Raw genomic sequence first — 55,402 nt, forward strand, 5'->3', positions numbered from 1 at the left:
CCCCTTGAAAGCCGGGGCTGTGTCCCCATAATAGCGCCAACACAGGGTCTGCTGGCGCGTGTCGCTTGTCTGAACGCCAGCCACCCTCACACGCAACCCCTGAATATTGGAGATGTCATGAGCCACGAAGAACAAAAGGTTGAAGCGATGGAGCAAGTGGAAGCCCAGCCAGTCGAGCCGACCGATGTAGACAGTGAAGTGACAGCCGAGCAGGCCCGCATCGTCGAGCTGGAGGCCCAGCTGGAGGCGGCCCAGCAGGCTTCCCTGGAAGAGCGGGAGCGCGCCATTCGCGCCGTCGCCGAGATGGAGAACCTGCGTCGCCGTGCCGCTCAGGACGTGGAGAAAGCCCACAAGTTTGCACTGGAGAAGTTCGCCGCAGAGCTCTTGCCGGTGCTGGACAACCTGGAGCGCGCCATCGAGCTGGCGGACAAGGAGAACGACACCCTCAAGCCGATGATTGAAGGGGTCGAGCTGACCCTGAAATCCATGCAGAGCGGCGTGGCCAAGTTCGGCCTGGTGGCGCTGGACCCGACCAACCAGCCGTTCGACCCCAATGCCCACCAGGCCATGAGCATGGTGCCCAGTGCCGACGTGGCGCCGAACACCGTGATCGCCGTGATGCAGAAGGGCTACGAGCTCAACGGCCGCGTCATCCGCCCGGCCATGGTGATGGTCTCCAAGTCCGCTGACTGATCACGCTGTTCTCACCAAGCCCGCCGCTTGGCGGGCTTTTTGTTGGATGTGGCGCCAGAAAACGTGTCTGGCGTCATTTGGCTGTCAGGTGGCCTGTATGCAGGTTTTTTCAGGGCCGGACTTGAAGCGCCGACTTGAGACCCCATATAGGTTGCAAGGCCACGGCGGCACAAAAAATTTGATGCCGGGAGCTTGAAAGCCACAGTGGCAGGCCCCACCTAGCCGTTAACGTATCAAGGCGAGCCCCTCGCCAGTTTATTCAAAGTATTTGGAGATTCGTCAAATGGGTAAAATCATCGGTATTGACCTGGGTACTACCAACTCCTGCGTCGCTATTCTGGATGGCGACCATGCTCGCGTGATCGAGAACGCGGAAGGCGACCGTACTACTCCGTCCATCATTGCCTATGCCGATGACGGCGAAATCCTGGTTGGTCAGCCGGCCAAGCGTCAGGCCATCACCAACCCGAAGAACACGCTGTTCGCCATCAAGCGTCTGATCGGCCGTCGTTTCGAAGATGACGAAGTACAACGTGACCTGAAAATCATGCCGTACGCCATCGCCAAGGCCGACAACGGTGACGCCTGGGTCGAGGTGAAAGGCAAGAAAATGGCACCGCCGCAGATCTCTGCAGAAGTGCTGAAAAAGATGAAGAAGACCGCCGAGGACTACCTGGGCGAGCCGGTGACCGAAGCCGTCATCACCGTACCGGCCTACTTCAACGACGCCCAGCGTCAGGCCACCAAGGATGCCGGTCGCATCGCCGGTCTGGACGTCAAGCGCATCATCAACGAGCCGACTGCGGCTGCGTTTGCCTACGGCGTCAACAAGGTCAAGGGCGAGCGCAAGGTTGCCGTATATGACTTAGGGGGCGGTACCTTCGATATCTCCATCATCGAGATCGACGAAGTCGAAGGGGAAACCACCTTCGAAGTACTGGCGACCAACGGTAACACCCACCTGGGTGGTGAAGACTTCGACAACCGCGTCATCAACTACCTGGTTGACGAGTTCAAGCGCGAGCAGGGCATCGACCTGCGCAACGACCAGCTGGCTCTGCAGCGTCTGAAAGACGCCGCCGAAAAAGCCAAGATCGAGCTCTCTTCTGCCCAGCAGACCGACGTGAACCTGCCGTACATCACAGCAGATGCCACCGGTCCGAAGCACATGAATATCAAGGTGACCCGCGCCAAGCTGGAATCCCTGGTGGAAGACATGGTGAAAGACTCCCTGGAGCCGGTTCGTGTCGCCCTGAAAGACTCCGGTCTGGCGGTTGGCGAGATCGACGACGTCATCCTGGTGGGCGGTCAGACCCGTATGCCGCTGGTTCAGAAGACCGTGGCCGACTTCTTCGGTAAAGAGCCGCGCAAAGACGTCAACCCGGACGAAGCCGTGGCCATGGGTGCTGCCATCCAGGGTGCCGTACTGTCCGGTGACAAGACCGACGTACTGCTGCTGGACGTGACTCCGCTCTCCCTGGGGATCGAGACCATGGGCAGCGTGATGACCGCGCTCATCGAGAAGAACACCACCATTCCGACCAAGAAGTCCCAGGTGTTCTCCACCGCCGAAGACAACCAGTCTGCCGTGACCATTCACGTGCTGCAGGGTGAGCGCAAGCGCGCCAGCGACAACAAGTCCCTGGGCCAGTTCAACCTGGAAGGCATCCGCCCGGCACCGCGCGGTCTGCCGCAGATCGAAGTGACCTTCGACATCGATGCCAACGGCATCCTGCACGTCTCCGCGAAAGACAAGGAGACCAACAAGGAGCAGAAGATCACCATCCAGGCCTCTTCCGGTCTGTCTGATGACGAGATCGAACGCATGGTACGCGAAGCCGAAGCCAACGCGGCCGAGGACAAGAAGTTCGAAGAGCTGGTGCAGGCCCGCAACCAGGCTGACGGTCTGGTCCACTCCGTGCGCAAGCAGGTCACCGAAGCCGGTGAAGCCCTGCCTGCCGACGAGAAGACCAAGATTGAGACTGCCCTGAGCGAGCTGGAATCCGCCATCAAGGGTGACGACAAGGCTGCCATCGAAGCCAAACAGCAGGCTCTGCTGGAAGCGTCCCAGAAGCTGATGGAAATTGCCCAGCAGCAGGCTCAGGCGCAAGGCGCCGCCGGTGCTGACGCCGGTCAGTCCTCCTCTTCTGCCAAGGCTGACGACGACGTGGTCGACGCCGAGTTCGAAGAAGTGAAAGACGACAAGAAATAAGCCCGACCCGGATGGGCGAAGTCCGCTTCGCCCATCGGCTCAGAATCTGTTCACGGTCTGTCGCGAGAGGCCGTCAGCAAGGTAAAGAGCAGCGCAGGAACCGGAGCGTACAGATATACGTGAGGATTCCGAGCAGCACATGAGCCTTGATCACGGCTTCGTAGTAAGAGTGTGAGCAGATTCGTCAATGAATTTACGGGCGTTGGGTAACCAACGCCCGTCTGCGTAACTGCTGATATAGCAACAGGATGAGTATGTCGAAGCGCGATTTCTACGAAGTGCTCGGGGTGTCGAAAGGTGCCGACGAGCGCGAGATCAAGAAGGCGTACAAGCGTCTGGCCATGAAGTATCACCCGGATCGCAACCAGGGTGATGCCGGGGCTGAAGAGAAGTTCAAAGAGGTCAAGGAAGCCTACGAGGTCCTGACCGACGAGAACCTGCGTGCCCGTTATGACCAGTACGGTCATGCCGGGGTGGATCCGAGCCAGGGTGGCGGCCACGGCGGCTTTGGCGGTGGCGCCGATTTCGGCGACATCTTCGGCGACGTGTTTGGCGACATCTTCGGTGGTCGCGGGGGCGGTCGTCGCGGCCCGGCCCGTGGCTCCGACCTGCGCTACAACATGGAGCTGACGCTGGAAGAGGCGGTGCGCGGGGTCTCCAAGGAGATCAAGATCCCGACCCAGGTCCACTGCGAAGTGTGCAACGGCTCCGGTGCCCATACCGGCAGCCAGGCCCAGACCTGCCCCACCTGCCACGGCTCCGGCCAGGTGCAGATGCGCCAGGGCTTCTTCGCGGTGCAGCAGCCCTGCCCCCACTGTCACGGTCGCGGCAAGATCATCAAGGATCCGTGCCGCAAGTGCCATGGGGAAGGGCGCTATCAGAAAACCAAGACCCTGTCGGTCAAGATCCCGGCCGGGGTCGATACCGGGGATCGCATCCGTCTCTCCGGCGAAGGGGAAGCGGGGGAAACCGGCGCATCGGCGGGGGATCTGTACGTACAGGTTCACGTGCGCGAGCACGAGATCTTCGTCCGTGACGGCAACGACCTCTACTGCGAAGTGCCCATCAGCTTTACCACGGCGGCGCTCGGCGGCGAGATTGAAGTGCCGACCCTGGATGGCCGGGTCAAGCTCAAGGTGACCCCGGAGACCCAGACCGGCAAGCTGTTCCGCCTGCGGGGCAAGGGCGTCAAGTCCGTGCGCTCCGGCCAGGTGGGGGATCTGATGTGCAAGGTGGTGATCGAGACTCCGGTCAAGCTGACCGAGACCCAGAAAGATCTGCTGCGCCAGCTGGACGACTCCTTCAGCGGCGCCGCTGCCAAGACCCACAAGCCGAAATCTGAGGGCTTCTTCGAAGGGGTGAAACGCTTCTTCGACGACCTGACCAAATAAACGCGACCCGCGTTACCCAAGCCGGCACGGATGTGCCGGCTTTTTTTTGCCCGCCATCTGGCCTGGATCCCCCCTTATTGAGTGGATCCCGATGAGGGATCCTCCTCACAACTTCCGCCAATTCCCCCTGTACAAATGTTATCCCGCTCACACTCCTGCTGAAACGGTTTAGCTGGCATATTGAGTCAGCTAAAGCGGTTTAGCTATCCTCGGCTTGTCAACAACAACAGAGCCCGGACGGGCGACAGAAGACAGGTGAGGACGATGACGATGTTCAAGAGCAAGTTGGCGCTGGCCGTGGCGCTGGGATTGGGAATGAGCAGCCCGCTGTGGGCGGCGGATGGTGGTATCGAAGCCAGGCTGGCGGCGCTGGAGGCGCGGGTGCAGGCAGCCGAGGCGCGCGCCACCGCTGCCGAAGCGCGGGCCGATGAGGCCCAGAGCAAGGCGAGCGAAGCCCGCGAGACCGCCGCCGTGGCCAAGGCCCAGAGCGAGAAGGTGGACAAGCAGACTGCCGGTGCCCAGGGCTTCGAGTTCCACGGCTATGCCCGCTCGGGCCTGCTGGTGAACGGCAACGGCAACGGTGGCCGCGGCGGCCCCTACATCACCCCGGCCGGCTCGGTGGGCGGCGCCGTGGGTCGCCTTGGCAACGAGGATGACACCTACATGGAGGCCAACCTGCTGAAGACCCAGACCTTCGACGATGGCAGCTGGGCCCGCTACAAGCTGATGCTGGCGGACGGGGTGGAGACCAGCAACGACTGGACCGCCAGCGATTCCAGCCTCAACACCCGCCAGGTGTTTGCCGAAATCGGCGATCTGGCGAGCTTCAGCGGTCCTTTCCAGCACTCGGTGCTCTGGGCGGGCAAGCGCTTTGACCGGGACAACTTCGACATCCACTGGCTCGACTCGGACGTGGTCTTCCTGGCCGGCACCGGCGGCGGCGTCTACGACGTGCAGCTGGCCGACAGCTGGAAGGCAAACTTCTCCCTCTACGGGCGCGACTACGGCGACATCAGCGCGAGCGGTCTCTCCGACATCGAAAGCTACATCCTCACCATGAACAACCGCGTTGGCAACTGGCAGTGGATGCTCAACGGCCTCTCCGCCAAGGACAACGAGGCGCGCATCAACGACGGCGGCGCGGGCAGCGAAGCGGCGAACAAGGGGGCCCACACCCTGGTGGCCTACCACGCCGACAGCTTCTTTGGCATTAACCCCGGTTTCTCCAAGGCGGCGGTGCTGTATGGCCACGGTCTGGGTGCCGAGCTCAAGGGGCTGGGCTCCGACAGCGAGCTGCTGCCGGATGCCGATGCGGTGCGGGTCGCCGTGTTTGGTGCCACCGATCTTGCACCCCGCTGGCGTGTCGCCCCGGCCCTGCTGGCCGAGCACAGCCAGGATCGTTACGTGAAGGGGGACGAGTACCGCTGGGTGACCCTCAATGGCCGCCTGGCCCAGGTACTGAGCCAGAACGTCGAGCTGGTCTACGAGGCGACCTGGCAGTACATGGACCTCGATCCCAAGGGCTACAAGGGTCGTCAGGCGGTGAGCGGCGATTTCACCAAGCTCACCTTCGCGCCGACCTTCAAGGCGCAGACCGCCGGCTTCTTCGAGCGGCCCGAGCTTCGGGTGTTCGCCACCTGGATGGACTGGTCCTCCGAGCTCGACAACTACGCCAGCTCCGATGCCATGGGCCAGAGCAACTTCACCGCCGGGGGCGAGTGGAACTTCGGCGTGCAGATGGAAACCTGGTTCTAGTTCGTTATCCCGATCACAAAAATGGCAGGCGGCCCCGGGATCTGTTGGTTAGCTAAAACGGTTTAGCTGATAATACGGACCCAGAACCCGGGGCTGACCCCGGCAAATCCTGTGCAGCAGTGGAGTAGCAACAAGGTGACGAATCGTGTGTGGGTAATGGGGGATGCGGTAGTGGACTTGATCCCGGAAGGGGAGCAGTACTACCTCAAGTGTCCGGGTGGCGCACCGGCCAACGTGGCGGTGGGCGTTGCCCGGCTCGGCGGGGAGTCGGCCTTCATTGGCCGGGTCGGCGCGGATCCCTTCGGCCGCTTCATGGGGGAGACCCTGGCCAGGGAGGGGGTCGACATTCGCCACCTGATCCTGGATCCGGCCCATCGCACCAGCACGGTGCTGGTGGATCTCGATGAGGCGGGGGAGCGCAGTTTCACCTTCATGGTGCGCCCGAGCGCCGATCAGTTCCTGAGCCCCGCCGATCTGCCGGTCTTCCAGGCCGGGCAGTGGCTGCTGACCTGCTCCATTGCGCTCGCCAACGAGCCGGTGCGCAGCAGTTGCCTGCAAGCCATGGCGACCATCCGGGCCGTCGGGGGGCGGGTCTGCTTCGACCCCAACCTGAGGCCAGAGGTGTGGGGCAACCCTGCCGAGATGCTGCCCGTGGTGCGCGAGGCCATGGCCCTTGCAGACGTGGTCAAGCTCTCGGTGGAGGAGCTGCAACTGCTGAGCGGTCTGGACGATATGGCGGCGGGGCTTGCCACTCTTTCAGGCCCGGCACTGGTGCTGGTGACCCGGGGGGCGGGGGGCGTGGTGGCTCGTCTGGGTGGCGAGTTGCTGGAGTGGGTGGGGCCCAAAGTGACGCCACTCGATACCACGGGGGCGGGGGACGCCTTCGTCGCCGGACTGCTGGCGGCCTTGGCCGAACGGACCTCGCTGCCGACGCAGGCCGAGCTGCCCGCCATCCTGGCCCAGGCCCACGGCTGCGGGGCGCTCGCCACCACCGCCAAGGGGGCGATGACGGCACTGCCCACCCGCACCCGGCTGGATGAATTTTTGCGATCAGGCGCAGACGGCTGTTGATCTGCGGCTAGAAGCCCGGCTCGACAGCCCCTACTCTCATGTGACAAGGGCCCGCCAGCGTGGCGGGTCATAAGAGGAAGAATATGAATATCAGTGCGATAGCCCAGGATCTGGTGCCCCTGCTCGGGGGCAAGGAGAACATCGTCAGCGCCGCCCACTGCGCCACCCGGCTGCGGCTGGTGCTGGCGGACGACAGCAAGGTGAACAAGGCCGCCATTGACAAGCTGGAGGGGGTCAAGGGGTGCTTCAGCAACGCCGGCCAGATCCAGGTCATTTTCGGCACCGGCCTGGTCAACAAGGTCTATGCGGAGTTCGTCACCCTGACCGGGACCGGCACCGCCAGCAAGGCGGAGCTGACCGACATGGCGACGGCCAAGCTCAACGTGGCCCAGCGTCTGGCGCGGACCCTCTCCAACATCTTCGTGCCCATCATTCCGGCCATCGTCGCCTCTGGCCTGCTGATGGGGCTGCTCGGCATGGTGCGCACCTACGGCTGGGTCAACGCCGACAGCGCCCTGTTCGTCATGCTCGACATGTTCAGCTCGGCAGCCTTCATCATTTTGCCCATCCTGATCGGCTTTACGGCGGCGCGGGAGTTTGGCGGCAATCCGTACCTCGGGGCGACCCTCGGCGGCATTCTGACCCACCCGGCCCTGACCAACGCCTGGGGCGTGGCCGGGGGCTTCAAGACCATGGACTTCTTCGGGCTGGATGTGGCCATGATCGGCTATCAGGGCACCGTCTTCCCCGTGCTGCTGGCGGTCTGGTTCATGTCACATCTGGAGAAGCAGCTGCGCAAGCGCATCCCGGACGCCCTGGATCTGATCCTCACGCCGTTTCTCACCGTCATCATCACCGGCTTCGTGGCGCTGCTCTTCATCGGCCCCGCCGGGCGGGTGCTGGGGGATGGCATCTCGTTCGGTCTGAGCGCCCTCTATGAGCAGGCAGGCTGGCTGGCGGGGCTGGTGTTTGGCGGGACTTATTCGCTCATCGTCATCACCGGCATCCACCACAGCTTCCACGCCATCGAGGCGGGGCTGCTGGCCAACCCTGCCATCGGCGTCAACTTCCTGCTGCCCATCTGGGCCATGGCCAACGTGGCCCAGGGGGGGGCTTGCCTCGCGGTCTACTTCAAGACCCGGGACGTGAAGATCAAGGCCATCACGGTGCCGGCGGCCATGTCCTGCCTGCTCGGTATCACCGAGGCGGCGATCTTCGGGGTCAACCTGCGCTACATCAAGCCCTTCCTGGCCGGTCTGTTCGGCGGGGCCTGCGGCGGCGCCTACGTGGTGGCGGCCAAGGTCGGCATGACGGCGGTGGGCCTGACCGGCATCCCGGGCATGGCCATCGTCCAGCCCATGAGTCTCATCCACTACGTCATCGGCCTAGTGATCGCCTTTGGCGCCGCTTTCGCCGCCTCCTACCTGCTCAAGTACAAGGTGGAGTGATGAAGGAAAGCCATCTCCTGAACCAGGTTGTCCGGTCCCTGCTGGCCGGACAGCTCAAGGCGGCGGCCGATCCCCATCGGCCCCGCTGGCACCTGGCAGCCCCGGTGGGGCTGCTCAACGACCCCAACGGTTTCATCGAGCACGACGGGCGCTACCACCTCTTCTACCAGTGGAACCCGCTCGGTTGCGAGCACCGCAACAAGGGCTGGGGGCATGTCACCTCCACCGATCTGCTGCACTGGCAGCACGAGCCGGTGGCGCTGCTGCCCACCGAGGCCTATGAGAGCCACGGCTGCTATTCGGGCTCGGCGGTGAGCGATGAGCAGGGGCGTCTGACCCTTATCTACACCGGCAACGTCAAATACCCGGACGGCAGCCGCACCGCCTACCAGTGTCTGGCCCGCGTCGACGGTGAGGGGGGCTTTGCCAAGCTGGGACCCGTGCTGGACCTGCCCGCAGGCTACAGCGGCCATGTGCGCGACCCCAAGGTGTGGCACGACGGTCGGCAGTGGCTGATGGTGCTGGGGGCCCGCACCCTGGACGATCGGGGTGAGGTGCTGCTCTATCGCGGTGACACCCTGGATGCCTGGACGCTGGTGGGCCCCATCGCCGGCAGCGGGCGCGGCGGTCTCGGGGAGTTTGGCTACATGTGGGAGTGTCCGGATCTCTTCCCCCTGGGAGATCGCCATGTGCTGATCAGCTGCCCGCAGGGGATTGCCCCGCAGGGAGAGGATTATCGCAACCTCTACCAGTGCGGCTGGCTGGCGGGTGATTTCGACGGCGAGCATTTCGCCCACGGGGCTTTCCATGAACTGGACCGGGGCTTCGAGTTCTATGCCCCCCAGACCACTCAGGACAGCCAGGGGCGGCGCCTGCTGTTCGGCTGGCTGGGCTTGCCGGAGGAGAACGAGATGAGCCAGCCCACTCTCGAGCACGGCTGGATCCACCAGATGAGCTGCCCGCGGGAGCTGTTCTGGCAGGATGAGTGGCTCTGCCAGCGGCCGGTGGCAGAGCTGGGCGCCCTGAAAGGGGAGCAGACCCGCTTCGAGGGGGCACTGGACGAGCTGCCTGCCCTGGCCATCGACTCGGCCTGGCTCGATGTGGCGCTGTGCGGTGAAGGGCGCCTCGGGTTCGGGGCCGTGGTCGAGCTGGTGTGGCAGCCGGGGCGTCTTGTCCTGCGGCGCCAGAACTGGCAGAGCGGGGAGTGGGAGGAGCGAAGCGCCCCCTGGCTTGGGGGCAAGATCACCGTCTTGTGTGATCGCTCCAGCCTGGAGTGCTTCGTCGATGGCGGGCGCCAGAGCTTGTCGACCCGTTACTTCCCCGGCGAAAACCCAGTACTTTCCGCACGTTGTGGTGGTGATGGCAGCAAAATTTGCCTCGATCACTGGCCGCTGGCGACCTGCCTAGTACAATAGCCCGGTCTCAGTGTGCCGGGAGGTCAGGTGGAGAAGAAGAAACGGATCACGATTGCCCAGATAGCCACGCTTGCGGGGGTCTCCAAGGCCACCGCCAGCCTGGTGCTCAACGGCAAGAGTGCGGAATACCGCATCGCCGACGATACCCGCAAGCGGATCCAGGCGGTGGCGGACGAGTGCCACTATCAGCCGAGCATCCATGCCCGCTCCCTGCGGGAGGTGCGCAGCTACACCTGGGGGCTGGTGATCCCCGACCTCACCAACTTCGGCTTCGCCAGCATCGCCCGTGCCCTGGAGGCCCGCTGTCGGGAGGCGGGGATCCAGCTGCTCATCGCCTGCTCAGAGGATGACCCCACCCTGGAGCAGCGGGTGGTGGACAACCTCATCAGCCGTCAGGTGGATGGCCTCATCGTCGCCTCCAGCGGCCACAGTGACGACATCTATGCCCGCATCCACGACCGCTTGCCGGTGGTGCAGCTCGACCGCCACATCGGTGAGTCGCGCCTGCCCATGGTGATCTCGGACGCCTGCAAGGCTACCGCCGAGCTGGTGCAGGATATGGCCGAGGATTGCGGGGAGGAGATCTACTACTTCGGCGGTCTGCTGGATCTCTCCCCCAGCCGCCACCGGCTGGCGGGTTACGAGCTCGGGTTGCACCGGGCCGGGCTGGAGGCCACTTCAGACCGGGTCCGCCACCGTGACTACCAGCCGAGCTCGGGCTATCAGCTGATGTCTGAGCTGGTGGATGAACTCGGGGCGCCGCCGAGGGGGCTTTTTACCGCCTCTTTCACCCTGCTGGAGGGGGTGCTGCGCTATCTCAACGAGGCGGGCCTGATGGAGACCGGCATGCGCCTGTGTACGTTCGACGATCACGATCTGCTCGACTGCATCCCCATGCGCATCGATTCCGTGGCCCAGGATTGCCCGGCCCTGGCCCGGGCCGCCTTCGAGATGATGCAGCAACTCATCGCGGGCAATCCCCCAGCCCAGACCGCCCAAGTCATCAACCCCAGGGTGCGCTGGCGCAGCCGCCGTTAGGCACACGGCTTCCCTTTCCTGTGAAAAAACCCCGCCGGATCCGGCGGGGCTTTTTGTGCTGCGGCTGGTATGAGGGCGTCAATCGGTGATGCTGGCTCGCCAGAAGATCTGCTTGATGTGAGGGTGCTCCCCGAGCGTGTTCATCAGGGCATCGAGCCTGGTGCCATCGATGGCGGTGGCGAGCAGCGCCGCCGAGATCTCGAGATCCTGATCGCCGAAGGGGGTGATGTCGAGCTCGCTCAGGGGGTAGTGGGCCTGCTCCAGCATCTGCTCGAGCCAGGGCAGTACCTCCTTCTGGTGAGCGCGGCCGATGAGAGCGGTCACATGATAGGTCACTTCGGTGTCCATGTTGTCCACCGGGTCACGGTTTATCTGGTTGACCAAGGGGCGCAGCAGGGTGTTGGCGGCCAGCACGAAGAGGGCGCCGAGGATGGCCTCCAGGGCGAACCCGGCGCCGCAGGCGGCCCCGACAGCGGCCACGCCCCACAGGGTGGCCGCTGTGTTGATGCCCCGGATGTTGCCGGATTCCCGCATGATGACGCCAGCGCCGAGAAAACCGATGCCGGAGACGATGTAGGCCACCACGTGGACGACCCCGTAACTGCCGCCATGCAGGTCATAGATGCGCTGGGCCAGGTTGACGAACAGGGCCGCCCCCACGGCGACCAGCACGTTGGTGCGAAGGCCGGCGGTGCGCTGGCGGTACTGGCGCTCCAGGCCGACCAGGCTGCCCAGCACGAAGGCGAGCAGCAGGCTGGCCAGGGTGTCGAGCAGGGCGAGAAAATCGAGTTGTTGCCACATTCTCATTAAGGGTCTCCTTCTGGGGATGCCGACCAGCCTTCACCCCCGGGTTGCGTGAGAGACGGGGGGCAAGGTCGACATCGTGGTGAATGCAAGGGCGCGACCCGCCTCCTGACGGGGCGGGATGGCGCAGAACAGAGTACAGGCCCTTCACGGTTGCCCGGGAAGGGCCCCGCCTCGTCCGAGGGTCAATGGCTGGTGGTGGTGTCGTCCCCGGCGCGGGGGCGCAGTTCCCAGCGTACCGGGTGGACAGCCCCGACCTGGTGGATGAACTGCACCAGATAGCGGCGCTGAGGCGGCGTGCAGTAGAGGCTCAGCACCAGCACGCGGCCTTCACCGCGCCCGGGCTGCATGGACTGCAGGGGACTGAGTCCGGCCGGTTGCAGAGTGTGGCTCACCGCCGCCAGCACCTGCTCCATGTCGGCTCTGTCTTCGCAGCGGATGTGCAGCCGATAGAGGTGCTGACGCCGTCTGCCACGTTGCCAGAGTGGTCGCAGGCCCCGTCCCAGTCTGCTCAGCAGGGAAGGGGATTTGTCAGCGACAGGGTTGTTTGAAATCAAGCGCATAGCAGCCTCCTTTTGGGAAGCAGAAACTATGCAGGCAAGGTGTCGTGGGATGAGTCCGCGTCACCTGACGTCAAGTGTGAAAAGCGGGGAAAAGAGGGATCCACTTCTCGCAGGGTGGCGAGTCGCGGCAGAGAAAAACCTGCGGCTAGCTCGCGACCAGGGGGCCGACGACGAGGGTCGGCGTGCGTCTGTCACTTGATGAGTTGCCCACCGATGGTCTCCGCTAGTGATAAAGAGGCGACATGGTAGCCGATACGGCGGCCTGGGTAAACCCCGAGCCCTTGATAGCAACATATTGAAACATAATAAAAAAGAGATGAAAGCGCCGGTAAAGGGAGCCCTCTTCCCTTCACCGGCGGGCCCTTGGGGGGTTACCGGGTCTTGTCGATGCCCAGGTATTTGAGCATCAGTTTTTCATAGATGGGTTCGGTGTCGCCCACCTGCATCTTGTGCAGGAAATACTTCTCGAACGCTATCTTGGCCAGGTGGACCCACTTCCCTTTCTTGAACCAGGCGACGTTGCGCGGCGGGATCTGCGGCATGGCCACGAAGGCGGCCCCTGTGTCCCCCATGTCCGCCAGACAGATGGCATTCCACACCGCCCGGGTGACCGGGGGCTGGCCGTCCAGCTCCGCCTTGATGTTGTGGCTCAGGGTGCGCACCATGGCCTCAATCATGTAGCCGGTCTTGGGCACCCCGGTCGGTACCGGCGTCTTGTGCTGGGGCGGGATGGCGATGCAGACCCCGGCGGCGTAAATCTGCGGGAAGACAGGGTTGCGCTGGTGTTCGTCGACGATGACGAACCCGTGGGGATTGACCAGCCCCTCGAGGCCCCGCAGGGGGCTGATGCCGGCGAAGGCGGGCAGCATCATGGCATGCTTGTAGGGGAGGCTGTGGGTGCGCTTGACGTTGCCATCTTCATCCAGCTCCTCCACCGTCATCACCCCATCCCTGGCTGCCACGGTGCGGGCATTGCAGATCCATTGCATGTCGCGCATGCGCAGCTCGCTCTCCAGCATGCCCTTGGAATCCCCTACGCCGTTGAGGCCGAGGTGACCGATGTAGGGTTCGCTGGTGACGAAGGTCATGGGCACGTCCTTTCTCACCTTCTTGTCGCGCAGGTGGCGATCGAGGATGAAGGCGTATTCGTAGGCCGGGCCGAAGCAGGAGGCGCCGGGCATGGCACCGACGATCACCGGACCCGGTTCGTCGAGCAGCCCGTTGACACTGTGCAGGCACTCCTCTGCGTGGGAGAGGGTACAGACGCTGGCGGTGCCGCCCGCCGTCGGGCCTGCTCCCTGCACCTCTTCAAAGGCGAGTGCGGGGCCGGTGCAGAGCACCAGAAAGTCGTAGTGCAGGTGCTGGCCATCGGAGAGGCGGATCTGCTGTTCGAGGGGTTGCAACCCGGTCAGGGCGGCGTGGATGAAGCGGATCCCCTTCTTCTTCACATGAGGCTCTATGGGGAGGGAGATATCCTTGCGCTCTCGCCACCGGACCGCAATCCACGTGTTCGAAGGGTTGAATTCAAAGTCGGGTTTGTCGTTCACCAGGATGACGTCGTGCTGCTTGCCGAGTTCGGCTTTGAGCTCGTAGGCGGCCGACATGCCCCCCAACCCTGCCCCGATGATGATGATGGTTGCCATAATGAGCCTCCGCTCTATTACACGGCTCCTGTGAGCCAATATGTCCGCCTGCCTATTTGAGCCCCATTCGCCTGAGCACGGCGGCGGCGGGACAGACCCCGGTGAACGCGCTCTGGATCAGGTTGACCCCGACAAAGACGCTCAACCAGACAAAGCCCGGGTGGACCCAGGCCGTGAGCAGCAGCGACAGCAGCAACATGCCACCCGCGACCACTCTGACTCCGTTATCGACGGTCATTTCTCGTCTCCTTTTGTTTAGTGATTGCTAATTTAGAATTGTTTTATATAATAGAGCAAATATCAGCAATTGCTAATTTAATCTTATGAGCCACTTCGACGAGATGAACCGACATGCGACAGCCGCCGCCGGCCTGCTCAAGGCGCTGGCTCATCCCGAACGCCTGATGGTGCTCTGCCAGCTGGTGGAAGGGGAGAAGGGGGTCGGGGAGCTGCTGGCCCACAGCCAGCTCGGGCAGTCGGCCTTCTCCCAGCAACTGTCGGTATTGAAGCGCCAGGGCCTTATCCGCTCGCGCAAAGTCTCCCAGCAGATCTACTACTCCCTGGTGAGCGAGGCGGCGGCCGATGTGCTGGCGGCGCTGCAAACCCATTTTTGTCACTCAGATGAGGAAATTCGATGATGGAAAGCCAATGGCTGCTCTCGTTGGGGGGCGGCATGCTGGCGGGGCTCTCGGCCCTGATCCTGATGTTGTTCAACGGCCGGGTGGCCGGGATCAGCGGCATTCTGGCCGGTGCAATGCAGTACAAGACCCCCTGGCGGGTGCTGTTTCTGCTGGGATTGGGACTGGGGGCCTGGCTGGCGCTGACCCTGGGTTGGGCCACAATGCCCGCCTTTGATGCCTTGCCCGGCTGGCCCGTGGTGCTGCTGGCCGGCCTGCTGGTAGGCATCGGCACCCGCCTTGGCAATGGCTGCACCAGCGGTCACGGCATCTGCGGCATGGGGCGGCTGTCGACGCGCTCCGTGGTGGCGACGCTCACCTTTATGGGGATGGGCGTGGCGACCGTGTTCTTTACTCACCACATGTTTTGACGGGTTGATTGCCATGAAATTGCTGACAAGTCTGTTTGCGGGTCTGTTGTTCGGGCTGGGGATGGCCCTCTCCGGGATGATGGATCCGGCGCGGGTCACCGGGTTTCTCGATCTGGCCGGTGCCTGGGATCCCAGCCTGGCCTTCGTGATGGGGGGGGCCCTGGCTGTCTTCATGCCGGGCTACTTCCTGCTGGTGAAGCCCCGTCGTCTGAGCCTGCTGGGGGAACCCATGGCCCGGGTTCCCGCTCCCGTGCTGGATCGCCGCCTGATTGGCGGGGCCGCACTGTTCGGGATCGGTTGGGGCCTGGTCGGCATCTGTCCAGGGCCTGCCTTGAGTCTCATTTCCAGCGGACAGCCCATGATATTGTTGTTCATCGGGGCCATGGCGGCCGGGAGCCTGCTGGTGGACAAGGTCTGGAACAGGGTGCTGGAGAAGGCTCGCCAGCACCGTATTGCCTGAGTTTTCAAGGTGCCAATGAGCCAGGGAAGGAGAATCATGATGAACACAATCCGGTTGCTGGTGACCACCCTGCTGGTCATGACATCCACCCTGGTGGCGGCCGAGGAGGCCAAGGGGCCGCTGACGCTGACCCCGCAGCGCGTCACCGACTGGCTCACCCTGAGCGGTACCGTGAGCGCCATTCATCAGGGGACGGTCGCGGCCCAGACCAGTGGCCGCGTCTCCCGCATGCTGGTGGATGTGAACGACGAGGTACAGGCCGGGCAGCCCCTGCTCGAGATAAGCGGCAAGGAGCAGTCTGCCGCCGTGACCGGCGCCGAGGCGCGGGTGGCCAGGGCCCAGGCCCAGCAGGTGGAGGCCGAGCGCCAGCTCACCCGTTATCAGGCCCTCATCGCCAAGGGGGTGATCACCCGGGCCCAGCTCGACAACGCCCAGGCAACGGATCGGGCCGCCCGCGCCGAGGTCAATGCCGCCGAGGCCGCCCTCATCCAGGCCCGGGAAGCCTACGGCTATACCCGTATCCTCGCCCCCTACGCCGGGGTGGTGACCAGGCGGCTGGTGGAGCTGGGGGAGACGGTGGCCCCCGGTACGCCGCTGCTATCCGGTTTCTCCCTGGGCGAGCTGAGGGTGGAGCTGGAGCTGCCCCAGTCCGCGCTGGCTCTCGCCGGCCAGCCGTCGGATGTGCAGGTGCTGCTGCCCGGTGGCAAGGCCGTGACTCCCGTCAAGCTGACCCGCTTCAACTACGCCGACAGCCAGAGCCACAGTTTCCGGCTGCGCCTCGATCTGCCGCCGAACACGGCAGGGGTGCTGCCCGGCATGTGGCTCAAGGTGCAGCTCAAACAGGGTGAGCGTCAGGTGTTGCAAGTGCCGGAGCCCGCCCTGCTGCGGCAGGGGGAGTTCAACGGCGTCTACCTCAAAGAAGGGGAAGGATGGGCCCTGACCCCGGTGCGGGTCGGCCACTGCGAGGCTGGGCTGTGCGAGGTCCTGGCGGGTCTCAAGGGCGGTGACACCCTGGCCCCCGATGCCTGGAGCCGTCAACAGGAGGTGCCCCATGAGTAGCGATCTGAACGACAACCATGGCCGCCTGGGGCCGGCGGGTCGGCTGGCGGCCCTGTTTCAGGGCTCGGCCATCACCCCGCTGCTGGCGCTGGTGGGGCTCTTGCTCGGCCTCTTTGCCGTGCTGGTGACCCCCAAGGAGGAGGAGCCCCAGATCGATGTCACCTTCGCCGACGTCTACATTCCCTTCCCGGGTGCCAGCCCGGCAGAGGTGGAATCCCTCGTCACCACCCCTGCCGAGCAGGTGGTCTCCCAGATAAAGGGGATAGATACCCTCTACTCCTTCTCCCAACCCGATGGTGCCCTGCTGGTGGTGGTGTTCAAGGTAGGCGTGAGCCGGGAGCAGGCCATCGTGGATCTCAACAACCAGCTCGACTCCAACCGCGACTGGTTGCCACAGGGGATCGGAGTCGGTCAGCCACTGGTAAAACCCCGGGGGATCGATGATGTGCCCATCGTCAGTCTGACCCTCTGGAGCAAGCAACTGGGGGCCCCCGATCTGACCCGGGTCGCCCACGAGCTGGAGACCGAACTCAAGCGCATTCCCGGTACTCGCGATATCTACACGCTGGGCAGCCAGAGCGCCGTGCTGCGGGTGATGCCGGACCCGGCGGCCCTCAGCGCTCATGGCATCAGCTGGGGCGAACTGAGCCAGCGTCTCTCGGCCGCCAACCGGGTGGGCCCGACACTGGCCATCGAGCAGGACAACCGGGAAATCAAGGTGCAGGTGGGGCAGTTCCTGCAAAGCGAGCAGGAGGCTAGAGAGCTGGTGGTGGGGTTGCACGACGGCAAGCCCGTCTATCTCGGTGAGGTGGCCCGGGTGGCGCTTGGGGAAGAGACCCCGGTCCAGCGCAGCTGGATGGGGCAGGGGCAAGCCAGCTACCCGGCGGTGACCCTGGCCATCGGCAAGCAGCCGGGGCAGAACGCGGTGGAGGTGGCCAAGCGGGTGGAGGCACGGGTCGAGAGCCTCAGGAACCGGCTCATCCCGGCTGGCGTCGAGGTGACGGTGACCCGTGACTACGGCGTCACCGCCGAGACCAAATCCAACACCCTCATCGGCAAGCTCATCTTTGCCACCACGGCGGTGGTATTGCTGGTGCTGGTGAGCATGGGGTGGCGCGAGGCGCTGGTGGTGGGGGTCGCCATCGTCATCACCCTCGCACTGACCCTGTTCGCCTCCTGGGCATGGGGCTTTACCCTCAACCGGGTGTCCCTCTTTGCGCTTATCTTCTCCATCGGCATCCTGGTGGATGACGCCATCGTCGTGGTGGAGAACATCCACCGCCATCGCGGCCTGGGCAAGGGGTCCCTCAAGGATCTCATTCCGGGCGCGGTGGACGAGGTGGGGGGGCCGACCATACTGGCGACCCTGACCGTCATCGCGGCCCTGCTGCCCATGGCCTTCGTCAGTGGCCTGATGGGCCCCTACATGAGCCCCATCCCCATCAATGCCAGCATGGGGATGCTTATCTCCCTGCTGGTGGCCTTTATCTTCTCCCCCTGGCTGGCCAATCACCTGCTCAAACGCGAGGGGCGTGTCGCCCACGGGGAGGCCAAGGCCGGGCTCTTTCACCGGCTGATGACCCCCTTCCTGATGGGGGCGGGTGCCAAAAGAGCGAGACACAAGCTCTGGCTGGCCATCCTGCTGCTGGTGGCGGGGGCGGCTGCCATGCCCGTGGTGCAGTGGGTGGTGCTCAAGATGCTCCCCTTCGACAACAAGTCGGAATTCCAGCTGGTGCTCGACATGCCGGAGGGGGCGACCCTGGAGCAGACCGAGCGCACCCTGCTGGCGGTGGGTCGGGAGCTCGCCAGGGTGCCCGAGGTGAAGGATTACCAGATCTACGCCGGCACCGCCGCCCCCATCAACTTCAACGGGCTGGTGCGCCACTACTTCATCCGCAGCGGCGCCAACGTGGGGGACATCCAGGTCAATCTGGTGGACAAGCATGAACGGGATCGCAGCAGTCACGAGATTGCCCGGTCGGTGCGTGCGCCCTTGCAGGCCATCGCCAGCGCGGCAGGGGGCAATCTCAAGGTGGTGGAGGTGCCCCCGGGACCGCCTGTCTGGTCGCCCATTGTCGCGGAAGTGTATGGCCCGACGCAGGCCGCCCGCGAAGCCGCTGCCCGCGCCGTACAGGCCCGCTTTGTGGCCACGGCGGATCTGGTGGACGTGGACATCTATCTGACCGACCCCCAGCCCAAGTGGCGGCTGGTGGTGGATCGCGCCCAGGCGGCCCTGCTCGGGGTCGATCTCGGGGATCTGGTGGCGACCCTCAACGGGGGCGTGGGTTATCAGGATGCCAGCTGGCTGCAGGGGCAAGGCGCCAAGTATCCGGTGCCGATCCGCATCGAGCTCGCCCCCGGTGACAAGCGGGATCTGACCGGCATCCTGGCTCTCAAGGTACGCAGCCAGAGCGGCCAGCTGGTGCGGGTCTCCGAGCTGGTGAGCCGTCGTGACGAGGTGGCCCCCAGCTACCTCATGCACAAGAACATGCAGCCCATGGTGATGGTGGTGGCTGACATGGGCGGCCATACCGACAGCCCGCTCTACGGCATGTTTGCCGCCGGTGCCGACATCTCGCTGCCACAGTATTACGTGCATCAGCCCGACAAGCTGGGGGAGGTGGCGCTCTTGTGGGACGGGGAGTGGAAGATAACCTACGAGACCTTCCGCGACATGGGGCTAGCCTACGGAGTGGGGATGATCCTCATCTACCTGCTGGTGGTGGCCCAGTTCCGCTCCTATCTGGTGCCGCTCATCATCATGGCCCCCATTCCGCTCACCCTCATCGGGGTGATGCCGGGTCACGCCCTGCTGGGGGCCCAGTTTACCGCCACCTCGATGATCGGGATGATCGCCCTGGCCGGGATCATCGTGCGCAACAGCATCCTGCTGGTGGATTTCATCGAGCAGCAGCGGGCGAGTGGCATGGCGTTCGAGCAGGCGGTGATCGAGGCGGCGCAGGTGCGAGCCAAACCCATCATGCTGACGGCGCTGGCGGCCATGATAGGGGCGATTTTCATCCTGGATGACCCCATCTTCAATGGCCTCGCCATCAGCCTGATCTTCGGGATCCTGGTCTCCACCCTGCTCACCCTGGTGGTGATCCCGCTGCTCTACTACAGCCTGCTCGTTTGCCGAAGTCAGAGGTAAATACAGGGGGCCAATGCCCCCTGTTTTCTGGCATCACACCGCCTCGCGGGTATCGCAGGTTTTCATCAGGGGGAAATAACGGCGATCCGCCTGGCTCATGTGGCCCACGACCAGCTCCTGGATGATGAAGTTGAGCAGGGCGTCGTTGCCAAGGGCACCCGCCTGTGCGGCCGCCATCAGCTGACCGGCTTTTTTCAGCAGATGCTGGTGCTCCTGGCGATGGGCCGCCAGCTCCTCATAGCCGTATTGCGCGAGGACCTGCTCTTCGAAGAGGAAGTGCTGGCGCGCGACCTCGAATATCTGCGCCATGTCTGCCAGCAAGGCATCCGGATGGATGCCGGGATCCTGCATGTGCTCGAGCAAGCGGTTGGCCAGCAGGAAGAGCTGGCGATGTTCCTCATCGATGCGGGGGTGGCCGCATGCGTGGGCGGGCTGCCATTGCAGGGTGCCGGGGAGGGGCTCCTGCCCGGAGGAAAACAGGCAGACCCTGCCCCGGCCATGGTGCTTGGCCTGATACATGGCCTGATCGGCGTGGTGCATCAGGGTCTTGGGATCGGCGCCGTGATCCGGGTAGAGGGCGACCCCTATGCTGCCGGAGATGCGCAGCGCCTGCTGTTCAAGCTGGAAGGGGTGATGCAGGCAGTGGTGCAGCTTGTCGGCGACCGCGAGGCCTGAGACATCCGTATCGGGCAGCATGATGACAAACTCGTCTCCCCCAAGGCGTGCCACCAGGTCTTCTTCCCTGACGCACTCCCCCATGCGCTCGGCCACCAGCTTGAGCAGCAGGTCGCCGGTTTCGTGGCCGAAGGTGTCATTGATGGGCTTGAAGTGGTCGAGATCGATGAAGACCAGGGCCAGGGGCTGCTGTGGAGCCTGCTCCAGGGTCTCCTTGAGCCGCTGTTGCAGCAGGCGGCGGTTGGCCAGGCCGGTGAGGGGGTCATAGAAGGCGAGGCGGCGCATCATCTCCTCCCGGGCCGAACGTTCGGTGACATCCCGGGTCACCCCCAAAATGGCGTCCGGTCTTGTGCTGGTGCTGCCGTGCAAGGTGGTGACCGTCTCGATGGTCACCAGATGACCCTGCTTGTGGCGCAGCTGGGAGTGGATGACGCACCGGGTCTGCCCATGATCCCCCCGTTGCCAGGCCTCGAGGGAGACGGTGATGCCGTCGCGAAGCTGTTTCCAGGACTCATCGGGGAGCAGCTGGCGCAGGGAGAGGGCAAAGAGTTCGGCGGGTTCATAGCCGCTCAGGGATGCGATGGCGGGGCTGATGTAACGAAAACGCAGGCTATTGGTATCCATGGTCCAGATCACGTCGCCGCTGTTCTCCGCCACGAAGCGGTAGTGCTGCTCGCGCTGTGCCAGTTCCCGGGTGAGCCGCTGTCGGTCACTGGCCTCTTCCCGCAGACGCAGATAGAGGTGCAGGAAGACGCCGAGCAGGGCCAGCAGGGAGAAAGAGATCAGCATGGCGATGGCCACGCTCCTGTCGAGCAGTTGGCGCTGCTGACGAAGGCTCGCCTGGGTACTGTTGTAGAGGAAGGAGGTGAGGTTGGGCACCGCCTTGATCATCCCGGCCTCCTGGTAGGTGCGGGCGATCTGCTGCCAGCGATCCTGCTGCATGTAACCGGGCTCGATGATGTCGGGCTGCATCAGGGTCCGGGTTTCACGGGCCTCGAAGGCGAGCGCCTCGCGCCCGACCCCGCTGGGGTAGTGCTCCAGGATCAGGTTGATCATCTCCTCGGGATGATCCATGGCATAGCGCCACCCCTTGAGGCTGGCCTGCAAGAAGCGCTGGACCCGCTCCTGCTGGTTGATGACCTCACTCTCCGAGGTGAAGAGGTTGTCTCCGTAGAAGTCGTAACCGATGTCGCGGGGGCTGAACACCCGGAAGGGAATACCCTGTTGCTGCAGGGTGAAGGGCTCGGTTGTGCTGTAGGCGCTGATGACGTCCGCCTCGCCCCTCAGCAGTGCCTGGACCCCCCGTTCGTAGGGCAGGGTCTCCCACTGCCGGCTGCGGGTGTAGCGATGCAGGTAGGTGAGCAGCTCGTTGGAGCCGGGTTCGAGCATCAGCCGCTTGTTGGCCAGATCGCCCGGGGTCTGGATATCCGGCCGCTCCAGGGTGATGAGCATCAGGGGGGAGTGCTGCAACATGGCGGCGAGCACCACCACTGGGCGGCCAGCTGCCCGGGCCAACAGCAGATCGCTGCCGCGGATGCCAAACTGGGCGCGACCCGTGGTGACTTCATTGATGACGTCGGTGCCCGGCCCCGCCTCCCGCAGGGTGACCTGCAGGCCTACCTCCTGGTAGAACCCCTTGGCGATGGCGGCGTAGTAACCGGCAAACTGGAACTGGTGCTGCCAGGGAAGTTGCAGGATGACGCGCTCATCCGCCCTGAGGGGAGCCGTGGTCAGGGTGGCAATCATCACCCAGAAGGGCAGAAGCCAGCGTACAGGCTGGCGAGATGCATCGGACTCCGTCATACCGCTGTTCTCTCGGGAGGTGCTCTTCTGGCTAGAGTCAAACAATTTCCTGTTATTCGCAAGGGGAGCAAGCCCCAATAAGATGGGGCGCGGGAGGCATTAAAAGTCATTTTTGTGTCATTCATCACGTCAATGGGCGTCACGGCTCATTTTGAAACCTTGTTGACTCGTCACCGGCCGGTGACAAGGGCATTAGGTGTCATTCAAGGAGGGATGGCTGCCGCCTCTCTTCTCGCCTGTTAATGACAGATTGCGTGTTTTCGGCAATTCCCTCTTATCTTCTCCTGTCGTATCAAAAGTTGATGCTCTTGTCCGTATCGGGTGTCGACCTGTGGCGGTCGGGGGACGCCTTCCTTCGTTCAGGGTGGTATGGTAGTCATCCGTTTCCTGTTTCCCGAGAAGGTCCTGTCATGTCTTCCTTGCGCCTGCTGCTCTCCGACTCCCACGATCCCCTGTTCAACCTCGCGGTGGAGGAGTGCATCTTTCGCCAGATGGACCCGGCCCAGCGGGTGCTGTTCCTGTGGCGCAACGACAATACGGTGGTGATAGGCCGGGCCCAGAACCCCTGGAAGGAGTGCAACACCCGCCGCATGGAAGAGGACGGGGTGACCCTGGCCCGGCGCAGCAGCGGGGGCGGCGCCGTGTTCCACGACCTTGGCAACAGCTGTTTCACCTTCATGGCGGGCAAGCCCGGCTATGACAAGAGCGTCTCCACCGCCATCGTCATTGATGCCCTCGCCAGACTCGGCGTGAGTGCTTTCGCCTCCGGGCGCAACGACCTGCTGGTGGCGACCCCGGACGGGGATCGCAAGGTGTCGGGTTCGGCCTACCGGGAGACCCATGATCGCGGCTTTCACCACGGTACCCTGCTGCTGGATGCCGATCTCGGCCGCCTCGCCCACTACCTCAATCCCGACCCCAAGAAGCTGGCGGCCAAGGGCATCAGCTCGGTGAGAAGCCGGGTGGCGAACCTTGGCGAGCTGTTGCCTGGCCTGGGTCATGAGCAGGTGGTGCAGGCCCTGTGCGACGCCTTCTTTGTCCATCATGGTGAGGTGGTGCAGCCCGAGCACATCTCCCCCGAGCGGATGCCCGACCTGCCCGGCTTTGCCGAGACCTTTGCCCGCCAACTCAGCTGGGAGTGGAACTTCGGCCATGCTCCCGCCTTCAGCCACCTGCTGGAGGAGCGTTTCCCCTGGGGCGGGGTCGAGCTTCATTTCGACGTGGAGAAGGGGGTGATAGGACGGGCACAGATCTTCAGTGACACCCTGGACCCTGCGCCCCTGGATGACCTGGCCGTACGCCTGCCCGGGGTGGCCTATCGTCCCGAAGCCATCGCCGCGTTGCTGCGTCAGTGGCGGGCGACGTTTTCGGCCAACCCCGAGCTGGAAGGGTTTTCGGCATGGCTGCTGACCGCCCTGCGCTGACCTTGCCCATGACCAGGATCACAAGATGAACAGGGGAAAAGAGGGAAGAGGGGGCGCGGGCCCGTCAGGGCGCCAACATGACAAAAAGTAGGGCAGACCATTAGTTATTGTCTCTGTTGATAGAGGTGTCACTGGAGTATAAAAACCGCACCTCAGCAGTATCAATGGTATAAAAATGAATCACTTGGTCTATCTGAAAGATGAGGGCGTCAACGCCGTCTCCCCCGAATTCGCCCGCCGTTTTGCCACCGTCAAAGCCCACTTTTTCTCACGCAACCCCGACCTCTGGCCGGTCTTTCGCGAGCCCGGCTTTGCCGCCCTCAACGAGTTTCGCGCCCGTGGACTGGCGCCGGATGCGCGGCTCAATGCCTGGCCCGATGGCCGCGCCCGCCTGGCGGATCTCTGCGAAACCATGCCGGTGCCGGCGACCATGCGCACGCCGGGGGAGCCCATGGCGGAGCTGCTGTTTGCCGGCGCCCTGTCAAAGGATTGGGAGAACCCCTCCAGCGTCGAGAACGTCATCACCATGTCGGCGGATCCCGCCATCTATGGCGCCCAGATGGGCATATTGGCCAACCCCAACCTGGTCTACTCCGAATACGCCGGGGTGGCCGAGGAGCTGGAGAAGAAGGTGGTGCGCCAGATAGCGCTGCTGGCGGGTTACGACCCGGCCCGCGCCACCGGCATCTTCACCCAGGGGGGGACCTTCTGTAACCTCTACGGCTACCTGCTCGGCATCCGCAAGAGCCTGCCACAGGCCAAGCACAAGGGGCTGGGCCACTATCAGGATTACCGCATCATCAACTCCCAGGGCGGCCACTACTCCAACATCACCAACCTCTCCCTGCTCGGGGTGGACATCGAGAACAAGACCATCCGCATCCAGGTCGGCGAGAACAACGACATCGATCTGGCGGATCTCGAGCGCACCCTGACCGCCTGCTTCGCCCTCAAACACGTGGTGCCCACCATCATGCTCACCATGGGCACCACCGACACCTTCGGGGTGGATAGGGTCAAACCCGTGGTCGAGTTGCGGGACAGGCTGTGCGAGCGCTTCGAGGTGGCGGTCAAGCCCCACATCCACGTCGACGCCGCCATCGGCTGGTCGATGATCTTCTTCCTGGACTACGACTTTGCCGCCAACCCGCTCGCCATCAACGCCGCGACGCTCGCGGGGATCGAGCGCAACGTGAGCCGCTTCGCCGAGCTCAGATATGCCGACTCCTTCACCGTCGACTTCCAGAAGTGGGGCTATGTGCCCTACACCTCCAGCCTGGTGATGATCAAGGAGCAGAGCGATCTCAAGGCGATGGAGAACGATCCGGAGAACTTCTCCTACTTCGAGCGGGACATTCAGGGTCAGACCCACCTGCAGTCCACCATCGAGTGCTCCCGCGGGGCGAGCGGCCTGTTCGGTGCCTATGCGGCCCTCAACTACCTGGGGGTGGAGGGCTATCGCACCGTGCTGGCCCACTGCCTGCAAAACGCCAACTACTTCCGCTTCCGGTTAAGCCAGCTCGGCAACGTCAAGCTGGTGGCCCAGGAGAACCAGGGGCCCAGTGTCGGCTTCAAGATCTACAACCCCGAGTGGGTACAGGACCCCGAGGCGGAGTTCGCCTTCGAGCTGGCCCGCAGCCCGGATGCGGCCTACAAGGCGCGGCTGGCCCGCAACACCGAGTATCACCGCAGCCTGTTCAAGGGACGCGGCAAGGTGGGGCTCTACACCAACTGGGTGGAGGCGGTGGCGCACTCGGAATACGACGAGCGCGGCAAGTATTCCTACATCGCCGGCGAGAAGGCGGTCTTCATGAACCCCGCCTGCGGCCGCGAACAGATCGACGCCTTTATCGCGCATATTCGCGGCTGACAGAGCCACATCTTGTGATGTCATAAATAAAAACGGCGGGATAATCCCGCCGTCTTTATTGAAATGACTCCGCTTACTGTTTCTGGATGGCGGTCACGGTGAGCTTGCCGGCCGGGTTCTCGGCGTGAAAGCGCACCGCATCCCCCACCTTCAGATCCTTGAGCAGGGCTGGATCAGCCACCCGAAAGACCATGGTCATGGGGGGCATCTTGAGGTTGGTGATCGCCTCGTGCTTGATCCCCACCTTGCCCTTGGGTGCGTCGATGCGGCTGATGACCCCCTTAGTCAGGGTCTGTTCGGTTTGCATGGCGGCCATGTCGTGGCCCTCATGGTTCATCCCCTCCATGTGCGCCATGTCGTGCCCCTGGTGGTTCATCATCTCCTCTGCCTGCAGGCTGGTGTGGGTAGCGAGGCTCAGCAGCAATGTCAGGGTCAGCGTCTTGTAGTTCATGGTGTTTTCCTTCAATCGTTCAGTCGAAAAGGGTTGGGAAATCGGGTCATTCGGATTGTTGATAAGCAGGCAGGTTGCGGCTGCGCCAGAGGTAATAGGCGGCGGGCAGCACCAGGAGGGTCAGCACCAGCGCGCTCACCATGCCGCCGATCATGGGGGCGGCGATGCGCTGCATCACCTCGGATCCGGTGCCGTGGCTCCACATGATGGGCAAGAGGCCGGCGATAATGGTCACCACCGTCATCATTTTGGGGCGCAGGCGCAGGGCGGCGCCGTGGATCACCGCCCGATGCAGCCCCGCCTGGTCCGGCTTGCCGCTGGCGACGAGGTCATCCCAGGCGTGGTTGAGGTAGACCAGCATCAGGACGCCGGTCTCCACCGCCACCCCCGCCAGGGCGATAAAGCCCACCCCGACCGCCACCGAGAGGTTGAAGTCCAGCAGCCAGAGGGTCCAGATCCCCCCCACCACCGCCAGCGGCAAGGTGGTGAGAATGAGCAGCACCTCCTGGAAGCGGCGAAACGCCAGATAGAGCAGCAGCACGATAATGGCGACGGTTAATGGCACTACGTAGGCGAGGCGGGCCTTGGCCCGCTCCATGTACTCGTATTGGCCGGACCAGGTGAGGGCGTAGCCCGCCGGCAGCACCAGCTGCTTGCCCACTTCAGCCTTGGCCTCATCGACGAAGGAGCCGATATCGCGATCGCGAATATCGACGTAGACCCAGCCGTTGAGGCGCGCGTTTTCACTGCGCAGCATGGGGGCTTCGTCGCTGATATAGACCCGCGCCACGTCCGCCAGGGCGATACGAGCGCCACTCGGAGTGACCACCGGCAGCAGCTCGAGGCTCGCCACCGAATCGCGATAGCTCTGGGGATAGCGCAGGTTGATGGGGTAACGCTCGCGCCCCTCGATGGTCTGACCCACCTCCATGCCGCCCACTGCGGTGGCAAGCACCGCCTGCACATCGGAGATGTTGAGGCCGTAACGGGCCGCTTTCAGCCGGTCGATGTCCACCTTCACGTAGCGGCCACCGGCCACCCGCTCGGCGTAGACCGATGAGGCGCCCTCCACCTTGCCGACGATCTGTTCCAGCTGTTGGCCGAGCTGCTGGATCACCTTGAGATCGGGCCCCGCAATCTTGATACCCACCGGGGTCTTGATGCCGGTGGCCAGCATGTCGATGCGGGTCTTGATGGGGGGCACCCAGGCGTTGGTGAGGCCGGGGAAGCGGATGAGGGAGTCGAGCTCCTCTTTCAGCTGCTCCGGGGTCATGCCGGGGCGCCACTGGTCGCGGGGCTTGAGCTGGATGCTGGTCTCCATCATCACCAGATCGGCTGGGTCGGTGGCCGATTCGGCGCGCCCCGCCTTGCCAAACACGTTCTGCACCTCGGGCACGGTGCGGATGAGCTTGTCGGTCTGCTGCAAAATCTCCCGCGCCTTGCCCACCGAGATATTGGCTGCGGTGGTGGGCATGTACATGATGTCCCCCTCATCGAGCGGTGGTATGAACTCGGAGCCCAGGTACTTGAGCGGCCAGAAGCCCGCTACCGTCACCAGGGCGGCGATGGCCAGGGTGGTTTTCGGACGGGCCAGCACGGCCTTGAGCAGTGGCACATAGCCCTGGCTCAGCCAGCGGTTGAGCGGGTTGGCCTGCTCCGCCAGCACCTTGCCACGGATGAAGTAGCCCATGATCACCGGCACCAGCGTGATGGCGAGCCCGGCCGCCGCCGCCATGGCATAGGTCTTGGTGTAGGCGAGGGGGTGGAACATCCGCCCCTCCTGCGCCTCCAGCGCGAACACCGGCAGGAAGCTGATGGTGATGATCAGCAGGGAGAAGAAGATGGCGGGCCCCACCTCGATGCTCGCCTCGGTGATGATGCGCCAGCGGTTCTTGTCGGTGAGCGCCTCCTGTTCCATGTGTTTGTGGACGTTCTCGATCATCACGATGGCGCCATCCACCATGGCGCCGATGGCGATGGCGATGCCGCCGAGGGACATGATGTTGGCGTTGATCCCCTGCAGGTGCATCACGATAAAGGCGGTCAAAATTGCTATAGGGAGGGTAATGACCACCACCAGCGACGAGCGCAGGTGGAACAGGAAGGCGAGGCAGACCAGCACCACCACCGCGAACTCCTCCACCAGCTTGCCGGAGAGGTTGTCGATGGCGCGCTGGATAAGATCGGATCGATCGTAGACGGTGACGACCTCCACCCCCTCCGGCAGGCTGCTCTTCAGCTGGGCGAGCCGCGCTTTGACCCCGTCTATGGTGTGCTGGGCATTCTCGCCGTAGCGCATGACGATAATGCCGCCTACCACTTCCCCTTCGCCGTTGAGCTCGGCCAGGCCGCGTCGGCTCTGAGGTCCGGTGACCACATCCGCCACGTCACCCAGTAGCAGCGGGGCGCCGCGCACATTGGTGCCGAGCGGGATCTGTTTTAAGTCCTCCACGCTTTTCAGATAGCCGTTGGAGCGCACCATGTACTCCGCTTCTGCCATCTCGATGACGGAGGCGCCGGTTTCCTGATTGCCCTGCTTGATGGCGGTCTCGATAAGGGAGAGCGGGATGCCGTAGGCACGCAGCTTGTCCGGGTCGACCCGCACCTGATACTGGCGCACCATGCCGCCCACGGTGGCGACCTCGGAGACCCCCTCCACCGTCTGCAACTCGTACTTGAGGAACCAGTTCTGCAGTGAGGTGAGCTGGCTGAGGTCATGCTTGCCGGTTTTGTCCACCAGTGCGTACTGATAGACCCAGCCCACCCCGGTGGCATCTGGGCCGAGCTGGGGTCGGGCTGAGGCGGGCAGGTTGGGTGCGACCTGGCTCAAATACTCCAGCACCCGGGCGCGGGCCCAGTAGAGGTCGGTGTTGTCGTCAAACAGCACATAGACGAAGGAGTCGCCGAAGAAGGAGTAGCCGCGCACCGTGGTGGCCCCCGGCACCGCCAGCATGGCGGTGGTGAGCGGGTAGGTGACCTGATCCTCCACCACCTGAGACGCCTGGCCCGGATAGGCCGTCTTGATGATCACCTGCACGTCGGAGAGATCCGGCAGGGCATCCACCGGGGTCTGTTTGACCGACCAGAGCCCCCAGGCGGTGAGCATGAGGGTCAATAGCAGCACCAGGAAGCGGTTGCCCACGGACCAGCGAATAATCGAGGGAATCATGGTTGGGCTCCTTGCTCATTGGGTGCAGAGAGCGGAGAGCGGTTGCCTGTCAGGCAGCGAATGATGGCAGGGATCATGACTTCTTCTCCATCTCGGGCATCGCCATCTGATGCTGGCCATGGTCCATGCCTTCCATTTGCTCCATCTCATCCGTTGCTGGCTTGGTGGCGTCGCCGGTTACTGGCGCTTGTTCCTGATGGATGGTGGTGATGCGATATTCATCCCCCTCCTGCATCACCTGCAGGTGCAGGGTCTGTCCCTCGGTCAGCTTGCTCATGTCGACCCCCTCGGCCACGGTGAACTCCATCTCCATGGCGGGCCACTGCCACTCGGGGATGGGCTGGTGGGCGACCATCAGGGTACGCCCGGCCAGGTCGATGCCTTGCACCTCCCCCTGGGTCCAGATCTGGGCGGGGCGCACCGCCGTCATGCGCTGGAAGTCCGAGTCGATGGCCGACTCCGAGTCGAGCAGGAACTGGGCCGAGCTGACGATGCTGTCCCCCGCTTCGACCCCCGCCTTGATGGCCACCTTGTCGCCAAACTGGGGGCCCAGGGTGACGGCCACCGACTTGAAGCTGCCATCCCCCAGCGCCAGCACCAGCCTGTCTTGGCTGCCGGTGCGGATCACCGCTTCGCTCGGCACTACCAGTCGGGGCTCGCCCTTGCCTGTCTGAATCGTCACCTTGGCGAACATATTGGGTTTCAGAAACTCGTCCGGGTTGGCGAAGCGCAGCCGTACCTTGAGGGTGCGGGTAGCGGCATCCAGGGTCGGGTAGAGGTAATCGACCCGACCCTGCCACTGGCGGCCCGGGGCGTAGTCCAGGGTCATGGTGACCGGATCGCCCACCTTCAGCTGGGCGGCCTGACGCTCGAACACCTCGGCACTCACCCACACCTGCTTGAGGGTGCTGATGTTGAACAGGGCCGCGGCGGGCTCCACATACTGGCCCTCGCGCACCTTCAGCTCTGACACATAACCGCTGCTCGGGGCATAGATGCGCACCGTCTCCTGCACCTGACGGCTGCGCTTGAGGGCCGCTATCTGATCCGCCGGCACCTGCAGGGATTTCAGCTTGCCCTCGGCGGCGCGCAGCAGCAGCGGGTTGGTGGTGTTGAGGGCGAGCAGGTACTCGTGCTGGGCGTTGACCAGATCCGGGGCATAGAGCTCGTAGATGAGGCTTCCCTTGCTCACCTGCTGCCCCTCGCTCTTGATGGCGAGGGTGCGGATCCAGCCCGCCATGCGGGCGTTGACCGCCTCCAGCCTGTCCTCGTCATAGCCGACGTAGCCCACCGTCTCGACCTGCTGGTGGATGGGCAGTCGCTCGACTTTCGCGAGCCGCACCCCCAGGTTCTGCTGGATCTCGGGGCTGATAGTGACGGTGCCCGGCGAGCCGCTTTTTTGCTCCTCATAGACGGGAATGAAGTCCATCCCCATGTTGTCTTTGGCGGGGGCATCGCGCTTGTCGCGCGGATCCATGGGGTTGACCCAGTAAAGGGGCGTCTTCTCCTTGGCTGCAGTGCCAGCGGAGGTCTGTTTGGCGGCCCAGTAGCCGCCACCGGCGCCGAGGGCGAGCAGCAGGGCGGACATCAACAGCGTCTTGTTCATGACAAGCCTCCGAAGCACTGGAGGCGAAGGGGGGACTGGCACGGCCGCGCGCAGGCAGACCGGGTAACGGGGGTGGATGACATGATATCTCTTCTCTTCTGTCAGGCCGCCAGTGTGGTGGTGTGCGCGGGCAGGGCATCACCACGAGGCGGCAAACGGGGCGCAGCTGTGTCAGCGCGCACGGCTCCCTGCGAGCGGGTCTGTTTGGCCTGGGCGCAGGGTCAGGCAAGGCGGCAGAAAACGGGCAAGCCGAGGCTTGCTGTTGCCGCGAGAGAAGATCGTTCTAGTGGCGCAGCACCGACAACATCAGGTGTCGGCGCGGCCAGGAGGGAGGGTGGGTACCGCGGGATCGCAGGAAGGGATCCCGCAACCAGTTGTCCAGCAGGGGGGCGAGGCGCCACGAAGGGAGCAACAGCAAAGGAAGCAGCAGCAGTGACAGCAGCAGGCCCAGCAGGGGCGGCGCACTGGTGGCGCCGAAGACGCCGCTCTGCATCTGGCACTCCTCCCCGGGCGGGGCCGCCTCACTCTGGGGGCCGCCGTGGCAGGAGAGGGAGGCTGTGTCGGCCTGGTGCATGGCGGAGTGCTGCACAGGCTCGCTCTGGTGCAGTCCATGAGACAGGGGGGACTGCGCCGGAGTCAGGATGGATGCGGATGCACTGCTTGGCAGGGCGGTGGCCGCCCCATGCCAGCCGATGCACAGGGTGAGATTGCAGACGAGCATCAGCCCCAGCAACAGCCGGGCGATGAACGTGGTGGGCAATCTCGATGAGAGCATGGGTGGTTTCCCTGTGACGGATGGGCCGAATCTAAACCTTGCCGAAAGGAGAAGGTCAAGGCCTGGCAAGCGCCGTCTGCCTGGGAATTGACATGGATTAAGAAAGGGCGGGGCAGTGAACAAAAAAAGCCCCGCATGGGCGGGGGCAGGTTCTTTTGGCGAGGGCGAGCCTGGTGTGGGGATCAGGCGAAGCAGGTCCAGATGGGGGCGTGATCCGAGGGTTTGTCGATGCCGCGCAGCTCGTAGTCGATGCCGGTCTCGGTCACTTTGTCCTTGAGGGCGTCGGAGGCCATGATGAGGTCGATGCGCAGGCCCCGGTTCTCGTCAAATCCCCTGGAGCGGTAGTCGAACCAGGAGAAGCGCTCGCACTCGGTGGGGTTGGCGGCGCGGAAGGTGTCGGTCAACCCGAAGCCTTTCAGGCGCTCCATCCATTCCCGCTCGATGGGCAGGAAGGAGCACTTGCCATCCCGCAGCCAGCGCTTGCGGTTCGCCTCGCCGATGCCGATGTCGAGATCCGTGGGGGAGATGTTCATATCCCCGATCAGCGCAATCTGGTCGTCCGGGGTGTGGTGGGTCTCGAGGTAGTGCTGCAGGTCTTCATAGAACTTCTGCTTGGCCGGGAACTTGGTCTCGTGATCCTGGCTCTCTCCCTGGGGGAAGTAGCCGTTCATCACCTTGATGACGGAGCCGTCTTCCCGCTTGAAGCTGGCCATGATCATGCGGCGCTGGGCATCTTCCGGATCGGTGGGGAAGCCCTTTTGCACCTCGATGGGAGCCTGCTTGCTCATGATGGCGACCCCGTAGTGCCCCTTCTGGCCGTGGAAGACCACGTGGTAGCCCATGGCCTCCACGTCCGCGACCGGGAAGGCTTCGTCGTGCACCTTGATCTCCTGCAGGCCGATCACGTCCGGCTGGTGCTTGTCGATAAGGGCTTGCAACTGATGAAGACGGGCGCGCAGGCCATTGATATTGAAAGAGATGATCTTCATGTTCGGGGTGCTCATGTCGTTTTTGTTCGTCGCTTATTGGACTAGGAATCCGCGATGGATGCAAGTTCGGGGGCTGTGACTGGCGCAGCGGCTCGGGAATCTGTTCACGATCTGTCGCGAGAGTCTGTCAGCAAGGTGACGCGCAGCAGAGAAGCCTGAGTGCAGATGTATACATGGGAGCGCCTGGCGACACACAAGCGAGCAGCACATGAGCCTTGGAAGCGGCTTTCCAGCAAGATCGTGGACAGGTTTCTAGCGGGTCATCTTCTTGACAAACACCACCACGAACAGTGCCAGCGTGAAGCTGCCGGTAAAGGCTTCGAAGGCGGCGAAGATCCGCGACAACCCCACCGGGGTGAAGTCCCCATACCCCAGCGTGGTGAAGGTCACCACGCTGTAGTAGAGGCACTCCATCAGGAAGATGGCGTTCTGCTCCAGGGGGGCGTCCGGGCGATAGATGAGGTGGGTGCCCGCGAAGTTGAGGCCGCAGAAGAAATAAAAAATGCTGCAGATGACGATGAGCAGCAGGGAGAAGAGCACCACCCGCATGGGGGCCTCGCCGTAGCCGCAGAAGAGATCCACTATCCAGGAGGCGAAGCGGCGGTAGGACCAGAACGGCATCTGCAGGCGGCGCATGGTGAGCTCCTGCTGGATGTAGCGACCGGACATGGTGAAGATGCCCTGGGCCTCGGAGGCCTTGCGCAGATCCCGGTAGGTCTCCTCCGCCTCCTTGAACCAGACGCGGGCCTGCGCCGGGTCCCGCTCGCGGCGCCCCTTTCTGTCCTGCATCAGCCGCTTGCCCGTCTCCAGGTTGTCGAGGCGGGTGTTCTTCCAGCGGATGCCGAGCAGGTTGACGTCGTCGAGGGTGGCGCAGTGGAGGTTCGCCTCGCTCAGATCGGCCTTCATCAGGCTGCCGCCCTTGATGCGAATGCCGTAGAGATGGGCCCCCCGCAGGTTGGCGCGATAGAGGTTGCACTGCTCCAGCAAGAATCCCTCCGGACCCTGCCTGTTCACCAGGTTGAGATCCGCCAGCTCGGCGCGGGCCAGTTGCAGGCCGTGGCACAGGCCCCCCTGGCGCACATAGCGCTCCAGCGCCTCGGCGGTATCAGGGGTGTTGTGGGCCGCAGCGGGGTCGTGCCAGCGGCAGAGATCATGATCCCCTGCCTCTTCGGTGCAGTGGCGGCCATCGGCCACCAGGTATCGGCACATTGCCATGGTGTTGCCCCTCCCTTCCCTGAGTCAGTATCAGCATAGGTGAGGGGAGGAGGGGGGATATCAGCTGTGCTGATGATATTCCTGGCGCAGCTTGCGAAAACGTTCCTGCTGGGCGGGGTTGAGGGGGATGCCCTCCAGCACCTCCAGGGTCTCCTTGCACTCGGCGCCAAACTCCGGGCTCTTGCGGTTCTTCTGCATGAGTTGCAGCAGCACCTGGATCTTGTTGAGGGCGGCGCCGGTATTGGCGGGCGCCCGGCGCAGGGCCTCGCGAAAGTGGCCGAGGGCCTGCTCCAGCTCCCCGGCCTGATAGGCCTTGATGCCCAGATCGTTGAGCTGCTGATAGCGCTGGCGCCGCTCCTGCACCGTCTTGTCATCCCGGGTCACCTGGATGCAGGTGGTGAGCAGCCGATCCTCATCCTCCGCCAGCAGGGGTTGCAGGCTCTCGGCGTACTCGAACTCCCCGAGCTGATAGAGGGCGAGTATGGTCTCGCCAAGGAGGGCCGGAGGCATGGTGGCGGGCTCGTCCAGCCAGTTCTGGTTGGCGCGATAGAGCATCTTTTTGCCCTTTAGCAGCTCTCCCAGGGCGATGCGCACCCGGGCCTGGCAGATCTGCTCGAACACCGGGTAGTTGAACTCCGACATCATCAGGGAGTCGCGGATGCGCGACAGGGCGGAGTTGACCTGCTTTTGCAGGTTGGCGATGTGGTAGCCGTCGTTGCTGTTGAGGGCATAGAGGGTAAGGGTCTGGATATAGGCCCCGAGATAATGCGGCGTGCGGTGGATCGAGTTGCGCGACAAGTCGATGAGGGCGAGCAGCACGTCCTTGGCCTGGGCGTAGTCGTGCCGTTGCAGGCACACCTCCGCCAGACGGCGGGAGAGCTGCACCGATTGGGGAGAGATGTCCACCGCCCGGCGCAGCTCCTGCTGGGCCTGTTCGTCATTGCCCAGCGCCAGCAGGGACTCCGCGAGCCAGAGGTAGGCCTCCACCATCAGGGGGGTGTGTTTCAGGGTGGCTTGCAGGTGGCTCACCGCCTCCTCGTGCAGACCCAGGGTATGGCACGCCTTGCCCAGGGTGAGGCGAGCCCAGCTGTTCTCCTGCCCCGCCAGCAGCTGGCGCATCAGGCTGCGAGCCTCCTTGGCCTGGCCCAGCTTGAGCTGGGTGTCGGCCTGCAGGCAGCGGCAGAAGTTGGCAAAGCGGGGTACCGCGTCCGCCTGTTTGGCACAGGCCTCCACCAGGGCGGGCAGATCGTCCCGGGTGAGGGCGCTGAAGACGCTCTCCAGCGCCTGGCGCCGGGCGAGGGCGCGTTTGAGACGAAACGAGAACTGCTCCTGGGAGAAGGGCTTCATCAGGTATTCGTCGGGCTCGGCTTCCAGCGCGCTCAGCACCATGGCGCGGGAGCCGTCGCTGCTGACCATGATCACCACGCTCTGGGGCGGAATGAGTTGCTGATCCCGCAGGCTTTCCAGCAACTGGCGGCCGTTCTCGCCCGCCCCCAGCTCATAGTCGAGCAGATAGATGTCGAAGCTCTCTTTCTGGCAGCGGCGGCGCGCCTCGTCGGCGGAGTTGGTGTAGGTGATGCGGTTGATGCCGATGTTGATCAGCATCGCCTTCATCATCATCTGGAAGGAACGCTGTTCGTTGACCAGCAGGATGCGCTTGGGCTTGGGCTGGGGTTTCTTCTCGGGTACGGAGTCCGGTGTCTGCATCTGTCTGGCATCAAGGCGCTACGGGCTGGTGGGAGAAGTGTGCCACCAAAGTCCGCAGGCAGGCAATTGCACATGGGGAGGGGCCCCGGTTTTTCCCGCAGACCTTGGGTGAAAAAAAGGGTGTCTTGCCTTTGATCCCGGTCAAGGGAAGGCGAGTTGGCACTGGCAGGCGCCGTCCCGGTTTTTAGACTTGAAGAGCATCAGCATGCGGGAGGCGGCAGAAGGGCAGGGTGCCCGTTTGCTCCCTTGCCCGCTCACAAGGAGGGATCAGATGAGTTTGCTACCGAGTCGCACCAGCCTGTTTGATGACCTGTTCCACGACATGGCCTCCGGCTTCTACATCCGCCCCCTGCACGGGGACCCGTTGCCCAGCCAGATCAAGCTGGATCTGCGGGAGAGCGGGGATGACTACCTGCTGCAGGCGGAATTGCCCGGGGTGGCGAAGGAGGACATCCACGTGGACGTGCACGGCAAGCTGGTGACCTTGAAGGCGGAGATCCGCCAGTTTGACAGCCAGAACAAGGATGAACGGGCCCTGCGCAGCGAGCGCTATTATGGCAGCGTGTCGCGCAGCGTCGAGCTGCCGGTGGAGGTGTCGCCAGAGCAGGTGAGCGCCCGCTTTGACAACGGCATCCTCACCCTGCGCCTGCCCAAGCAGGCGGCCAGCCCCGCGCCCCACCGCATCCCCATCGAATAGGCGGTCAGTGAACGAGGCCCCGCACTGCGGGGCCTCGTCATTCAGGGCTGCTTGCGCACCAGATAGGGCGCAAACTCGGGGGTGTGGCTGGCGGCAAAGCCCGTGGCGGTCTTCTCGATGAGATAGACCGCCAGCTTGTGCTCCCTGGCAAAGGCCATCGCCCGCTCGGGGCCCATCACCATGAGGGCGGTGTCGAGGGCATCGGCCTCCAGGGCCGTGGGGGTGATGACGGTGGCGGAGACCAGCTTGTGGGTCACGGGCTCGCCGGTGGCAGGATCGATGATGTGGGAGTAGCGCTTGCCGTCGAGCTCGTAATAGTTGCGATAGCTGCCGGCGGTGCTCACCGCCATGCCGTTCGGGGTCACCACGTCCTCGATGGCGCCCGGTCTGTCCGAGGGCTCGACGATGGCCACCCGCCAGGGATTGCCCTTGTCGTTGTGCCCCTTGCTGCGCACCGCCCCCGCCACCTCGATGAGGTAGTTGTGGACCCCTTTTTGCTCCAGCAGCCCGGCTATCTCGTCGGAGGCCGCCCCCTCGCCCAGGGTGGAGAGATCCAGATAGAGATCTGGGATGGCCTTGCCGAGCAGGAAGTGATCTCCCTCTGGGGTCAGGGTGAGCTTGTCGATGCCGACCCGCTCCCGCGCCTTGGCGATCTGCTCTGCGCTGGGCCGCCTGACCGGGCGCTTGTCCGGCCCGAATCCCCACAGATTGACCAGGGGGCCCACGGTGACATCGAGAACCCCCCGGGTGAGGTGCCCGGCGTCAATGCCCTGTTGCACAATCTTCGCCATGGTGGCCGGGATGACCTGGGGGGGCAGCCCCGTTCCCTGATTGAAGCGGGAGATGAGGGAGCCCGGATCATAGGTGGAGATCTCCTTGTTCAGGCGTGCCAGCAGCGCCTCCACCTCCTGTTGCAGTGCTCCCTGTCCGCCGGGGAAGGGGTCGCTCAGGGTCACCGCATAATAGGTGCCCATGGTGTTGCCCTGGATGCGGGTCTGGGTCGGGGCCGGCTGGCAGGCGCCAAGCAGCAGGATCAGGGAGAGCAGCAGGGTGCGCGCCAGCGCAGGCGCAAAGGGGAACTTCATCTCTCATTCTCGCGGGAGTCATCGACGGGGGAGCAGCTTAGCCAACGGCTGCGGTGTTGGCGAGTGGCCGTGGGCGGGAAGGCCGCAAATAATTAAGCGGAACGGGGATGTGAGCAACCCGCTTTGGGCCCGGGGTCGGGAGAAAAGAAGTGACCGGGCCCTCAGGCTGGCCCAAAAGCGGTCGTCGTTCGGCGACATTTGAATATAATGAAGATCGATCCTGACAGCATCTTTGCGGGTCGCGCCCACGGGGGCGAGATGCCTGTGCTGTCATCCTTCGTCAATCAAAGGAGAACGTGATGAAAAAGGTGTTAACCCTGCTGCTTCTTGGCTCCCTCGCCACCCCGGTCCTGGCCGACGAGTGCGCACTGGTGATCGAAGGCAATGACGCCATGCAGTTCAACCAGACGGCGATGAGCGTGCCGGCCACCTGCAAGGAGGTGACGGTGACCCTCAATCACACGGGCAAACTGCCGGTGGCCAACATGGGCCACAACTGGGTGCTGGCCAACACCGCCGACTATCAGGCCATCGCCACCGCCGGCATGAGCGCCGGGGTCGATCACGACTACCTGCCCAAGGATGACCCCAGGATCCTGGCCCACACCAAGCTGGTGGGGGGCGGCGAGAGCACCAGCGTTACCTTCAAGACCGACGGCCTGGCGGGCAAGGATCTCACCTTCTTCTGCTCCTTCCCGGGCCACTTCGCCCTGATGAAGGGCAGCTTCAAGGTGGGGTAGTGCCAAGGACCGTGTCGCCGCCAGTACAAGCAAAAGCCGGGAAGGTCCCGGCTTTTTTGTCTTCGCTTGCGCTGCGTCGCGGTGCTTTCATGATCTGGTCTGGGGTGGCAAGGGGATGAGCGGCGTAGAATAGGCCGCAAATGGGCCAGTGGCCCGCCTACGCCCCTTCGGAAAAGAGAGCATGAATGCAGTGAAATGGATGCTTGGCTGTTGCCTGATGCTGCTGTGTGCCATCGCGCTGGCCGCCGAGCCCCCGGTGAAGAAGAGCCGGAGCGGCATCTGTCACCCCAAGGGCGGCACCTACTACAGCCGCACCAGGCACTATACCCCCTATGACACCATGCAGGCCTGCCTCGACAGCGGGGGCCGTGCCCCCCGGCGTTAAACGGCGGCCTGCTTGGGCTGCAGGGTAAAGAAGGCGAGGGTGGTCTTCTTGCCGCACTCGAAGCGGATGTTCTCCTCCCCCTGCACCACCAGGGTCTCGCCCGGTGCGACCTGCTGTCCCTGCACGGTGAGCTGGCCCTCCAGCAGGTGGCAGAGGTAGCACTTGTCCGCCTCCAGGGTGAGGCTGAGGGGGAAGGGCAGGTTCAGCACCCGCACGTTGGCGCTGATGCGCGCCGGGTGGTAGATGAGCCCGAGATCCGTCACCTCTTTTTTCAGCAGCTCGCAGCGGGTCTCGTTATCCCCGCTGAAGTGGGCCGCCTCGAAGGTGGCGTAGGGGTGGCCGTTGAGCACGAAACCGGCACCGCTGACGGGCAGCAGGATGCGCTGGTAGCCGGGAAAGCGGGAGAAACTCCCCGCTTCCTTGATGGGGGCCGAGCTCAGCCGATAGTCAAAGTCGAGCTTGTCCAGGGTCGAACCAGGGGGGGAGATCAGGAGCTGGGCCGTGGTGCCCTGCCTGTTCTTCCAGGGCATTTTCAACTGGTCGGACTCTTTAATCAGGGTGATCACGATGGCGCCTCGGCGGGAAGGGGAGAGTGGGGCCAGTGATACCATCTCCGGGAGTGGCTCACAAGGCGCCGCCAGCACAGGCCGCGCTGGTTGGCCACAAATCAGGCAGCGGATCCCCTGACGCTGACCCTAATCGGTCGACTCAAGCCCTTTTTCTATCTTGTCCAGCAGTTGCTGCAACTGCGCTATCTCCGCCGGCGTCAGCAGGGAACACAGCCGTTCGTCGAGCCGTGCGGCCTCCTGCTCCCCCTGGTTGACCCGCTCGCAGGCCAGCGGGGTCAAGGCCAGACAGATGCTGCGTCTGTCAGTGGGATGGGGCCGCTTCTCGATGAGCCCCTGTTTCTCCATCTCCTGCAGCAGGCGCGTCACCTGCGCCTTGTCGCGGCCAGACCGCTGTGCGATTAGCTGCGGCGTGGCGGGATCCAGCGCATGGATCAGTTGCAGCACCTTGTAATGGAGGGGGCTAAGGGCGATCTGCTGTGCCCGGAAATGCTGCGTCATGGCGATTTTGTACTGATCGAGGATCCGGAAGAGGCGGTTTGACAACTTCATGGTTGATAAAGTCAACTTAAAAGGGTTTAATTGATTTTATCAACCATATGGGCAAAAGCCCAGCCCGAGAGGAGATGAAAGATGCCACACACTTATCGTGTACAGGTCCAGGCGCTGGACCGCGAGGTGCCCCCGTTGCAGTTCGACTGCCAGAATCACGACGACATCTTTGCCATCCTGGCGCTCAGCAAGGGGAAGCTGGCCATGTCGGAGCAGGAACATCAGGCGTTTATCGTCGGGTTGAAGCTGTTTGGCGAAGTCATGATGCAGCATCGCAAAGAGGAGCTGTTCAAGGGGTTTCTCCCCCATTTCAAGCAATTCATGGGGCAACTGAAACGCACCGCCAGGGGAGAGGAGGCCGTGGTCGCCCTTTCCGAGTGACCCCCAGCCCTGAGCCCAAGGGCGAGTGCTCCCGCCAGCATGCCTGATGCAAAGGAAACCCCGAGGTTGTGATCCCGGTGCTGTCAAAGCGGCGACGGCCCGCTACACTGGCCTCTCGTTTCACGGAGGACCCATGACCCACAAGATCATTCTGGATACCGATCCCGGCATCGACGATGCCATGGCCATTCTGTTTGCCGAGGCGCACCCCGCCATTGACCTGCTCGCCATCACCACTGTGTTTGGCAATGCCACCATCGAAAACGGCACCCGCAACGCCCTCTGGCTCAAACAAAAATATGGCATGAAGGCGGACGTGGCCCGGGGCGCCGCCGCGCCGCTGCTGCGCGAGCCCGTGGGGCCGACGACGGTGGTGCACGGCCCGAGCGGCTTTGGCGACGTCCAGGCGGGGGAGGTGACCCTCATCCCGGATCCCCGCCCGGCCTGGCAATACATCGTCGAGACGGTGAAGGCCCATCCCGGCGAGATCACCCTGGTGACCATCGGTCCCCTCACCAACCTGGCGCTGGCGCTCGAGGCGGCCCCCGAAGTAGCCGCCCTGGTGAAAGAAGTGGTCGTGATGGGCGGTGCCTTTGGCGTCAACGGCCATCGCGGCAACGTGACCCCCTATGCCGAGGCCAATATCCACGACGATCCCGATGCGGCGGACCGGGTCTTCACCGCCCCCTGGCCCCTGGTGATCATCGGGCTCGACGTCACCCAGCAGAGCATCTTCACCGCCGACTATCTGGATGCCCTGCGGGACGATGCGGGGGAGCCGGGCCGCTTCCTGTGGGATGTCAGCCGCTTCTACCTGCGCTTCTATTCCGAGCGCATCGGCATGGCGGGGTGCCATGTGCACGATCCCTCCGCCATCGCCTATGTGATCGATCCTGCGCTGTTCACCCTGCGCAAGGGGCCGGTGCGGGTCATCACCGAGGGGCCCGCCATCGGCCATACCCTGCAAAAATTTGACGACACCCGCCATCCCCATGACGAGTGGGCCGACTGCCCGGCCCAGCAGGTCGGGGTCGCGGTGCGGGATCAGGCCTTGCTCGCCCTCTATCGGGATACCCTGGTGGCCTGGGGCAAGGGGCGCCGATAAGGCCCGGCAGTGAGTGAAAGCGTGATGGCGGCCGGGTCATGGTGAGGCGCCCCCGGTTATACTGGCGAATATCGGGTTGACGGGAGGAAGACGCAATGGCCTGGTTGTCTCTGTTGGTGGCGATAGCCCTGATCGGGTGGTTGATGACGCTGGGGCGCGGCGCCCTTTTCGAGGTCCGGCTCGCGCCGGGCAAGGTGGTGGTGAAGCGGGGCTCGGTGCCGCCGCGCTTTGTGACCCAGGCGACCCAGATCCTGCACCATGAGCCGGTGCGCGGACGCATCCTGGGCCTGCGGGACGGCAACGGGGTGAGGCTGGTCTTCTCCCGCTCCATCCCCGAGCCCGTGGCCCAGCGCCTGCGCAACATCTTCCCCTACGGGGATTACCGGGGGCTCTCCCCAAGCCCTGACGGGCGAAAATCACGCTGAGCGGTCGCCGTGGCGACCCTCATTTCCAGACGCCGGGCCCTGTGCCCGGCGTCTGCGTTTTCAGCGTTTCGCCAGGAGGCTCTGTTGCGGTCAGCGCGGCCCTTGCAGGGGCCTGATCGCCTCGACCAGAAAGTCGATGAAGGCGCGGGTCTGGGGTTTGAGGAAGCGGCCGCCACGAAACACCGCGTGGATCTCGTCCTGGCGATCCTCGTAGGGGGAGGCGAGCCACTCTGGCAGCAGCGGCAGCAGGGTGCCCTCGTCGATGCCTTGCTGCACCATCCAACTCGACAGCAGCAGCACGCCGCACCCCGCGAGGGCGGCGCAGAGCAGGGGCGTGCCCCCGACCGAGGCGAGGTTGCCCTGCACCGCCACCTTCTCGCGCTCCGTGCCCTGCTGGAAGTACCAGTGCTGGCGTTGGCGCCCATGGCCGCGAATGAGGCAGTTGTGGTGGGCCAGCTCGGCGGGATGGGCGGGTTCGCCATGGCGGGCCAGATAGGCGGGGGAGGTGACCAGCAGCGAGCGGTTGGTGAGCAGATGACGAGTGTGCAGGCTGCTGTCGGCGGGCTTGCCGATGCGCACCGCCACGTCCACGTTCTCGGCATCGAGATCCACCATGCGGTTGTCCAGCGCAACCTCCAGGCGCACCCCGGGGTAGCGGGCGAGGAAGTCGGGCAGGCGGGGAGAGAGCCAGGACGCGCCGAAGCTCTCGAACACCGAGACCCGCAGCGGCCCCTCTGGCGCCACCGAGAGGGGTTGCAGGGATTGCACCAGCTGATCCGCCTCCTCCAGCAGGGGCAGGGAGCGGGCGAGAAAATAGGCGCCCTGCTCGGTCAGCACCAGTTGGCGGGTGCTGCGCTTGAAGAGCGGGATCCCGAGCTGCTGCTCCAGGGCGTCGATGGCACGGGTCACGGAGGAGGGGGCCTGGTTGAGGGCGCGGGCGGCACGGGAGAAACTGCCCGATTCCACCACCTGGGCCAGGATGCGGATGCGATCCAGCATGGATTCACCTTTGCGATAAACGCAAAACTGTTGCAGGTTATGACGATATTCTAATCAACAATGAAAAAGTGAACAATCAGCTCACCGCCCCATCCGGGGTCCATCACAGGAGTCTTGCCATGTCACACCGTATCCAGCTCGCCAACCAGGTGCCCGCCGCCGTCTCGGCCATGATGGGCCTCGAGTCCTACCTCGGGGGCACCGACATTCCCCTGTCGCTCAAGGAGCTCATCAAGTTGCGCGCCTCCATGATCAACGGCTGCGCCTACTGCATCGAGATGCACGCCGACGTGGCGATGAAGCACGGGGAGAGCGCCCAGCGTCTGCTGGCGCTGGCCGCCTGGCAGGAGTCGCCGCTGTTCGACGCCCGGGAGCGGGCGGTGCTGGCCCTGACCGACGAGGTGACCCTGATCGCCGACAAGGGGCTCACGGCGCAGACCTATGAGGCGGCGCTGGCCCAACTGGGGGAAACCCTGCTGGCCCAGTGTCTGGTGCAGGTGGTCACCATCAACGCCTGGAACCGGATCGCCGTGGCGACCCGGATGGAACACGATCACTCCTGACTCCTGACTCCTGACTCCGACTCCGAGGGAGGGAGAGAAAACGAGTGTCAACGGGCCCGCACAAGGGCCCGTTTTGTTACGAAGTGTGCCTTCTGGTGCCAGGGGTTGCGACCGTTGTCGGGGGGCGGGAAGTTAATCATACATTCGTTTGATTAATTATTTTTTTAATCTTCCCCGAAAAATACCCATCCAGATCAAGGTGTGGAAAAATGACCTGTGAGTCGAAAAGGGGCTGTATGGCTCTTTTTTGATCGCAATGGCGGGTTAAAAACAGACCATATGGATCTTTTTGGTTAATTGTTGGTCACTTTTGGTGGCGCGAGAGATTAACGGAAGATGAATTGCCGCGGTGTAACTTGAATAAATTGGTCATTGTCAAGGGATTAACATCTGATGCCGCTTTCCATCACCTTTTGAACATTTTTGGGATTAATTTTTCATGTTGTTCACATGCCGGTCTGATGCAATAAAATGCTGCATTTTTTTATACCAATAAGCCTTCAAAAGATGAGGACATTGCATGAGACTCTTTGATGTGAAGAGGGGCTTGGGCGCTTTGCTGCTGCTCGCGACCGCCAGCTTGCTGAGTGGCTGCGACATGGCACTGATGAGCCCCAAGGGGCAGGTCGGTATGGAGCAGAAGTCACTGATACTCACCGCACTCGGCTTGATGCTGATCGTGGTGGTGCCCGTGATTGTCATGGCGGTGGCGTTCGCCTACAAATACCGGGCGTCCAACACCAGTGCCACCTATGCGCCGGACTGGGCCCACTCCAACAAGATTGAGGCAGTCGTCTGGACTGTACCCGTCATCATCATCGTCATCCTGGCGGTGATCACCTGGAAAACTTCCCACTCCCTCGACCCCTACAAGCCGCTGGAATCGGACGTCAAACCGGTTCAGGTGGATGTCATTTCCCTGGACTGGAAGTGGTTGTTCGTCTATCCGGAGCTGGGCATTGCGTCGGTCAACGAGCTGGCCTTCCCGGTCAACACCCCGGTCAACTTCCGGGTGACCTCCGACACCGTGATGAACTCCTTCTTCATCCCGCAACTGGGCGGCCAGATCTACGCCATGGCCGGCATGCAGACCAAGCTGCACCTGATTGCCAACGAAGCGGGCGAGTACAAGGGCATCTCCGGCGGTTACAGCGGTGCCGGTTTCTCCGGCATGAAGTTCAAGGCCATCGCGACCCAGGATCAAGCCGGTTTCGACGCCTGGGTAGCCAAGGTGAAGGCCTCTTCAAAGGCCCTGAGCACCATGGATGAGTTCAATGCCCTGGCCAAGAAGAGCGAAAACCACCCGGTGGAGTACTTCGCCAGCGCCGATCCCAAGCTGTTCGTCAACATCATCAACAAGTTCATGGGCGGCATGTCCCATGGTGGTCACGCCACCCCGGCTGCGGGCTCCGCGGATCACGAGGGCATGAACCACGAGGCCATGAACCATGACGCCCATGCCGGACACATGGCCATGTCGGCCGACAAGAGTGTGAAAGCAGGATCCGAGGAATAATCGATGTTTGGAAAATTGACACTCGAGGCTATTCCGTACCATGAACCCATCATCATGGTCACGATAGCCGGTATCATTCTGGGGGGCCTGGCCATCGCCGGTCTCATCACTTACTACGGCAAGTGGCAATATCTGTGGAAAGAGTGGCTGACCTCGGTCGACCACAAACGCCTCGGTATCATGTATCTCATTCTGGGCATGGTCATGCTGCTGCGTGGCTTTGCCGACGCCGTGCTGATGCGTGGCCAGCAGGTCATCGCCTCCGGGGGTGGCGAAGGCTACCTGAACGCCCACCACTACGACCAGATTTTCACCGCCCACGGCGTCATCATGATCTTCTTCGTGGCCATGCCGCTGGTGATCGGTCTGATGAACATCGTGGTGCCGCTGCAAATCGGTGCCCGTGACGTGGCCTTCCCCTTCCTGAACAACCTGAGCTTCTGGTTCACCGCCGCGGCCGTGGTGCTGATCAACGTCTCCCTCGGGGTCGGTGAATTTGCCCAGACCGGCTGGCTGGCCTATCCGCCCTTGTCGGGGCTGGAGTTCAGTCCCGGGGTCGGGGTCGATTACTGGATATGGAGTCTGCAGATTTCGGGTCTGGGGACCCTGCTGACCGGCGTGAACTTCTTCGCCACCATCATCCGCATGCGTGCCCCTGGCATGACCATGATGCGCCTGCCGGTCTTCACCTGGACCGCCCTGTGTGCCAACATCCTGATCATCGCCTCCTTCCCGATCCTGACCGTCACCATCGCCCTGCTCACCGCAGACCGCTACCTGGGTACCCATTTCTTTACCAATGACATGGGTGGCAACATGATGATGTACATCAACCTGATCTGGGCCTGGGGTCACCCCGAGGTGTACATCCTGGTGCTGCCGGTGTTCGGGATCTTCTCCGAAGTGGTGGCGACCTTCTGCAAGAAGAAGCTGTTCGGTTACACCTCCCTGGTGTGGGCAACCGTGGCGATCACCGTGCTGTCGTTCATCGTCTGGCTGCACCACTTCTTCACCATGGGGTCCGGCGCCAACGTGAATGCCTTCTTCGGCATCACCACCATGATCATCTCCATCCCGACCGGGGTGAAGATCTTCAACTGGCTGTTCACCATGTACCGCGGTCGCATCGAGTTCACCTCGCCCATGCTGTGGACCGTCGGCTTCATCATCACCTTCACCGTGGGTGGCATGACCGGGGTACTGCTCTCCGTGCCGGCCGCCAACTTCGTGCTGCACAACAGCCTGTTCCTCATCGCCCACTTCCACAACGTCATCATCGGCGGCGTGGTGTTCGGCTGCTTCGCCGGTATCACCTACTGGTTCCCGAAAGCGTTCGGCTTCAAGCTGGATGACGTCTGGGGCAAGCGTGCCTTCTGGTGCTGGATCACCGGCTTCTTCGTGGCCTTCATGCCGCTCTACGTGCTGGGCTTCATGGGCATGACCCGTCGTGTCAGCCAGAACATCGATCCCGAGTTCCACGGCTGGCTGGTGGTCGCCGCCTGCGGCGCCGGTCTGATTGCCCTGGGCGTGCTGTGCCAGGTCATCCAGATCGTGGTCAGCATCCGCGACCGCGAGAAGAACCGCGACCTGACCGGCGATCCCTGGGGTGGCCGTACCCTGGAGTGGGCGACGTCCTCTCCGCCGCCGTTCTACAACTTCGCCATCGAGCCGAAGGTCACCGGTCTGGACGCCTTCTGGGAAGCCAAGGCTGACGGCAGCGCTTACAAGAAGCCTGCCCAGTATGCCCCCATCCACATGCCGAAGAACTCCGGTGCCGGTGTCATCATCGCCGCCTTCAGCGTGGTGTTCGGCTTTGCCATGATCTGGCACATCTGGTGGATGGCCATCGCCGGCTTCATCGGCATGATCGCCACCTGGATCATCCACAGCTTCAACGACGATGTGGACTACTACGTACAGGTTGACGAGATCGAGCGCATCGAAGGTCAGCATTTCGACAACATCAACAAGGTGGCTTAATTCCATGGCGACTGACGTACTACATCACTCTCACGGTGCCCATGAGGATGGGCACCACGATGCCGGTGCCACCAAGGTATTCGGTTTCTGGATCTACCTGATGAGTGACTGCATCCTGTTCGCGACCCTGTTCGCGACCTATGCGGTCCTGGTCAACGGCACTGCCGGCGGCCCCACCGGCAAGGACATCTTCGAACTGCCGTTCGTGTTCGCCGAAACCATGCTGCTGCTGCTGAGCTCCATCACCTTCGGGTTCGGCATGCTGGCCATGAACAAGAACAAGGTCGCGGCAGTCAACACCTGGCTGTTCGTCACCTTCCTGCTGGGTGCCGGCTTCATCGCGATGGAAATCTACGAGTTCCATCACCTGATCGTGCACGAGGCGGGCCCGGATCGCAGCGGCTTCCTCTCTGCCTTCTTCACCCTGGTGGGGACCCACGGTATCCACGTGACCAGCGGCCTGGTCTGGATCATCGTGATGATGGTGTCGATCACCAAGAAGGGGCTGACCGAGCGCAACCGCACTCGCCTGATGTGCCTGAGCCTGTTCTGGCACTTCCTCGACGTGGTATGGATCTGCGTCTTCACCGTGGTCTATCTGATGGGGGTCATGTAAATGAGTCATTCCGTTGACAATCACGGCGCCAGCCACGGCAGCGTCAAGTCCTACATGATCGGTTTCGTGCTGTCACTCATCCTGACCGCCGTGCCGTTCTGGATGGTGATGGACGGCTCCGCCTCCCACGCCGTGGTGCTCGGCACCGTGGTGGCCATGGCGGTGGTGCAGATCTTCGTACACCTGGTCTACTTCCTGCACATGAACACCTCCTCCGAGGAGCGCTGGAACCTGGTGGCACTGGTCTTTACCGTGCTCATCATCGCCATCGTGGTCGTGGGTTCCCTGTGGATCATGTACAACCTCAACATCAACATGATGGTTCACTGAGCGGGTTGATGATGATGAAGCAATACCTGCAAGTGACCAAGCCGGGCATCATCTTCGGCAACCTCATCTCGGTTATCGGGGGATTCCTGCTGGCCTCGAAGGGGAGCCTGGATGTGCCCCTGTTCATCCTGACCATGGTGGGGGTGTCACTGGTGGTGGCCTCCGGTTGCGTGTTCAACAACTACATCGACCGGGACATCGACTGCATCATGGAGCGCACCAAGAACCGCGCCCTGGTGCGGGGGCTCATCGCCCCCGGTGTCTCCCTCTGGTATGCGACGGCGCTGGGCGTTGCGGGCATTGCACTGCTCTACTTTGCGGCCAATCCGTTGGCCGCCTTGCTGGCGGTGCTGGGCTTCCTGGTTTATGTGGGGGTCTACAGCCTCTACATGAAGCGCCACTCGGTCTATGGCACCCTGGTCGGCAGCCTCTCCGGCGCCGCGCCGCCGGTCATCGGCTACTGCGCGGTGAGCGGGCAGTTCGACTCGGGGGCCCTGATCCTGCTGGCGATCTTCAGCCTGTGGCAGATGCCGCACTCCTATGCGATCGCCATCTTCCGCTTCAAGGACTACCAGGCCGCCAACATCCCGGTGCTGCCGGTGGTGAAGGGGATCCCGGTGGCCAAGCTCCACATCACCCTCTACATCCTGGCGTTCATGGTGCCGACCCTGATGCTGTTCCTCGGCGGCTACGCCGGTTACAAGTATCTGGTGGTGGCCACCGCGGTGAGCGTCTGGTGGCTGGGGATGGCGCTGTCGGGCTACAAGGCGGCGGTGGACGACTCCCTCTGGGCGCGCAAGCTGTTCATGTTCTCCATCGTCACCATTACTTGCCTGAGCGTGATGATGTCGGTGGACTTCCAGCCGGACGCAGCGCCTGTATTGGTGAGCATGCTGCCCTGACGCTGGAGCTGACATGTTCTCCATCGTCGTCATCATCTTCACCTGCCTGAGCGTGATGATGTCGGTGGACTTCCAGCCGGACGCAACGCCGGTGCTGGTGAGCATGCTGCCCTGATAGTGTGAACTGCACCCCTGAAATGCATGAAATCCAGAGCCGGGAATCTTCCCGGCTCTGCTATTATGGGCGCCGCCCTGCGAGGGGCATCGCCGATTTTTCGGGGGCGGCCGGGCGCCTGTCACCCCTTTCTTTCTCTCTTCTTTTTGACTCATCGAGGCCCTCATGAATGATTTCACCATGACGAGGGGCGAGCGACGCGCGACCTGGGCGCTCGGCTCCGTCTTCTCGCTGCGCATGCTCGGCATGTTTATGGTGCTGCCGGTGCTGACCACCTACGGCATGTCCCTGGCGGGTGCCTCCGAGGCGCTCATCGGGCTTGCCATCGGCATCTACGGCATGACCCAGGCCCTGTTCCAGATCCCCTTCGGCCTGCTCTCCGACAAGGTGGGGCGCAAGCCGCTCATCGTCGGCGGCCTGCTGATGTTTGCCCTTGGCAGCGTCATCGCCGCCCTGAGCGACTCCATCTGGGGGGTCATCGTCGGGCGCGCCCTGCAAGGGAGCGGCGCCATCTCCGCCGCCGTCATGGCGCTCCTGTCGGATCTCACCCGGGAGCAGAATCGCACCAAGGCCATGGCCTTCATCGGGGTGAGCTTTGGCATCACCTTCGCCATCGCCATGGTGACCGGCCCCCTCATCACCCATGCCCTGGGCTTGTCCGGCCTCTTCTGGCTCATCGCCCTGCTGGCCCTGGCCGCCATCGCCATGGTGCTCTGGGTGGTGCCGACCCCGGCGGCCCACCTGCAAAATCGCGAGTCCGCCATGGTGCGAGGCAGCTTTCGTACCGTGCTCACCAACCCTCGTCTGCTCAAGCTCAACCTCGGCATCCTCTGCGTCCACACCCTGCTGATGTCGAGCTTCGTGGCCCTGCCGCCCCTGCTGGAGCGTGCGGGGCTGCCCCGTGACAGCCAGTGGCAGGCCTATCTGGTCACCATGCTGATCGCCTTCGTGAGCGTGGTGCCCTTCATCATCTATGCCGAGAAGCACCGCCGGATGAAGCGGGTCTTCATCGGGTGCGTGGTGGTGATGCTGGCCGCCGAGCTGGTGCTCTGGCAGAGCGGCCAGCAGCTGTGGGGTCTGCTCGCCGGGTTGCAGCTCTTCTTCATCGGCTTCAACGTGATGGAGGCGCTGCTGCCGTCCCTCATCAGCAAGGAGTCCCCGCCGGGCTACAAGGGCACCGCCATGGGGGTCTACTCCACCAGTCAGTTCCTCGGGGTCGCCATCGGCGGCAGTCTCGGCGGCCTGCTCTACAGCCTGGGGGGCGGCCCCCTGGTGTTTGGCGGTTGCGCCGCCCTGGCCCTCGCCTGGCTCGGGGTGAGCCTCACCATGGCCGAGCCCCCCTATGTGAGCAGCCTGCGCATCGTGCTGCCGGAAGGGGTCGAGGCCACCCCGGCCCTGGAGCAGCGGATCCGCGCTTGCGAGGGGGTAAGCGACGTGCTGCTGGTGCGCGAGGAGCACTCCCTCTACGTGAAGGTGGACAGCAAGCGCCTGACCCGCAGCGATCTGGAGCGGCTGGTCTCTTTGTGATGGCTGGCTGCGCGGGGCGGCGCAGAGCGCGGGCTGATGGGCGGCTGCTATGCTGAGATCCTCACTCACAGGAGGAACCTCTGATGTCATACGTGGACGGATTCGTGCTCGCCGTGCCGACGGCCAACAAGCAGGCCCTGATCGATCATGCGGGGCAGTTTGACCCCATCTTCCTCGAATACGGCGCCACCCGGGTGCTGGAGTGCTGGGGGGACGACGTGCCCCACGGCAAGCAGACCGACTTTTATCGGGCGGTGGCGGCCAGGGAGGATGAAACCGTGGTCTTCTCCTGGGTGGAGTGGCCGAGCAAGGCGGTACGGGATGAGGCCATGACCAAGATGATGCAGGACCCCAGGATGGACCCCGCCAATCCCCTGCACCAGACCATGCCGTTTGATGGCGCCCGCATGATCTTCGGAGGCTTCACCACCGTGCTGGAGCTCAAGGGCTGAGACCTGCCATCGGGTCACCCAGGTGGCCGGAGCGCAAGGGCCGATAGCAACACCCAGGCCCGTCAGATGATGAAAAAGCCCGCCAGCCGGCGGGCTTTTTGCTGGGCGTAATGCAGGGGGATCAGCGCTCCACCAGCGGGGCCGAGCGGTAGCTCCACAGGCCATCGGTGCGCAGGGCGTCCCGGTAGATGCCAAGCAGCTCCTCCGGGCTTGCCTTGGCCAGGGCCGAGAGGGGCTTGTCCGGGTAGGCGACGCTGTCGATGCGGATGTTCGCCGGGCCGCTCTGCCAGCAGGCGATTTCCAGCAGGGTCTGGCCCCGGCGCACATGGCTCGCCGAGCTCACCAGGGTGGCGAACTCAATCTCGTGGCGGGCGAGGGCATAGCCGCTGTAGAGGGCGTTCTCCACCGTGCTGGTGGCGTAGTTCTCCTCGATGATACGGGAGCGGTCGATGCCCTTTTTCGCCAGCCAGTCCGCCATCAGCTTGCCCTCGGTCTGGCGGTTCTGGGGCACGCCGCCGGTGAGGATGACGAGGGCTGCCGGATCGGCCTGGGCCAGGGCGCGGGTGGTCTCGAGGCGTCCCAGCAGAATGTCGTGCATGGAGCCGTCGGGATTGAGGGCATAGCCCAGGGTGACGATGGCGCGGCGCCCCTTCTTCTCGCCCCGTCCCTGACGCTCCTTGAGGGGGGTGGCGACCACCCTGTCCACGGTGGCGAACAGCCGCTGCAAGTCGGCGGCGCGACCGGCATTGAGCTCGCCGACCCGCTTGAGGTAGCCATCGGATTTGGCCTGGTTGCCCTTGAAGCGCTGCCAGGTGGCCAGATAGGTGTTGATGTCCAGATCGTCCGGGGCGGCGGTGAGGGCCTGCTCGAACAGGGCGATGGCCCTGTCCACGTTGCCGTTGTAGATCTGGGCGTTGGCCGCCGAGATGAGCAGATCGGTGCGATAGGGCTCGAGCTGGTGGGCCTCCAGCAGGAGGGTAGTCACCTGCTCCATGTTGCTCGGCATCTTGGCGGTGAAGCCCGCATCGGAGACCCGGGCAGGGGAGTGGAAGATGCGGGCGGCGTCTGCCAGCAGCTGATCCACCACCTGGCGCTTGCTGATGAACTGCTCGTAATTCTGCTCCTTTTGCAGGGAGCGCACCGGGGCGGCCCAGGCATCGAATGAGACAACGAGCGGCAGCGTCAGCAGGCTGGTGAGGGTCAGGGCAATCGCGGTTTTCTTCATCATGGGGCTCCCTGTGGGGTGCGGGGCGCGATGCCGTGGCTCGTCCCCTGAATGCTTTTCCAATAAAAACAGATGTTTGGTTTGCTGCCTACTCTACTCCCTTCCCGATGAAAAAAACGTGAACCGTTCCGGTTATCCCGATGGCCCCCCTCAGCGCAGCCCCAGACGCGCCTGCAGGAAGGCCAGCCAGGCCGCCACCTTGGCGGGCAGGTGGCGGCGCCTGGGATAGACGCACCAGATGCCGTGCTCGGGCAGGGCATGGTCTGGCAGGACGGGCACCAGCCGCCCGATGGCGAGATCCCGCGCCACGATGAAGTCCGGCATGTTGCCGATGCCAAGTCCCGCCAGCAGCGCGGTGTGGATGGCATCGCTGTTGTTGACCTCGAAATTGCCCCTGGGGGTGATGGCCACCTCTCCTTCGGGCCCGTGCAGCCGCCACTGGGTGCCGCCGCGAAACAGGGAGTAGAAGAGGCAGTTGTGGCGCTCGAGATCCGCCGGGATGCGGGGCGTGCCGGCCTGCGCCAGGTAGGCGGGGGCGGCGCACAGGGTGCTGAGACAGGGGGCGAGGCGGCGGGCGACCAGGCTCGAATCCTCCAGCTCGCCGATGCGCACCGCCACGTCGAACCCCTCGGCCACCAGATCCTGCCGGGCGTCGCTCATCTCCAGCTGCAACTGCACCTCGGGGTGGAGGGCGAGAAACTCGGGGACAAGGGGGGCGATGTGGCGCCGGCCATAGACCATGGGCACCGTCACCCGCAGCAGGCCGCGGGGGACCGATTGCAGGGCGCCGATGGCATCTTCCCCGTCGCTGGCCAGGCGCACTGCATGGCGCACCGTCTCGAAGTAACGCTCCCCCGCCTCGGTGAGGGTGAGGGAACGGGTGGTGCGATAGAGGAGCTGGCAGCCGAGGGCCTGCTCGAGCTGGCTCACCTTCTTGCTCAGCACCGACTTGCTGAGGCCGAGCTGACGGGCGGCGCCGGAGAAGGTGCCCGACTCCACCACGGCGACGAAGGCGGGGAGCAGGGCGAAGGCTTCCTGGTTCATGTTGTTCTCGATATGGAAACAATATTGTTCCATGAGGGTAGATTATCCCCAAATCAAAAACAATTTACCCTGCTCGTCAGTTCAACCAAGGAGCAACCCCATGATCCCCCTGCTTGTTGACCGCGGCCCCGGCCGCCCCGCCCTCGGCCAGACACTTGGCCAGACCCTGGGTGCCCTGGCCGCCTTCGCCGCCGGCCTGCTGCTGGCGCTGATGATCGCCCAGAACGGCGCCCTGTCCCGCGCCACCGACCCCTGGCTCGCGAGTTGGCTGGCCCACGGGGTCGGCAGCCTGGTGGCCGGGCTCCTGTGGTGGCTCTCTCCAAGGCCCCCGACGCCGGAGGCGGCCCCGCCCTGGGCCTGGCTCGGCGGTCTGCCGGGGGCGCTCACCGTGGTGCTGGCGGCCCTCTGCCTCAACTCGCCCCTCGGCATGGCGGGCACCCTGGCCCTGCTGCTGCTCGGCCAGCTGCTGTTTGGTGCCCTGTGCGATGGCCTTGGCTGGTTCGGGCTGACCCGCCGCCGCCCCTCGGGGAAGGACGCGCTCGCCGCCCTGCTGGTGCTGGCTGGCGCCCTGCTTATCGTGCTGCATTAGGAGAGACACCATGACCTTATTGATCCTGCTGGGACTGCTGAACGGCGTGGCGGTGAGCCTGTCGCGCACCCTCAATGGCCGCCTCGCCAGCGCCCGGGGCGCCATGACGGCGTCGCTGGCCAACCACCTGCTCGGCTTCGGGCTGCTCGGCGCCCTGCTCATCCTCAAGGGGGCGCCCTGGGAGCGGCTCGCCGGTCTCGATCCCTGGCTGCTGCTCGGCGGGGTGCTGGGGGCGCTGTTCGTCGCCATCAGCAGTTGGGCCATCGGCCGGATCGGCGCCCTGGCCTGCGCCCTGCTCATCGTCACGGGCCAGCTGGCGGGGGGCGCCTTGCTCGATGCCCTGGCCGGACGGCTGGCCGCGAGCGATCTGCTCGGCATCCTGCTGGTGCTGGCGGGGGCTGCGCTGCAACGCTGGCAGGGCGGCAAGTCGCGCTCCCGAGGGTGAGTGGGGCGGTGATGGCCTGGGTAAACCGGCAGGGATGACAAGAGTGTCGCCCTGCCTGGATGCCAAAGGCGGCTCGCCTGCCGGATCACGGCCCTGGCGGAAGGGAAAAAGGCAAAGGAATAGGAGAGAGAGGAAGGAAAAGGAGAACAAACGAAGCGAGGCCATCCGCGAGCCGGGGCCAGCCCCAAAAGCAGAACACCGGCGCAAGGCCGGTGTTCTGAACAGCATGGCGGCGGGCCCGGCGGGGCGCGCGGTCAGGGCCGCTTAGGCGTAGAAGGCCTCGACGGTGCCCTTGACGGTGATCAGCATGGGGTTGCCGTAGCGATCCTTGGCCTTGGGGGAGGGGATCTTGACCCAACCTTCGCTGATGCAGTACTCCTCGACATTGGTGCGCTCCTTGCCGTTCACGCGAATGCCGATCTCGTGCTCGAAACACTCCGCCACATGGTGCGGGCTGCGCGGGTTGGCCGCCAGACGGTCGGGCAGTGCAGGTTTGTTGTCGCTCATGGTCATTACCTGTTGTGGATGCAAAGTGCGCCATTGTAGACAATGGCCCCGCCGGGCTCAAGGCAGCGTCGGCGCAGCCTTGAGAATCTGTGATGAGGTCGGTCAGGAGGCGCGCCAGGCCTTGATCCTGCCATAGGCGGTGCCAGCCAGAGTGACAAGAAACATGACGACATAGCTTAAGAGCGGCGGGTCGAAATAGAGATCCTCCGGCAGGCTGCAAAGATAGAGGAAGGCAACCGCCAGAAGCGGTGTCAACAGAAGCTGGATAAGTGTTCTTGTCATGGGGCGATTCACTTATTGGATGCGAAATATGGATGAGCAGGTGCTTGTCGCGAGCCTTTCGCTGCGTTAATCAGCCATGCCAGTTGGTGTAATTCAACAATGGGTCTTCTTCTTCGGGCATTCTATTTTGTCACGTGCGTGCTATTTTGCGATTCCGGCCTGACGGGGTGTTGCCTTGTCACTCCGGTAGTTGAGATAACCATGCGACAAACCATTCAGCAGGCATGGAGGCAGACTCTTTATTCAACGCAACGTGGATATCCCAGTTCGTTTCTACCTCCGCGAGGATGGGCATCACGGCATCAATCTCTGCGGGGGCATCTATATCAGCGTATTTGTTCCAGAAAGCCTCACACCAGTGAGCAATGGACTCATGATGGTGAGGTGCACTTTCTGGATGGGCGCCCCATGTCAAAACCTGTTTTACATTGTCTGGCGTAAATGCCAGCTGTATTTCATCGGGCATATTGCTTTACCTACAACATCTGGTGTGGTGACGATGGTTGATATGTCCAGTGACACAACCCTGTGTAGGGCATGTATTTGCACCAAGACATTCGTCGCTCTTTTTGGGGCGCAAGTCGTTTACGCAATGCAGAAAAATAAGGGTCAACACAGTACGCTAGTTTGCGCAGTGGTCCTGCCGCTGCGCCTGTAGAGACTGGTTGTGCATGCAGACGAAAACGGGATGGCTCTCTTTTCTCACATAGCCCCAGACCCGGATACCACGCTCCAGCATGGTAAATTTGACACCGGCCTGGCTCGCAATATGAATCGCTTCATCCGTGAAATCTTCAATGTCCGGTGCCAGCAATGCCCCTCTGGAGTGAGCCTGGTATGCCAGGACGTCCAGGAACTCCATGGCCCAGAAGTTGCCCCAATATTGGGCCAGTTCTGGTGTATAGCTCTTGCCATCTTCTGGAAATGTGGAACCATCCA

Annotated in this window: 53 protein-coding genes and 1 pseudogene (1 of these 54 running past the window's edge); 32 read left to right on the forward strand and 22 right to left on the reverse strand. The window is 63.5% G+C overall.

From position 1 onward, the window contains the following. Positions 1-117: 117 nt before the first annotated feature. The 8 genes from grpE to I6L48_RS10475 all read left to right on the forward strand — a co-directional run bounded on the left by grpE (position 118) and on the right by I6L48_RS10475 (position 11,023). Positions 118-693, forward strand: coding sequence for a nucleotide exchange factor GrpE (grpE, locus tag I6L48_RS10440; protein WP_216988043.1), 576 nt, complete (start codon positions 118-120; stop codon positions 691-693). Positions 694-976: 283 nt separating this feature from the next. Continuing rightward, positions 977-2,905: a molecular chaperone DnaK gene (dnaK, locus tag I6L48_RS10445; RefSeq protein ID WP_010673646.1), complete on the forward strand. Its 1,929-nt coding sequence runs from the start codon at positions 977-979 to the stop codon at positions 2,903-2,905. Positions 2,906-3,159: 254 nt separating this feature from the next. After that, positions 3,160-4,296 carry a molecular chaperone DnaJ gene (gene dnaJ, locus I6L48_RS10450; protein WP_039039235.1) on the forward strand — a complete coding sequence of 379 codons (1,137 nt, stop codon included), beginning with the start codon at positions 3,160-3,162 and terminating at the stop codon, positions 4,294-4,296. Positions 4,297-4,560: 264 nt separating this feature from the next. Then, positions 4,561-6,051 carry a carbohydrate porin gene (locus I6L48_RS10455; RefSeq protein WP_080767822.1) on the forward strand — a complete coding sequence of 497 codons (1,491 nt, stop codon included), beginning with the start codon at positions 4,561-4,563 and terminating at the stop codon, positions 6,049-6,051. Positions 6,052-6,162: 111 nt separating this feature from the next. After that, positions 6,163-7,122 (forward strand): aminoimidazole riboside kinase, encoded by a 960-nt coding sequence (locus tag I6L48_RS10460; RefSeq protein ID WP_216988044.1) that lies wholly within the window; start codon positions 6,163-6,165, stop codon positions 7,120-7,122. An 83-nt stretch (positions 7,123-7,205) separates the two neighbouring features. Beyond that, positions 7,206-8,570 (forward strand): sucrose-specific PTS transporter subunit IIBC, encoded by a 1,365-nt coding sequence (locus tag I6L48_RS10465; protein ID WP_041214803.1) that lies wholly within the window; start codon positions 7,206-7,208, stop codon positions 8,568-8,570. Beyond that, the gene (locus I6L48_RS10470; protein ID WP_216988045.1) at positions 8,570-9,985 is read left to right on the forward strand and encodes a sucrose-6-phosphate hydrolase; all 1,416 of its coding nucleotides are present in this window, start codon (positions 8,570-8,572) and stop codon (positions 9,983-9,985) included. Before I6L48_RS10465 ends, I6L48_RS10470 begins: the two co-directional genes overlap by 1 nt. 27 nt (positions 9,986-10,012) lie before the next feature. Continuing rightward, complete coding sequence (locus tag I6L48_RS10475; RefSeq protein ID WP_216988046.1) at positions 10,013-11,023, forward strand: substrate-binding domain-containing protein; 1,011 nt, start codon at positions 10,013-10,015, stop codon at positions 11,021-11,023. A 78-nt stretch (positions 11,024-11,101) separates the two neighbouring features. Here the strand turns inward: I6L48_RS10475 and I6L48_RS10480 are convergent, their stop codons facing one another. From I6L48_RS10480 to I6L48_RS10495, 4 genes are all read right to left on the reverse strand, one after another. Next, positions 11,102-11,830 (reverse strand): MgtC/SapB family protein, encoded by a 729-nt coding sequence (locus tag I6L48_RS10480; protein ID WP_203764636.1) that lies wholly within the window; start codon positions 11,828-11,830, stop codon positions 11,102-11,104. Positions 11,831-12,012: 182 nt separating this feature from the next. Beyond that, positions 12,013-12,390: a hypothetical protein gene (locus tag I6L48_RS10485; protein ID WP_216988047.1), complete on the reverse strand. Its 378-nt coding sequence runs from the start codon at positions 12,388-12,390 to the stop codon at positions 12,013-12,015. 371 nt (positions 12,391-12,761) lie between these two features. Then, positions 12,762-14,033, reverse strand: a complete 1,272-nt coding sequence (locus tag I6L48_RS10490) for an NAD(P)/FAD-dependent oxidoreductase (RefSeq protein WP_216988048.1) — start codon at positions 14,031-14,033, stop codon at positions 12,762-12,764. Between the two features lie 52 nt (positions 14,034-14,085). Further along, positions 14,086-14,271 carry a DUF2892 domain-containing protein gene (locus I6L48_RS10495; protein ID WP_041213243.1) on the reverse strand — a complete coding sequence of 62 codons (186 nt, stop codon included), beginning with the start codon at positions 14,269-14,271 and terminating at the stop codon, positions 14,086-14,088. An 85-nt stretch (positions 14,272-14,356) separates the two neighbouring features. On the opposite strand from I6L48_RS10495, the gene I6L48_RS10500 reads away from it, so the two are divergent. Genes I6L48_RS10500 through I6L48_RS10520 form a run of 5 tightly spaced genes read left to right on the forward strand, consistent with a single transcriptional unit; the run spans position 14,357 to position 19,751 of the window. Next, entirely contained in the window at positions 14,357-14,671 is a 315-nt protein-coding gene (locus I6L48_RS10500) for a helix-turn-helix transcriptional regulator (protein ID WP_039039225.1), read from the forward strand. After that, complete coding sequence (locus I6L48_RS10505) at positions 14,668-15,081, forward strand: YeeE/YedE family protein (protein ID WP_042881673.1); 414 nt, start codon at positions 14,668-14,670, stop codon at positions 15,079-15,081. Before I6L48_RS10500 ends, I6L48_RS10505 begins: the two co-directional genes overlap by 4 nt. 13 nt (positions 15,082-15,094) lie before the next feature. Then, positions 15,095-15,541, forward strand: a complete 447-nt coding sequence (locus I6L48_RS10510) for a YeeE/YedE family protein (RefSeq protein ID WP_216988049.1) — start codon at positions 15,095-15,097, stop codon at positions 15,539-15,541. Between the two features lie 39 nt (positions 15,542-15,580). Continuing rightward, a complete protein-coding gene (locus I6L48_RS10515; protein WP_216988067.1) occupies positions 15,581-16,600 on the forward strand; it encodes an efflux RND transporter periplasmic adaptor subunit in 1,020 nt (339 codons plus the stop codon). After that, a complete protein-coding gene (locus tag I6L48_RS10520) occupies positions 16,593-19,751 on the forward strand; it encodes an efflux RND transporter permease subunit (protein ID WP_216988050.1) in 3,159 nt (1,052 codons plus the stop codon). The genes I6L48_RS10515 and I6L48_RS10520 overlap by 8 nt, the downstream gene beginning before the upstream one ends. Positions 19,752-19,784: 33 nt before the next feature. Here the strand turns inward: I6L48_RS10520 and I6L48_RS10525 are convergent, their stop codons facing one another. Continuing rightward, the gene (locus I6L48_RS10525; RefSeq protein ID WP_254203247.1) at positions 19,785-22,172 is read right to left on the reverse strand and encodes a diguanylate cyclase; all 2,388 of its coding nucleotides are present in this window, start codon (positions 22,170-22,172) and stop codon (positions 19,785-19,787) included. Positions 22,173-22,639: 467 nt separating this feature from the next. On the opposite strand from I6L48_RS10525, the gene I6L48_RS10530 reads away from it, so the two are divergent. Both I6L48_RS10530 and I6L48_RS10535 read left to right on the forward strand, forming a co-directional pair. Next, on the forward strand, positions 22,640-23,653 hold the full coding sequence (locus I6L48_RS10530) for a lipoate--protein ligase (protein WP_216988052.1): 1,014 nt from the start codon (positions 22,640-22,642) through the stop codon (positions 23,651-23,653). Positions 23,654-23,828: 175 nt separating this feature from the next. Next, the gene (locus tag I6L48_RS10535; RefSeq protein WP_216988053.1) at positions 23,829-25,523 is read left to right on the forward strand and encodes a pyridoxal-dependent decarboxylase; all 1,695 of its coding nucleotides are present in this window, start codon (positions 23,829-23,831) and stop codon (positions 25,521-25,523) included. Positions 25,524-25,596: 73 nt separating this feature from the next. Here the strand turns inward: I6L48_RS10535 and I6L48_RS10540 are convergent, their stop codons facing one another. From I6L48_RS10540 to I6L48_RS10570, 7 genes are all read right to left on the reverse strand, one after another. Continuing rightward, entirely contained in the window at positions 25,597-25,974 is a 378-nt protein-coding gene (locus tag I6L48_RS10540; protein WP_164884783.1) for a copper-binding protein, read from the reverse strand. Positions 25,975-26,020: 46 nt separating this feature from the next. Continuing rightward, the gene (locus tag I6L48_RS10545) at positions 26,021-29,143 is read right to left on the reverse strand and encodes an efflux RND transporter permease subunit (RefSeq protein WP_216988054.1); all 3,123 of its coding nucleotides are present in this window, start codon (positions 29,141-29,143) and stop codon (positions 26,021-26,023) included. 73 nt (positions 29,144-29,216) lie between these two features. After that, positions 29,217-30,749, reverse strand: coding sequence for an efflux RND transporter periplasmic adaptor subunit (locus tag I6L48_RS10550; RefSeq protein WP_214002652.1), 1,533 nt, complete (start codon positions 30,747-30,749; stop codon positions 29,217-29,219). A 283-nt stretch (positions 30,750-31,032) separates the two neighbouring features. Further along, positions 31,033-31,524: a hypothetical protein gene (locus I6L48_RS10555; RefSeq protein WP_214002651.1), complete on the reverse strand. Its 492-nt coding sequence runs from the start codon at positions 31,522-31,524 to the stop codon at positions 31,033-31,035. A gap of 182 nt (positions 31,525-31,706) precedes the next feature. Next, positions 31,707-32,513, reverse strand: coding sequence for an exodeoxyribonuclease III (gene xthA, locus I6L48_RS10560; protein ID WP_010673667.1), 807 nt, complete (start codon positions 32,511-32,513; stop codon positions 31,707-31,709). 252 nt (positions 32,514-32,765) lie between these two features. Further along, positions 32,766-33,728: an ion channel gene (locus tag I6L48_RS10565; RefSeq protein WP_029314056.1), complete on the reverse strand. Its 963-nt coding sequence runs from the start codon at positions 33,726-33,728 to the stop codon at positions 32,766-32,768. Between the two features lie 60 nt (positions 33,729-33,788). Next, complete coding sequence (locus I6L48_RS10570; RefSeq protein ID WP_010673669.1) at positions 33,789-35,435, reverse strand: response regulator; 1,647 nt, start codon at positions 35,433-35,435, stop codon at positions 33,789-33,791. 271 nt (positions 35,436-35,706) lie between these two features. On the opposite strand from I6L48_RS10570, the gene I6L48_RS10575 reads away from it, so the two are divergent. Then, positions 35,707-36,132: an Hsp20/alpha crystallin family protein gene (locus I6L48_RS10575; RefSeq protein ID WP_039039212.1), complete on the forward strand. Its 426-nt coding sequence runs from the start codon at positions 35,707-35,709 to the stop codon at positions 36,130-36,132. 41 nt (positions 36,133-36,173) lie between these two features. Here the strand turns inward: I6L48_RS10575 and I6L48_RS10580 are convergent, their stop codons facing one another. Continuing rightward, positions 36,174-37,217 carry an FAD:protein FMN transferase gene (locus tag I6L48_RS10580; protein ID WP_053288286.1) on the reverse strand — a complete coding sequence of 348 codons (1,044 nt, stop codon included), beginning with the start codon at positions 37,215-37,217 and terminating at the stop codon, positions 36,174-36,176. Positions 37,218-37,516: 299 nt separating this feature from the next. Here I6L48_RS10580 and azu point away from each other — a divergent pair, with 299 nt between their 5' ends. Continuing rightward, positions 37,517-37,957 (forward strand): azurin, encoded by a 441-nt coding sequence (gene azu, locus I6L48_RS10585; protein ID WP_043155526.1) that lies wholly within the window; start codon positions 37,517-37,519, stop codon positions 37,955-37,957. Positions 37,958-38,138: 181 nt separating this feature from the next. Further along, positions 38,139-38,342 (forward strand): hypothetical protein, encoded by a 204-nt coding sequence (locus tag I6L48_RS10590; protein WP_039039209.1) that lies wholly within the window; start codon positions 38,139-38,141, stop codon positions 38,340-38,342. Here the strand turns inward: I6L48_RS10590 and I6L48_RS10595 are convergent. Further along, positions 38,339-38,908 (reverse strand): HutD family protein, encoded by a 570-nt coding sequence (locus tag I6L48_RS10595; protein WP_216987176.1) that lies wholly within the window; start codon positions 38,906-38,908, stop codon positions 38,339-38,341. The genes I6L48_RS10590 and I6L48_RS10595 overlap by 4 nt on opposite strands. A 129-nt stretch (positions 38,909-39,037) precedes the next feature. Continuing rightward, a complete protein-coding gene (locus tag I6L48_RS10600; protein ID WP_050498310.1) occupies positions 39,038-39,460 on the reverse strand; it encodes a MarR family winged helix-turn-helix transcriptional regulator in 423 nt (140 codons plus the stop codon). 81 nt (positions 39,461-39,541) lie between these two features. Here I6L48_RS10600 and I6L48_RS10605 point away from each other — a divergent pair, with 81 nt between their 5' ends. The 3 genes from I6L48_RS10605 to I6L48_RS10615 all read left to right on the forward strand — a co-directional run bounded on the left by I6L48_RS10605 (position 39,542) and on the right by I6L48_RS10615 (position 41,371). Next, positions 39,542-39,841, forward strand: a complete 300-nt coding sequence (locus I6L48_RS10605) for a DUF3861 domain-containing protein (protein ID WP_216987177.1) — start codon at positions 39,542-39,544, stop codon at positions 39,839-39,841. A 133-nt stretch (positions 39,842-39,974) separates the two neighbouring features. Continuing rightward, positions 39,975-40,946: a nucleoside hydrolase gene (locus I6L48_RS10610; protein ID WP_202016746.1), complete on the forward strand. Its 972-nt coding sequence runs from the start codon at positions 39,975-39,977 to the stop codon at positions 40,944-40,946. Positions 40,947-41,041: 95 nt separating this feature from the next. Further along, entirely contained in the window at positions 41,042-41,371 is a 330-nt protein-coding gene (locus I6L48_RS10615) for a DUF3634 family protein (RefSeq protein WP_039039207.1), read from the forward strand. Positions 41,372-41,461: 90 nt separating this feature from the next. On the opposite strand, the gene I6L48_RS10620 is transcribed toward I6L48_RS10615, so the two are convergent. Beyond that, positions 41,462-42,370, reverse strand: a complete 909-nt coding sequence (locus I6L48_RS10620) for a LysR family transcriptional regulator (protein ID WP_216987178.1) — start codon at positions 42,368-42,370, stop codon at positions 41,462-41,464. A 119-nt stretch (positions 42,371-42,489) separates the two neighbouring features. Between I6L48_RS10620 and I6L48_RS10625 the strand changes: the two genes are divergently transcribed. The 9 genes and pseudogenes from I6L48_RS10625 to I6L48_RS10665 all read left to right on the forward strand — a co-directional run bounded on the left by I6L48_RS10625 (position 42,490) and on the right by I6L48_RS10665 (position 50,371). Next, on the forward strand, positions 42,490-42,933 hold the full coding sequence (locus I6L48_RS10625) for a carboxymuconolactone decarboxylase family protein (protein ID WP_113725076.1): 444 nt from the start codon (positions 42,490-42,492) through the stop codon (positions 42,931-42,933). 520 nt (positions 42,934-43,453) lie between these two features. Further along, positions 43,454-44,449 carry a cytochrome o ubiquinol oxidase subunit II gene (cyoA, locus tag I6L48_RS10630; RefSeq protein ID WP_216987179.1) on the forward strand — a complete coding sequence of 332 codons (996 nt, stop codon included), beginning with the start codon at positions 43,454-43,456 and terminating at the stop codon, positions 44,447-44,449. 3 nt (positions 44,450-44,452) lie between these two features. Beyond that, complete coding sequence (cyoB, locus tag I6L48_RS10635) at positions 44,453-46,429, forward strand: cytochrome o ubiquinol oxidase subunit I (RefSeq protein WP_041211612.1); 1,977 nt, start codon at positions 44,453-44,455, stop codon at positions 46,427-46,429. Next, the gene (locus tag I6L48_RS10640; protein WP_080560441.1) at positions 46,350-47,045 is read left to right on the forward strand and encodes a cytochrome o ubiquinol oxidase subunit III; all 696 of its coding nucleotides are present in this window, start codon (positions 46,350-46,352) and stop codon (positions 47,043-47,045) included. The genes cyoB and I6L48_RS10640 overlap by 80 nt, the downstream gene beginning before the upstream one ends. After that, on the forward strand, positions 47,046-47,375 hold the full coding sequence (locus I6L48_RS10645) for a cytochrome o ubiquinol oxidase subunit IV (RefSeq protein ID WP_010673684.1): 330 nt from the start codon (positions 47,046-47,048) through the stop codon (positions 47,373-47,375). An 8-nt stretch (positions 47,376-47,383) separates the two neighbouring features. Next, positions 47,384-48,277, forward strand: coding sequence for a heme o synthase (gene cyoE, locus I6L48_RS10650; protein ID WP_010673685.1), 894 nt, complete (start codon positions 47,384-47,386; stop codon positions 48,275-48,277). 13 nt (positions 48,278-48,290) lie between these two features. Continuing rightward, positions 48,291-48,392, forward strand: a pseudogene (locus I6L48_RS10655) (protoheme IX farnesyltransferase); the annotation flags it as partial. A 165-nt stretch (positions 48,393-48,557) separates the two neighbouring features. Beyond that, positions 48,558-49,919: an MFS transporter gene (locus I6L48_RS10660; RefSeq protein WP_104454455.1), complete on the forward strand. Its 1,362-nt coding sequence runs from the start codon at positions 48,558-48,560 to the stop codon at positions 49,917-49,919. 83 nt (positions 49,920-50,002) lie between these two features. Next, positions 50,003-50,371, forward strand: coding sequence for a DUF1428 domain-containing protein (locus I6L48_RS10665; protein WP_200163682.1), 369 nt, complete (start codon positions 50,003-50,005; stop codon positions 50,369-50,371). Positions 50,372-50,492: 121 nt separating this feature from the next. Here I6L48_RS10665 and I6L48_RS10670 read toward each other — a convergent pair whose 3' ends face one another. Next, positions 50,493-51,596: an ElyC/SanA/YdcF family protein gene (locus I6L48_RS10670; RefSeq protein ID WP_216988068.1), complete on the reverse strand. Its 1,104-nt coding sequence runs from the start codon at positions 51,594-51,596 to the stop codon at positions 50,493-50,495. A gap of 150 nt (positions 51,597-51,746) precedes the next feature. Then, a complete protein-coding gene (locus I6L48_RS10675) occupies positions 51,747-52,673 on the reverse strand; it encodes a LysR family transcriptional regulator (RefSeq protein ID WP_236758714.1) in 927 nt (308 codons plus the stop codon). 67 nt (positions 52,674-52,740) lie between these two features. Here I6L48_RS10675 and I6L48_RS10680 point away from each other — a divergent pair, with 67 nt between their 5' ends. Both I6L48_RS10680 and I6L48_RS10685 read left to right on the forward strand, forming a co-directional pair. Then, positions 52,741-53,229 (forward strand): DMT family transporter, encoded by a 489-nt coding sequence (locus I6L48_RS10680; protein ID WP_216987180.1) that lies wholly within the window; start codon positions 52,741-52,743, stop codon positions 53,227-53,229. 10 nt (positions 53,230-53,239) lie between these two features. Then, complete coding sequence (locus I6L48_RS10685) at positions 53,240-53,674, forward strand: DMT family transporter (RefSeq protein WP_045524056.1); 435 nt, start codon at positions 53,240-53,242, stop codon at positions 53,672-53,674. Positions 53,675-53,938: 264 nt separating this feature from the next. Here the strand turns inward: I6L48_RS10685 and I6L48_RS10690 are convergent, their stop codons facing one another. From I6L48_RS10690 to I6L48_RS10705, 4 genes are all read right to left on the reverse strand, one after another. After that, the gene (locus tag I6L48_RS10690; protein WP_010673692.1) at positions 53,939-54,181 is read right to left on the reverse strand and encodes a DUF3297 family protein; all 243 of its coding nucleotides are present in this window, start codon (positions 54,179-54,181) and stop codon (positions 53,939-53,941) included. Positions 54,182-54,283: 102 nt separating this feature from the next. Beyond that, the gene (locus I6L48_RS10695) at positions 54,284-54,463 is read right to left on the reverse strand and encodes a hypothetical protein (protein ID WP_103260461.1); all 180 of its coding nucleotides are present in this window, start codon (positions 54,461-54,463) and stop codon (positions 54,284-54,286) included. A gap of 178 nt (positions 54,464-54,641) precedes the next feature. After that, positions 54,642-54,929 (reverse strand): hypothetical protein, encoded by a 288-nt coding sequence (locus I6L48_RS10700; RefSeq protein ID WP_081396122.1) that lies wholly within the window; start codon positions 54,927-54,929, stop codon positions 54,642-54,644. Positions 54,930-55,085: 156 nt separating this feature from the next. Beyond that, on the reverse strand, positions 55,086-55,402 hold the 3' portion of the coding sequence (locus I6L48_RS10705; RefSeq protein WP_103260459.1) for a DUF6678 family protein. 142 nt of this gene lie beyond the right edge of the window; 317 of the gene's 459 nt are visible here — the last part of the coding sequence; its start codon lies off the right edge, out of view; it ends in the stop codon at positions 55,086-55,088.

Origin of the sequence: Aeromonas sp. FDAARGOS 1418 (assembly GCF_019048585.1) — a bacterium.
Taxonomy (GTDB): Bacteria; Pseudomonadota; Gammaproteobacteria; order Enterobacterales; family Aeromonadaceae; genus Aeromonas; species Aeromonas caviae.

Coding starts and splice junctions, on each gene's coding strand:
- I6L48_RS10535 (WP_216988053.1), top strand. CDS start 23,829: ATGAATCACTTGGTCTATCTGAAAGATGAGGGCGTCAACGCCGTCTCC.
- I6L48_RS10555 (WP_214002651.1), bottom strand. CDS start 31,524: ATGCTCTCATCGAGATTGCCCACCACGTTCATCGCCCGGCTGTTGCTG.
- I6L48_RS10660 (WP_104454455.1), top strand. CDS start 48,558: ATGAATGATTTCACCATGACGAGGGGCGAGCGACGCGCGACCTGGGCG.
- I6L48_RS10670 (WP_216988068.1), bottom strand. CDS start 51,596: ATGAAGAAAACCGCGATTGCCCTGACCCTCACCAGCCTGCTGACGCTG.
- I6L48_RS10695 (WP_103260461.1), bottom strand. CDS start 54,463: ATGACAAGAACACTTATCCAGCTTCTGTTGACACCGCTTCTGGCGGTT.
- I6L48_RS10515 (WP_216988067.1), top strand. CDS start 15,581: ATGAACACAATCCGGTTGCTGGTGACCACCCTGCTGGTCATGACATCC.
- I6L48_RS10480 (WP_203764636.1), bottom strand. CDS start 11,830: ATGAGAATGTGGCAACAACTCGATTTTCTCGCCCTGCTCGACACCCTG.
- I6L48_RS10465 (WP_041214803.1), top strand. CDS start 7,206: ATGAATATCAGTGCGATAGCCCAGGATCTGGTGCCCCTGCTCGGGGGC.
- I6L48_RS10690 (WP_010673692.1), bottom strand. CDS start 54,181: ATGAGCGACAACAAACCTGCACTGCCCGACCGTCTGGCGGCCAACCCG.
- I6L48_RS10615 (WP_039039207.1), top strand. CDS start 41,042: ATGGCCTGGTTGTCTCTGTTGGTGGCGATAGCCCTGATCGGGTGGTTG.
- dnaK (WP_010673646.1), top strand. CDS start 977: ATGGGTAAAATCATCGGTATTGACCTGGGTACTACCAACTCCTGCGTC.
- I6L48_RS10490 (WP_216988048.1), bottom strand. CDS start 14,033: ATGGCAACCATCATCATCATCGGGGCAGGGTTGGGGGGCATGTCGGCC.
- I6L48_RS10645 (WP_010673684.1), top strand. CDS start 47,046: ATGAGTCATTCCGTTGACAATCACGGCGCCAGCCACGGCAGCGTCAAG.
- I6L48_RS10590 (WP_039039209.1), top strand. CDS start 38,139: ATGAATGCAGTGAAATGGATGCTTGGCTGTTGCCTGATGCTGCTGTGT.
- I6L48_RS10500 (WP_039039225.1), top strand. CDS start 14,357: ATGAGCCACTTCGACGAGATGAACCGACATGCGACAGCCGCCGCCGGC.
- I6L48_RS10455 (WP_080767822.1), top strand. CDS start 4,561: ATGACGATGTTCAAGAGCAAGTTGGCGCTGGCCGTGGCGCTGGGATTG.
- I6L48_RS10610 (WP_202016746.1), top strand. CDS start 39,975: ATGACCCACAAGATCATTCTGGATACCGATCCCGGCATCGACGATGCC.
- I6L48_RS10600 (WP_050498310.1), bottom strand. CDS start 39,460: ATGAAGTTGTCAAACCGCCTCTTCCGGATCCTCGATCAGTACAAAATC.
- I6L48_RS10550 (WP_214002652.1), bottom strand. CDS start 30,749: ATGAACAAGACGCTGTTGATGTCCGCCCTGCTGCTCGCCCTCGGCGCC.
- I6L48_RS10565 (WP_029314056.1), bottom strand. CDS start 33,728: ATGGCAATGTGCCGATACCTGGTGGCCGATGGCCGCCACTGCACCGAA.
- I6L48_RS10545 (WP_216988054.1), bottom strand. CDS start 29,143: ATGATTCCCTCGATTATTCGCTGGTCCGTGGGCAACCGCTTCCTGGTG.
- cyoB (WP_041211612.1), top strand. CDS start 44,453: ATGTTTGGAAAATTGACACTCGAGGCTATTCCGTACCATGAACCCATC.
- I6L48_RS10620 (WP_216987178.1), bottom strand. CDS start 42,370: ATGCTGGATCGCATCCGCATCCTGGCCCAGGTGGTGGAATCGGGCAGT.
- I6L48_RS10505 (WP_042881673.1), top strand. CDS start 14,668: ATGATGGAAAGCCAATGGCTGCTCTCGTTGGGGGGCGGCATGCTGGCG.
- xthA (WP_010673667.1), bottom strand. CDS start 32,513: ATGAAGATCATCTCTTTCAATATCAATGGCCTGCGCGCCCGTCTTCAT.
- I6L48_RS10675 (WP_236758714.1), bottom strand. CDS start 52,673: ATGGAACAATATTGTTTCCATATCGAGAACAACATGAACCAGGAAGCC.
- I6L48_RS10575 (WP_039039212.1), top strand. CDS start 35,707: ATGAGTTTGCTACCGAGTCGCACCAGCCTGTTTGATGACCTGTTCCAC.
- I6L48_RS10485 (WP_216988047.1), bottom strand. CDS start 12,390: ATGCGCTTGATTTCAAACAACCCTGTCGCTGACAAATCCCCTTCCCTG.
- grpE (WP_216988043.1), top strand. CDS start 118: ATGAGCCACGAAGAACAAAAGGTTGAAGCGATGGAGCAAGTGGAAGCC.
- I6L48_RS10700 (WP_081396122.1), bottom strand. CDS start 54,929: ATGCCCGATGAAATACAGCTGGCATTTACGCCAGACAATGTAAAACAG.
- I6L48_RS10525 (WP_254203247.1), bottom strand. CDS start 22,172: ATGATTGCCACCCTGACCACGGCTCCCCTCAGGGCGGATGAGCGCGTC.
- cyoA (WP_216987179.1), top strand. CDS start 43,454: ATGAGACTCTTTGATGTGAAGAGGGGCTTGGGCGCTTTGCTGCTGCTC.
- I6L48_RS10580 (WP_053288286.1), bottom strand. CDS start 37,217: ATGAAGTTCCCCTTTGCGCCTGCGCTGGCGCGCACCCTGCTGCTCTCC.
- I6L48_RS10570 (WP_010673669.1), bottom strand. CDS start 35,435: ATGCAGACACCGGACTCCGTACCCGAGAAGAAACCCCAGCCCAAGCCC.
- I6L48_RS10640 (WP_080560441.1), top strand. CDS start 46,350: ATGTGGACTACTACGTACAGGTTGACGAGATCGAGCGCATCGAAGGTC.
- cyoE (WP_010673685.1), top strand. CDS start 47,384: ATGATGATGAAGCAATACCTGCAAGTGACCAAGCCGGGCATCATCTTC.
- I6L48_RS10520 (WP_216988050.1), top strand. CDS start 16,593: ATGAGTAGCGATCTGAACGACAACCATGGCCGCCTGGGGCCGGCGGGT.
- azu (WP_043155526.1), top strand. CDS start 37,517: ATGAAAAAGGTGTTAACCCTGCTGCTTCTTGGCTCCCTCGCCACCCCG.
- I6L48_RS10680 (WP_216987180.1), top strand. CDS start 52,741: ATGATCCCCCTGCTTGTTGACCGCGGCCCCGGCCGCCCCGCCCTCGGC.
- I6L48_RS10625 (WP_113725076.1), top strand. CDS start 42,490: ATGTCACACCGTATCCAGCTCGCCAACCAGGTGCCCGCCGCCGTCTCG.
- I6L48_RS10530 (WP_216988052.1), top strand. CDS start 22,640: ATGTCTTCCTTGCGCCTGCTGCTCTCCGACTCCCACGATCCCCTGTTC.
- I6L48_RS10510 (WP_216988049.1), top strand. CDS start 15,095: ATGAAATTGCTGACAAGTCTGTTTGCGGGTCTGTTGTTCGGGCTGGGG.
- I6L48_RS10540 (WP_164884783.1), bottom strand. CDS start 25,974: ATGAACTACAAGACGCTGACCCTGACATTGCTGCTGAGCCTCGCTACC.
- I6L48_RS10665 (WP_200163682.1), top strand. CDS start 50,003: ATGTCATACGTGGACGGATTCGTGCTCGCCGTGCCGACGGCCAACAAG.
- I6L48_RS10495 (WP_041213243.1), bottom strand. CDS start 14,271: ATGACCGTCGATAACGGAGTCAGAGTGGTCGCGGGTGGCATGTTGCTG.
- I6L48_RS10605 (WP_216987177.1), top strand. CDS start 39,542: ATGCCACACACTTATCGTGTACAGGTCCAGGCGCTGGACCGCGAGGTG.
- I6L48_RS10685 (WP_045524056.1), top strand. CDS start 53,240: ATGACCTTATTGATCCTGCTGGGACTGCTGAACGGCGTGGCGGTGAGC.
- dnaJ (WP_039039235.1), top strand. CDS start 3,160: ATGTCGAAGCGCGATTTCTACGAAGTGCTCGGGGTGTCGAAAGGTGCC.
- I6L48_RS10470 (WP_216988045.1), top strand. CDS start 8,570: ATGAAGGAAAGCCATCTCCTGAACCAGGTTGTCCGGTCCCTGCTGGCC.